We start from the raw sequence: 41,264 nt of genomic DNA, 5'->3' as shown, positions 1-41,264 counted from the left end.
AAGTTGAATGTGACGCGAGTTGTCATCGCCCACCGCCTGAGTACGATTCGCAATGCCGATCGCATTTATGTAATTGAAGCCGGCCGTTTGGTAGAATTTGGTTCGTTTGATGAATTGGTAAAACAGGGAGGATTATTTGCTAGATTGGTGGCGAGGCAGATAGAGTAGGTATTCAACGTACAACCATTCTCAAGAACGGGCAAGATGCCCGTTCCACAAGAAATTCACTCTTTGTGGAGCGGGCATCTTGCCCGTTCATAAAAGCCTGATTAAAAATGGTGCAACATCTCCTTTACATCCGTTACATCCCGTACATTGCTCGTTGCCGGACTGCTTATTGTTTTGTTAGCAAATCTGGCAACCACAACAAAAGTAGCAATAGCAAGCAGAGGATAACTAAGCCAACGCTAAATATTGTAGCGTTACTCATATCGGGGGCTTGCTGCATGAGGTATAGTGGCTGTATTGTATCCATAATAAATTACAGGTATTTTCTAGGAACCTAGGCTTGAATTTTCGTCCTGTCAACTTAAAATTTATGCCACAGTCAGACAGGGAATTAATTCCCTGTCTCATAGCGAAAGTCCTCTCAAAGAGGACTGAATAATATTAGATTCGGTCGCTCGACCGCAATAAGATTCGATCGATCGTGCGGACAACAGTCCGCAAAATGCTGCGTACTGTTGTCCGGACTACAAACCTTTTTAGATCGCCCTCGAATCGACCGGATCTGATATAACTTATTAGTCCTCTTTGAGAGGACTTATGCTATGAGGCAGGGGTTTAAACCCCTGCCGGACTGCCGGACTGCGGGTGTAACGTTTTTAACTTGTGTTATGAACCCAAAAGTTCCAACATCTTCGTAGGGATTGTCAAGCGCAGTTTTGGAGGCGGTTGGTTGATTGTGAGAACAGGGATACCAGCAGCCCGAGCTTGATCGACAGCATCGGAACAGCCGCCCGCGATCGCCTCTAATTCCAATTCGTTCAATTCTTCAGCGCTTGAGTTTTCTTGTTGGGATTCGGACGGTACTTTTTGGAAAAATTTATTGTTGCTTTCCATTGATGTTTTCTCCTTGCACAATTAGTGCAATTTGTTTCCAAAAGCGATTGAACCAACTCCTAGGAAAGTTGCCTGCTATCCAACTTTTTTACCCGCAAATGCCTCATAATTTATCGGAGAGAAGCGGGGGATATTATGCCAATCTTGAAACATAAAACCCAAACCGCCTGCGAGCGCATCTAATTCCAATTCGTCCAATTCTTGATTAGTTGAATTTTCCGGTTCTGATTCTGCGATTTGGGACAACTCAGACGGTAATTCTTGCGAAAATTGATCGTTGCTTTCCATCAGATGTTTTCTCCTTAGATGTTTAAACTCAGGACAAGCGCGGTCGCTTCTAGTTACAAGCAGCTCATTTCCCGAAATAGGACTGCATGTAGTTAATCAGTTGCGTGGATATGCGGGGTTTCAGATAGTCCGGCACTGGGCCTTCGATTGTGAGAGTACGCATACCACCTGCGATCGCTTCGAGTTCCAAGTCGCTCAATTCTTTATTAATTGAGCTTTCTTGTTCTGCTGCTTTTTTTATGATACTTTCACTCGACATGGAAGTTACTCCTTGTTGATTTTTTACAGCTAGGCTCTGGCTGGCCTATGCGTAAATTTAGTTTATTAAATTCCTAGGCTAAATTAGCTAGCTAAAAGTAGAGTTGTGAACCTATAAAAACAACTTAGTTTGAACTAACCTTTAGTTGAGAAGATTACCTGAACTTTTGGCTAGGTATCGCAGATCGCATACAACTATATACTGGTAACAGTCTCTTGCAATGACTAAAGCCTGCGCCCCATTACTGAGTTTCTCCAAGCGATCGCCCCAACTCCCCAACGCCCCAACACAAATCCCTCACACCGCCGATTAAATGCTAAAAAGTTTAAACTCACACGGAGCCTTGACTCATGACCCACTTTTGCCTCCTTTGTCCGGCATCCACCGGCCACCTCAACCCCATGACAACATTAGGCTGCGAACTGCTTCGCCGAGGCCATCGAGTCACCGTATTTAACCTCCTCGATGCTAAAACCACCACCTTAGCCAGTGGCTTAGAATTCCAGCCATTAGCTGAAGATGAATTTCCCGCAGGCTCAATGGCAGAAGGCTTGGGCCAACTGGGGAAACTCAGCGGAATCAAAGCCTTTCGATATACTATCAAAACATTCACCCAAATTTGGGCTGCTCTTCTGACAGAGGCTCCAACTGCCATTCAAAAAGCCGGTGTAGAAGCTTTACTCGTAGACCAACTTTCATTTGAAGGAGGAACAATTGCAGAATTTCTCAACCTTCCTTTCATCACAGTGTGCAGTGCCTTGATGGTAAATCGAGACCCTAACATTCCTCCGTTTGGTACTCCGTGGCAATACAATCCAACTTTAGCAAACCGCCTACGCAATCAAGTCACCTATCAGTTACTAAATCTGGCTGTTAAACCAATTCGAGATGTTATTGCCCAATATCGCCAAGAGTGGAAATTACCTCTGTACTCTAACCCGAATGATGGTTACTCGAAATTAGCTCAAATCACTCAACAACCCGCTGAATTTGAGTTTCCCAGACAAAATTTACCCCCGCATTTCCATTTCACTGGCCCTTATCATAATCCAGAGACACGCAAACCAGTACCTTTTCCTTTTGAACAATTAACTGGGAAACCATTGATTTATGCCTCAATGGGAACTATTCAAAATCGCTTGCTGGATGTTTTTCAAACCATTGCCTCTGCGTGTGAAGGATTAGACGCTCAATTGGTGATTTCTCTGGGAGGTGGCGCGAGTCCCGAATCCTTGCCACAATTGCCGGGAAATCCGATCGTGGTTGGCTATGCACCGCAATTAGAATTGCTGCAAAAAGCTGCTCTGACGATTACTCACGCCGGGATGAATACGACTTTGGAATCTTTGAGCAATGGAGTACCGATGGTGGCAATTCCTGTGGCGAATGACCAGCCGGGAGTGGCAGCGCGGATTGCTTATACGGGTGTTGGCGAAGTGGTTGCTTTGAAGGAATTGAGCGTTTCTAAAGTACGATCGGCAATTGTGAAAGTCCTCACCCAAGAGTCGTATAAACAAAGGGCGATCGAGATGCAAGGGGCGATCGGGCGATCGGGCGGAGTCAAGCGCGCCGCTGACATTATCGAACAAGCTGTATTGACTGGGAAGCCTGTCTTGGCTTCTAAAATCTAAAATCTCAGATGTGGAGTCAAATCTAAAATCTAAAATCTAAAATCTAAAATCCACTGATGGCTCACGCACCTCTGGTGTGAGGAGCAAATTTATGCTATGTTCTACTGCAAAGTTGACAGCGGTATGAATATGCTGACTCTTCCGGGCGTTGAAATCACAGAGCTCATCTACGAAAGCGCAAACTCCCTGGTTTACCGAGCATTCCGACAACCCGACAGTCTCCCCGTTGTCCTCAAAATCCTCAAAGAAAATTATCCCACGCCCCAAGAACTCGCCCGCTATCGCACAGAGTATAAAATTACACAATCTCTGAATCTGAGTGGCTGTATAAAAGCCTATGATTTGCAGCCATATCAAAACACGCTGGTGATGTTTGTCGAGGATTTTGGTGGCGAAGCCTTGAAAATTTGGATGCAGCAGCAAAAATTTAGTATTGCAGAATTCTTGCGAATTGCGATCGCAACCACAGAAAGTTTACAACAAATTCACAGCGCCAACATCATTCACAAAGACATTAACCCTTCAAATATTGTCTTCAATCCAGCTAGCGGAGAACTCAAAATCATCGACTTTGGGATTTCGACGCAGTTGACGCGGGAGAATAACACCCTAAAAAATCCCAACATTTTAGAGGGAACTCTTGCTTATATGTCGCCGGAACAAACCGGCAGAATGAATAGAAGTTTAGATTACCGCACAGATTTTTATTCCCTGGGCGCTACCTTTTACGAACTGCTGACATACCAACTGCCTTTTGACACCCATGATGTGCTGGAATTAGTACACAGTCATCTCGCTAAACAGCCCTTGTCTCCATCTCAGGTGAATCCTGAAATTCCGCAAATTATTTCCGATATTGTCATGAAGTTGATGGCAAAAAACGCTGAGGAGCGCTATCAAAGTGCGATCGGAATAAAAGCGGATTTAGAAGAATGTTTAAATCAACTGCACAGCCATAACAATATATCAGTTTTTACCCTAGGGAGTCAAGATATTTCTAACCGTTTTCAAATTCCACAAAAACTTTATGGCAGAGAGCGAGAAATTGATAGCTTACTGACAGCTTTTGCACAAGTCAGCCAACAAGGCAAAGATGTCTGTGCCACAAGTTCACTGATGCTGATTTCGGGATATTCGGGTATCGGCAAATCAGCTTTGGTGCAAGAATTATACAAGCCGATTACTCAACAGCGCGGTTATTTTATATCCGGCAAATTTGACCAATATCAGCGCAACATTCCCTACAGCGCAATTGTCAGCGCTTTTCAGGATTTAGCCAAACAACTGTTAACAGAAAGCGAAGTGCAACTTAAAGAATGGCGGGAAAAATTATTAGACGCATTGGGAATCAACGCTCAAGTCATTATTGACGTAATTCCCGAAATTGAATTAATTATCGGCAAGCAACCCGCGCCGCCAGAATTGGGTGCTGCAGAAGCGGAAAACCGCTTTAATTTTGTGTTTCAAAACTTCATTAAAGTTTTTACTAAACCCGAACATCCTCTGACAATATTTATCGATGATTTGCAGTGGGCTGACGGGGCATCTCTGAAACTGATGCAACTGCTGCTCGGCGCTTCGTCAACGGGACTGTTTTTAATTGGGGCCTATCGGGATAACGAAGTTTCTGCGGCTCATCCGTTAATGCTAACGATTGCAGAGATTATCAAAACAGGGGCAAATGTCGATCGCATTTTCCTGTCACCTTTGGATTTAGCCTCTGTTACTCAACTAATTTCCGATGCCCTGAATTGTCAGGAAGCAAGAGTCAACTCCCTTGCGGAGTTAGTCTTTTTCAAAACGGGTGGGAATCCTTTCTTTATGAATGAATTTCTCAAATCGCTTTATACAGAAGGGCTATTACAATTCGACTTTACCCCCAGGGCTGTTTCATTCTCACAAAAACCAGGGTTTTGTAGGGGCAGTGCCCCCGTGCCCCCCCAGCCGATAGACGAGGGCGATTCCCTACAGGATAGCTTCGCCGCGCGTGGGGAGATTGCCCCTACAGGGCTTTCAGATATTGTGGCAACCACGGGGGGATTGCCCCTACAAGAGAATGAAACAGACCAGTCTTGCCAAGAGGGGAGCCAGGGGAGTTGGCAGTGGGATTTAGATAAAATTCAAGCGAGAAATTTCACTGATAATGTTGTCGAATTGATGGCTGGCAAAATTAAACAACTGTCACAGAATACGCAGGAAACGTTAAAAATAGCAGCCTGCATTGGCAATCAATTCGATTTGAAAACCCTCGCCTCACTTTGCGAAAAATCTGTGGGACAAACGGCGGATGAGTTGTACGCAGCCGTTGCTGAAAATTTAGTCGTGTTGCTGGGGAACATGGGAGATGTGGAATTAGAAATTGCAGGGAAATTACCCAAGTCCCAATTCCTAGAACTCAAATTTGTCCATGACAGAATTCAGCAAGCGGCGTATTCGCTAATTCCCGAACAGGATAAGCCGATTTTGCATCAAAGAATTGGGAGATTTTTGCTGCAAAATAGCCTCGTAGATGACAGTACAAATGCCTATCATACAGAAGAAAAAATCTTTGAAATTGTCAATCAACTAAATTTTGGTTGCGATCTAATTTCCCATCAGCGAGAAAGAGATGAACTGGCTCAGTTAAACCTGATAGCAGGTCAAAAGGCTAAAGCATCAACTGCTTATGAAGCAGCGTTTGAGCATTTTAATGTTGGCCTAAAAATGTTGAGTGCAGATAGTTGGCAAAATTCCTATAACTTAACTTTGTGCCTTTATGAAGAAGCAGTAGAGACAGCCTATCTAACAGGTAATTTCATCATAATGAATAAGTTATCAGAGATTGCATTACAATCTACAGTAATAGTAATTTCAAAAGCAAAAATTTACGATGTGATTATTCAAGCTCATATGTCTCAAGGAAACTTTAAAGAAGGAGTGCAAACAGGTTTATTTTTTCTTAAGTTGTTAGGAATTGATTTGCCAGAACAGCCAAAAGTTGAGGATATTAAAAAGGGCTTTGAAGAAACAACTACCCTGTTAAAGGGACGAAAAATAAAAGAATTATTTGAGTGGCCTGAAATGACGCAACCAGAAGCTCGAACCGCTTTATTTATTTGTTCAAGAATGATAGGTACTACCTATTTAACTAATCGTGATTTAATGACACTAATTGTTTTAGCTAATGTCAATTTATCCATCAAATACGGAAATTCAATCTGGTCTGCTTTTGCTTATGCAGCCTACGGCGTTGTTTTGTGTGGAATTGTTGTAGATATTGAGGCAGGTTATGAATTCTCTCAACTAGCCTTAAAGTTAATAGAACGCTTTAATGCTCGCCAAGTTAAGGCTAGAGTTTTAGATGCTTTTGGCAATCACATTATACATTGGAAAAAGCATCTAAAAGAAAGTAGAGAAATTTTACTTGAAGCTTATTATAGTGCAGTGGAAACAGGAGATTTTGAATTTATTGGTTATGCTTTATTCGATCGCTGCTTTAATTCATATTCAATGGGTTATGAACTTGTGGCACTAGAACAGGAAATAATAAATTATTGTGAAATTCTTAGCAAAGCTCGACAAAAAAGTAGCTTTAATTGGGTATTAATGTATTTACAAATTGTTCGTAATTTACAAAAAAAACATAAGAATACTCTTGATTTAAATAGTGATAATTACAATGAAAATGAATTTTTATCTATACATCAAGCTACTCAAGATAAACAAGGTTTAGGTTTATTTTATTTAAATAAATTAATTTTATACTATTTATTTGATGAAGCTCATCAGGCAGCAGATAATGCAGTAACTGCAGAACAGTATTTAATTGGTATGACAGGAATGGTTGCTGTCCCTGTTTTTTATTTTTATGACTCTCTCGCGCATTTAACTATATTTAATAAATCTTCAAACTCGGAACGAAATGCTATACTAAATCGCGTGAATAGCAGCCAAGAGAAAATGCGTACCTGGGCGCATCATGCTCCGATGAATCACTTGCATAAATTTTATTTAGTAGAGGCACTTCGGAGTGAAGTTTTGGGTCAAGTTGTGGAAGCAATCGACTATTACGATCGCGCCATCTCCCTCGCCAAAGAAAACGAGTACATCCACGAAGCCGCTCTCGCTTATGAACTTGCTGCCAAGTTCTATTTATCCAGGGGGAAAGAATTAACAGCCAAAGCTTATATGCAGGAATCCTGTTACTGCTATCAACTCTGGGGTGCGGCGGCTAAAGTTAAAGATTTAGAAACGCGATATCCGCAATTATTTACGATCGATCGACCTGTAAGTAAAAAAAGTTCAACTACATCTACTACGAACAGCCGTTCTAGTTCTTCCTTGGATATCGCTACAGTCATGAAAGCTTCTGAAGCAATTGCTGGGGAAATTGTACAGGATAAATTACTGTCCAGATTGATGAAAATTTTGATTGAAAATGTCGGGGCTCAAAAAGGGTATTTACTTTTAGAAAGTCAAGGCAAATTGCTGATTGAAGCTGAAGGTGCAGTGAACGACGAACGGATAACGGTGTTGCAATCTGAACCAGTTGAAAATTGCCAGAAATTTTCCGAAACAATTATCAATTATGTCGCCCGAACAAAAGAAAATGTGGTTTTAAATAATGCCCCTCGTGAAGGCAATTTTACGAATGATTCTTACATCAAAGCTCGTCAGCCCAAATCTATTTTGTGTGCTGCTTTGATGAATCAAGGTCAACTGGCTGCTATTGTTTATCTCGAAAATAACCTCACGACACAAGCTTTTACTCCCGAACGTTTAGAAGTTTTGCAATTGTTATCGGGACAAGCGGCGATCGCACTTACCAATGCTAAACTCTACGCGGAAGTAAAAGAACGCGAAAATCGGCTTACTCAATTTATCAATGCGATGCCGATTGGAGTAACAGTAATTGACAGCGCCGGACAAATTTCCTACGCAAATCCTACAGCTTCCCAACTCAGCGGCATCAATTATATACCCGAATTAAATGCCGCTCAATTTGCCGAAATCGGTCAAGCGTATTTAGCAGGAACTAATGAGTTATATCCCACTGCACAAATGCCAATCGTGCGTTCTTTGACGGGTGAAACTGTCAAAGTAGATGATATCGAGTTCCACCGACCTGATAAAATTGTTTCCTTGGAAGTTTCCAGCACTCCAATTGTTGACGAAACAGGTAAAATTAATTATGCGATCGCCACATTTCAAGACATCACCGATCGCAAACAAGCAGAAAAAGTTTTAGCTGATTACAACCGCACTTTAGAACAGCAAGTGAGCGATCGCACTCTCGAACTCCAGCGAGAAATTATCGAGCGACAACGAGCCGAACACGCAGCACAAGAAGCCAACCGAGCAAAAAGCACATTCCTCGCAAATATGAGCCATGAATTGCGGACTCCCCTCAATGCAATTCTGGGTTTTTCCCAACTGTTGAATCGCGGTTCTAACCTATTGCAGGAACAGCAAGAACACCTGGATATTATCACCCGCAGCGGAGAACATTTGCTCGGACTGATTAACCAAGTATTAGATTTATCCAAAATAGAAGCGGGGCGCACGACTCTCAACCCGACAAATTTTGACCTCCACCGCCTACTGGACGACATCGAAAATATGTTCCAACTGCCGGCAGAAAATAAGGGATTGCAGTTCTTAGTCGAGCGGATGTCAGACCTTCCCCAATATGTGCAAACTGATGAAATTAAATTGCGCCAAATCTTGATTAACTTGATTTCTAACGCGATTAAATTCACATCGGAAGGTGGCATTTATGTGAAAATTAAAAATCAGGATCTTGCTCAGGAAATCTGCTTTGAGATAGAAGACACGGGAGAGGGAATTGATGGCAGTGAATTAGACAAGCTTTTTGAAGCTTTTGTGCAAACTAAAACTGGAGAAGAATCGCAACAAGGAACAGGATTAGGTTTAACGATCGCACGTTCTTTTGTGCAGTTAATGGGAGGTGAAATGACAGTGAGTTCTCGTGCGGGAGGCGGTACTATCTTCAAATTTGACATTAAATTTAATGCAGTTGAAAGTACCGATCGCCAACGGGAACAGCCAACTAGACGAGTTATTGCGATCGCACCCAATCAACCCCGCTATCGAATTCTCATTGCAGACGACGCTTTTGACAACCGGCAACTGCTGGTTAAACTGCTTTCCGCGATCGGTTTAGAAGTCTACGAAGCCAAAAATGGGAGAGAAGCAATAGAAAAGTGGGAGCAATATTCGCCGCACTTAATCTTTATGGATATGCGGATGCCGGTGATGGATGGGTATGAAGCAACCAAACAAATTAAAGCCAAAGCATCCTCAAGATCCTCCCTTGTTAACGGCGGCGGGGGTGTCGAAAGTCAAGCAACAGCAATTATTGCTATAACAGCAAGTAGTTTTGAGGAAGAGAAAGCTCTTATCCTCTCTACCGGGTGCGAGGATTTTATTTGCAAACCATTTAGAGAAGCAAACATATTTGATGCTCTGCACAAACATATCGGAGTGCAATTCGTTTTTGAAGAACTAAATGCTGCGCCCAGTTTCACAGAAAATGAAGTAAATGTATTGACAAAAACAGCTTTTTCTGAACTGCCTACTGAGTTAGTAGCCAATCTCCAGCAAGCCATTAGCAACCTCGATGTGGAACAGATGCAAACAGTCATCAATCAAATTCGCGAAATCAATCAGCCCTTAGCTAGGGCGATCGCAGCTTGCATTAAAAATTTTCAGTACGAACAGTTGCTAAATGTAATACACACATTGAGGGATGAGACATGAACAAAAACCTCAGTTTTAGCTGCCAAGAAAGTATTTTAGTTATTGATGATTGTCCTGAGAACTTAAAACTTTTAAGCGGGATACTATCGGCTGCTGGGTATAAAGTTCACCTGGCTCCCAGTGGGAAATTAGCTCTTAATTTTATCAATACCAACTTACCAGACTTAATTTTACTGGATATTATGATGCCTCACATGGATGGCTACGAAATCTGCAAGCAGCTAAAATCTACTCCCAAAACTCAAAATATTCCCATAATTTTTATCAGCGCTTTGCAAGAAATTTTTGATAAAGTAAACGCATTTTCTGTGGGCGGAATAGACTACATTACCAAACCTTTTCAACAACAAGAAGTTTTAGTTCGCGTCGAAAATCAATTGCGTCTGAGTAGGATATCTAAACAACTTATAGACCAAAATATTCTCGAAGAGCGCAACCGCATGGCGCGGGAAATTCACGACACTTTAGCGCAAACTTTTGCAGGCATTATCATACATTTGGGAGCCGCACAACGGGTAATACCCACAAATCCAGAACAAGCACAAGTACACATGAAAACAGTCTGCGAACTGGCTCGTTCTGGACTTGCTGAAGCACGGCGATCCGTAGAATCTTTGCGCCCGCAACTGTTAGAGGATGGCGATTTGTATAGCGCTCTCAACAAAATTGCTAAACAAATGTCATCAGATACTGATACTCGCACTATTGTTGAAGTGGTTGGCACGGCATATTCGCTACCATTAGAGGTAGAAAATAACCTGTTGCGGATCGGGCAGGAAGCATTAACAAATGCTTTCAAATATGCCAAAGCTACGTCGATAAAAATTGAGTTAGTATACGAAACATCCAACTTTTTTTTGCGGGTGCAAGACAACGGAGAGGGATTTAATACGGAAAGTATCGGTTTGAGCAATGGCTTTGGTTTATTGGGAATGAGAGAACGCGCCGATCGCATTAACGCGCAGCTAACTGTAAACAGCCACCCTGGAAACGGAACAGAAGTTATAGTTTCAGTTAATCGACAGTAAAGTAAGGTAGATATTTCGCACCATACATAGTAAGTTTGTAGTGATAAATTCAGTTTTTTTAATAAAATTAACAGGGTCAACATGATTAACCAATCAAACATTATTCGCGTTTTAATTGCAGACGATCATTATATTGTGCGGCAAGGTTTAGTGGCGCTGCTGAATCAGGAATCAGATGTTAAAGTTGTGGCGCAAGCAAGCAACGGGCAAGAAGCTGTTACAATGTTTCGCGAATATCAGCCCGATGTCACCCTTATGGATATGCGGATGCCCCAAATGGATGGAGTCGCCGCCATTGCTGCGATTTGTGCGGAGTTTCCCAGCGCCCGGATTGTGGTGCTGACGACTTATGACGGCGATGAAAACATCTATCGCGGATTGCAAGCTGGTGCTAAGGGCTATCTGCTGAAGGATGCGGAACCAGAGGAGCTCTTAGCAGCAATTCGGGCGGTTTTTGAGGGTAAAAAGTACATTCCGCTGGCAGTGGGTGTTAAGTTAGCCGATCGCCTGAGTGGACCTGAATTGAGCGATCGCGAATTAGACGTTATCCGCCTCATAGTCGCTGGTAAAAGCAACAGCGAGATTAGTGAAGTTTTGCACATCAGCGAAAGCACCGTCAAGTTTCACATCAACAATATTTTGAGCAAAATGGGAGTTAGCGATCGCACGCAGGCCGCGATTTCCGCATTAAAACGGGGGATTGTCAGCCTGTAGTTTTACGAGCAGTATTTTTTTTACTGATAAATATGACTATTATGACTGCAAATAATGATAAATAAGACCTTAAGTTTTATGTAAAAACTTTTTAGTAAGGCTAAGCTGGAATTCCTAGGACAAATTAGCCCTAATCAAAAAAATGCTTTATTCATTTTTGTCCAAATCTCAAGTAAAAGTTCGCGTTTTAAAACAGTTTGCAGCCGCTGTTTCTGCGTCTTTAGCTCTTAGTGCAACAACCAGTTTGAAACCCTCGCCGATATTAGCGGCTAGCAATATCCCCCCCGCAAATCAAACCTCGACTCAGCTAGCCACAAAACCTGATTCTAGCTTCCAGCTAGGGCAGTTACGCAGCACTGTTCCCGTGCAGACAATGCAGCTCGATCCGGGCGGATTTATCCCGATCGCGATCGGCAGTATGATAATTATTCTGGTGCTGCCGCTGTTTTTTGGCGGATTGGTAGTAATTGGCGATCGCGAAGTTGGCATTGTCAGTAAAAAGTTTAGCTTCGGCGGCAAGTCTTTACCGCCGGGAGATTTAATTGCCTTAAACGGAGAAGCTGGATATCAAGCTGATACTTTGCCCCCCGGTTGGCACTGGGGTTATTGGCCTTTGCAGTACAACGTTCGCAAAGAGTCTCTAACTGTAGTTCCCCAAGGTGAAATTGCCCTGATTATCGCAGCAGGTGGTCAGTCCATTCCGCCACAGCGCATCCTCGGCAAAATCACAGAATGTGACAACTTTCAAGATGCTCGCCAATTCCTCAAAGGCGGCGGCGAAAAAGGTAGACAACTCGGCATATTGACTGGCGGTAGCTATCGAATTAATACAGCATTATTTACAGTAATTACAGCGGCCAATGCTCCCAAACACGGAATGACAGCCGAACAGTTAAAGCTGTATAGAATTGCCCCAGATAAAGTAGGAATTGTCACAACTTTTGACGGCGTTCCGATTCAAGATGGCGAAATTGCTGGCCCGATTATCCCGAATCACGACAACTTCCAGAACGCGCAAAAATTTATCACCGCCGGCGGGCGGCGCGGTTTGCAGGAACAGGTTTTGCTTTCCGGTTCCTGGAACTTAAATCCTTGGTTTGTCGGGGTTGATCAAGTGGCGATGACCGAAATCCCGATCGGCTATGTCGGCGCGGTTATTTCCTATGTCGGCAAAACCTCAGAAGATGTGAGCGGCGCTGCTTTTACCCACGGAAATTTAGTAAATGTCGGCAATAAAGGCGTTTGGGTAACTCCCCTTTATCCGGGCAAACATCCGCTGAATACTCGCATTTTGAAAGTAGAGTTAGTGCCGACTACTAATATAGTATTGAATTGGTCTGGTAAAACAGAACGGCACAGTTACGATTCTCAACTTTCGTCTTTAACCGTGCGTTCTCAAGACGGTTTTGCCTTTGATTTAGAAGTAGCTCAGATTATTCACGTCGGCGCCTTGGATGCTCCAAAAGTTATCTCTCGCGTGGGTTCGATGCAGAATTTAGTAGACCACGTTTTGCAGCCGACAATCGGGAATTATTTCCGCAATTCGGCTCAAGCTTATTCTGTATTAGATTTTCTCTCGGCAAGAAGCGGCAGACAAGCGGAAGCTGCCGAGTATATTAAAGCAGCTTTGCGAACCTACGACGTGCAGGCAATTGATACTTTAATCGGGGATATTTTGCCGCCTGCAGAGTTGATGCAAACTCAAACCGATCGCAAAATTGCTGAGGAACAGTGCAAGACTTATGAGGTGCAGCAATTAGCACAAACTCAGCGGCAACAATTGGTGCGGGAAACGGCGCTGGCTGAGATTCAACAAGAGATGGTGAAATCGGAACAAGGCGTGAAGATTTCTGAGTTGAAAGCGAATTCTCAGGTTAAACAAGCTCAAGGCGAAGCTGAGTCGATTCGGGTGAAGGGAAATGCTCAAGCTGAAGCTTATCGCGCGGGTGTTGTAGCTTTGGGAGGTTCAGGTTATACGGCTTTGCAGTTAATGCAGATTATAGGCGATCGCAACGTGCGAGTTGTGCCGGATGTTGCAGTAACAGGCAACGGTAGCGGTGGCGGTTTGGTTGATGGTTTGCTGGGAATGATGTTGTGGAATCAAACGGGCAAAAATGGAGAAAATGGCGGGGAGTTGCCGCTAGTTAACCTACAGAAATCGGAACCTGCAGCCAAGTTATCAGTAGCCCAGGTGAATTCTGTTAAGCCGTCGGCATCTCGCGCTAATTCCCCTGTGGCGAATTCTGAGGCTGATATTGCTCCGCTGTTTGATGAATTGCCGTTTGACGATCGATCTTTTAGTTAGGCTGTGCATTTTGTAGCGAGGATTTAAATCCTCTGTTATTGAAAGGGGGTATTAGCAGTTGGTAGTTTGGCGCGATACCTAGCCAAAAGTTCAGGTAATCTCCTCAACCCAAGGTCAGCATTAGCTGACCTTTTTTATAGCTCACAACTAAACTTTTAACCAGCTCTTTTGGCGGATGAGTGTTATAAGATTAAAACGTAATTGACATTACAGGAACCCGTCCGCGGTGTTTAAGGGAAGTTTACCTACTTAGTAATGGGGGCAAGCTATGCAGTTTTTAGAGATTAATTTAGATACATTTTCTCAGGCGAGTATCCTGGGATTCGCTGCCTTAACAGCCTATATTCTCACACTGCTTCCCACAAATTTGATAATAGTTTTCCCTCTCACCAAAAAAACTGGCTTTCCCCAGTGGCTGCTGAAATATCGTCGCCTCATAGGTCTCCTCTCTTTCTTTTTAGCTGTAGTTAACGGATTCATCTTTTTCAAACAAAGAAACTTTGATATCTTTGATCTCAAAACTTATTTTGTTTACTTCCAGGGAGTAGCAACATTCATTATTTTTACTTTTTTGGCTATCACGTCTAATGATTGGAGTGTGAAAAGGCTCAAGAAAAATTGGAAAAAATTGCAGCGTCTCACTTACCTTGCTATGTTTTTAGTAACCTGGCATATCTGGGATAAAATGGCCGCTCACTGGACATATTTAACGCCTGTTGGAATTGCAGCTATAACCGCCATAATAGTTTTATTCCTCTGCCGCACCTGGATTCAGTGCCAATCTAGACCCAAAAAACATCAGCCAACCGCCGACAAAGTAACAGTGCTAAATAAAAGTGTTGGATAGCATCTCTCAAAGGGATAATCCGGCCGTAACCTCCGCGATAATTTTATGGAATTGAAATCGGAAAGTTGTTTTTACATAAACTGAGTTTTGTAGGTCATGTTGATGATATCAAAAGCAGTTAAATGGAAAAATTTAGCCTTGACATTAACAGCAGTTGTAACTGCGGCAGGTATCGGATTATATAGGTATTTTGTGGAATTGGAAACCACTGTATCGCAGTTTAAATCGGGGTTGTTCACTCAATATTCTAGCAGTTTTAAAGATAATTCTGGGTGGATTTACGCGATCGCACTCAGTCCAGACGGCAAAACTTTAGCCAGCGGCTGTTATAGTGGCATTATCAAAATCTGGAACTTGCAAACTGGCAAATTGCTTTACACCATAAAAGCACATACCGATGCAATTGAATCCCTAGCCATTAGTCCTGATGGCAATCTTCTGGCTAGCGGGAGTTGGGATAACCGGATTAAATTGTGGAATCTCAAAACTGGCAGACTCATCAATACCTTGAAAGGTCATGCAGATGATGTCAAAGCAATAAGTATCAGTCGTGATGGAAGGTTACTCGCTTCTGGCAGTACCGACAAAACTGTAAAATTGTGGAATTTTCTCGATGGCAAACTACTCCGCACACTTCCAGATACAGACTGGATTAAATCTGTGGCTTTTAGCCCGAACAGTAAAATTTTAGCAACTGGCAGCGAGGATGGAACTATCAAGATTTGGTGGCTTGATGATGGCGGCAATTACACCCTGACTGGGCATTCCGGGGCTGCCAACTCTGTTGCATTCAGTCCTAACGGGAAAACTTTAGCGAGTGGCAGTGCGGATAAAACTGTTAAGCTGTGGCAGTTTACAAATGGCAAAGTTCTGCATACATTAACAGGGCATTCCGGTCCGGTGCAGTCAGTTGCTTTTAGCCAGGATGGACAGGCTTTAGCTAGTGGCAGCTACGACAAAACTATCAAGCTGTGGAACTTGAAAACAGGCGAACTGATGACAAATTTTGCGGAGCATTCTAAGCCAGTTTGGTCAGTTGCTTTTAGCTCTCAAGATAGTGTTTTAGCCAGCGGCAGCGGAGATGAAACTATTAAGCTTTGGCCTGTATCTGTCCCGATTGCGGCTCAGGTTAACTCTCCAGCACCAGAGGTAGAGCCAGCACCTTCGGAAATTATCTCCCACGGTGAAATTGCACAGTTGAACCGGAAAGTTTACGACCAAATTGACAAGAGTTGGCGCTCGACTCCCACCTTCAGCACTTCATTAGTTTATCGCGTTGCCGTGAATGAAGAAGGGGTAATTAGAGATTGTCAGCCGCTGAACCAAGCAGCGGGTGATTTTATTCAACAAGTTTCTCTTTCTTCCTTTCGCAATGCTGGTAAACAGCAGCATTTTTCTCAATTTAAGGTAGTGTTAAAACCCTCTGGGGTTCTGGAAGTCAGCCCGTGGGAAGGGTGGAGCTAATTCTACTAATTATCTAAAAAATTCGGTTTGATTAGGACTTTTGGAATTACTGAAGCGCTCGATATTATTCTCTTCTGGTTCTTCCTTCTTTCTCCTTTTATTGCACTCATAACTCTTGATGCAATTGATCGCGGTTGAAAACTTTGTACCGATCGCAGTACAATCGATCGATATTTCATCTGAGGAATCTCCCATGTCAGAACCGTTTTCCACTGAGATTAGCGATCGCATCTGCACTCACATGAACGAAGACCACGCTAGCGCTGTAGTGCTATATGCTCAAGCATTTGGCAACCAACCGCAGGCAACGGAAGCTCAAATGCTCGCTATTGATGCCAACGGTATGGATTTAAGCGCTAAAGTCAACGACAAAACAGTGCCTGTTAGAGTAAATTTCGATCGCACTTTAAAAGACGCCGAAGATGCTCACCACACTCTCATTGAAATGGTGAAACAAGCTCGAAAAGTTGCTAAGTAGTCAATTGCGTACTATTCTGTTATAGTTTTAATATTTGCAGTACGGACTTTAGTCGGGTTCAATAGTTGTTAAGGACTCAAGTCCTTATGGAAAACATTTAGTTGTGTTAATTTTTTTTAAAAAACTAAACTCCGTACTGCAAAAAAAATTAATAAAGTTTAATTTTACTCTAAAATACCAAATAAAATGACCGAGACTCACCCTAAATCCAAAGAATTAGAGGCTGTCAATGGCAGTAAAAATAACCATTTCGACGCACTGGTAAAGCGACTAGATTTGATGATTCGCGCCCGCTATTCGCTGCTGTACATTGTCAGCGCGGAGGAGGAACCGGTCGAAGCCGTAATTGCCCAAGTAGCACTGCAAGTAACTCCTGCGCGCCGGGTGTTGTTCTGGGATCTTGTGCGCGGCTGGGAGGATAACGGTTCTGGGAAAGGTTCGGTAATGGCGGCGCTCGATCGCGTCAGTAAAACTGCTGTTGAAGAATATACCATATTTGTACTGCGGGATTTGCACCCAATTTTGAAATATCCATACAGCGAAAAAAGCGCGGCGGTAGTGCGAGAATTGCGGAATTTAATGCGAGAATTAAAGCGCAGCAAAAAAACTATAGTTCTTACTTCTCACACGCTGGAATTACCGGAGGAATTGAAAGAAGAAGTAACGGTAATTGATTTTCCTTTGCCCAACGTCCAAGAAATCGACAGTTTAATTTCCCACGTTGTGGAAAAGCCGCAACAGTTGCAAGTTAGCGGTTTAGCAAGGGAACAGTTGGTTAAAGCTTGTCAGGGTTTGAGCCGCGCTAGAATCGGGCGAGTTTTAGCTAAAGCTTTGGCTGCAAAACAGCAAATTCACGAGTCAGATATTGACGGAGTTTTGGAGGAAAAACAGCAAGCAATTCGCCAAACGGGAATTTTGGAATTTTTCAACTCCAGAGAATCCCTAAAAAGTGTGGGCGGCTTGGAGAATTTGAAACAGTGGGTAAAGATGCGGCAAGATGCTTTTACTGACGAAGCGCGTCGCTACGGTATACCGAACCCGAAAGGAGTTTTGTTAGTAGGAATTCAAGGAACGGGTAAATCTTTATCTGCGAAAACTATTGCTTGCGAATGGCGTTTGCCACTGTTGCGATTGGATACTGGGAGATTGTTTGGCGGCGTGGTCGGGGAAAGCGAAAGCCGCGTCAGACAAATGATACAATTAGCAGAGGCGATCGCACCTTGCGTTTTGTGGATCGATGAAATAGATAAAGCCTTCGGCAACATTATCAGCGGTAGCGACGGGGATTCGGGAACTTCGCGCCGGGTATTCGGCAGTTTGATTACTTGGATGCAGGAAAAAACCAGTCCGGTGTTTATCGTAGCAACTGCAAATAACGTGCGGGTTTTGCCCGCAGAGTTGCTGAGAAAAGGCAGATTTGATGAAATTTTCTTTTTGAATTTGCCCTCAGAATCGGAACGGCAAGATATTTTTAAAGTGCATTTGCAGCGACTGCGGCCAACTAGATTGCGCGAGTTTGATTTGGGAGTTTTGGCGAAACGTGCTGAGAATTTTAGCGGTGCAGAAATCGAGCAAGTTGTAATTGATGGATTGTATCGAGCCTTTGGCACCTTTGTCAACGGACAGCGCCGGGATTTGATGACGGAGGATATTTTGAGGTCGATCGAGGATACTGTACCTTTAGCTGCGATCGCGCGATCGCAAATTGAAGATTTGAAGCGCTGGGCGGCGGAAGCGGGCGCGAGAACAGCATCTAACGATACTCACTTAATTGATGAATTGAAACGCTACAGCCAGCGGCGAAGGGATGCGATCGACAATTAACCCCACTTGTAGGGTGCGCCAGTTAAGCCCTAATTAATTCTCCCAAAAATCCCATCAGACGCACCTTCCTAATCGCATGGTGCGTCAGTTCATGGCTGATTAATTCTCCCAAATATCTCCCCTTCTGACGCACACTACTACTGCTACTAGCCTACAAGAGTTTATGGACAGTTATCTTAAACCTTTTTAGCGAAGACAGCGCAACTACAAACCCAACCTAAAAACATCAGCAAGAATAGAATTTTTTTCAATAATTCTCCCCGCATCCGGCGAATCGTAAACCACTAACAGCGAATTCTGCCCGTCCAAATAGGGAAACAGGCTCAATCCCTCAGCATTGTCCGTACCAACCTTAAAAGGCAAGTCAAACAATACCTCCAAATCTCCCCCATCTTGTCCACTAATACTGTCGCCCGATCCCCCAAAAATTTCCTTCAACCGAAAAACCCTCGTCGCCCCAGATAAAGTCATCGTCGGTCCGGCTAAAACAATTAAATCTTTCCCGTTCCAGCACAATTCTCGCACGCCCAAACCGTTCAAATCAAGAAAATGTTTGTTGTACAATTTCCCTCCTTTTCCAATTTCCTTAAGCCTTAAAACTCCCGGTTCTGCCTCTTCAACTTCTATTTCTAAAATTATCGCCCAACCCCGCAGCACCGGCCCCCGCAAACCGAGCAAAATGCGATCGCCCCGCACCGCCAACCCTTCAATATCAAAGCCATTTTCTTTACTCGGAATCGGCACCGATAAATACAAGCCGAGGTGGCTGTCATCTTTGAGCGCGTCTGTCAGCAAATTGCCCGTTTCTGTCCGCTGCAGACATCCCGCTTTCAATTGAGTTTCGGGATTGCTTGAAGGGGAAATTGACTCGCACAAAATCCCGTCTTTCATAGGAATGCGCGCCAGCAAATAGCGGTTGACCTCTGTCTCGATTTGTGCTAATTTTTCAATATCTTTGTCGGCGTCTTTGCCTTTAGTTTTTTTGCGTTTTGTGCTGTGAGAACCGACCAGCCAAAGATAATCGCTGCTGAAATCCATTCCTTCGATATCGATTTCGCATTTTCCAGGTAGATCGATAAAATCTGCGATCGCAAATCTTTGATGTTCTCCAAAAATATGAGGCGCGACAAGCGACAAACGCTCGATCGAAGTCGTCTCATCGGAACCCAGCCACAAATGGCCGTCTGGAGTTGAAGCGACAGCGGATAAGTCTGTAATGATATCAGCGGCTTCGCTGTTGAATTGCAGCAGCAGCCGGCCGAGCAAAAAAGATTCTGGCATAATTATTAGGATCAAAACTATTCTTAGGGTAAGTCATTATAGTTAAACCTGCTTGAAACTGAGCTCTTGCCACAGGTGTAATAGTCCGCCAGGAATTCCTTCTCCGTCTCAAAGCTTGCATTCAGTTAAAACTGAGATGTTGCACCATTCTCAATAAAGCTTTTACGGGCGGGCTAGAAGCAAGGGCCACAACAACATTTAATTTTTGTGGAACAGGCCTCTTGTCTGTTCATGACAGAGGTGCAAGATTTGAGTTAAAACCGACTGAAAACTAAAACAGAAATTTAAAAAAGATATCCTCCTCAAGCCTCATAGCAAAAACTTCCGTTTTGAGATAAGAATTTTTAACCCCTAGCGGGCAAAACCGCAGTCGGCGGTAATTATTCAGCAAACCGAACCTCCACAGACGGATAACACCCTAATTGAAGCATTAACATCGTCGTTACGTTTCGTTACGATAAGGAGACAGAGAGAAAAACCTCTCCTTCGTAAAATCAGAGGTAGCCATTATGAACGGTACATTTCGCGTCGGCAACCTGTTTGGGATTCCCTTCTTTGTCAACGCATCTTGGTTTTTAGTTCTGGGTTTAGTAACCTGGCAATACGGCGGTGCATTAGCTGCCTTGTTTCCCACATTGGGCCCCGTAGCGCCCTGGATGCTGGGATTATTCACAGCGTTACTGTTATTTGCTTCCGTCTTAGCCCACGAATTAGGACACAGTTGGGTAGCCATAAAACAGGGAATTGGCGTGAAATCGATTTCGCTATTTCTGTTTGGCGGACTAGCTAATTTAGAAAGAGAATCTAAAACTCCCGCAGAAGCATTTTGGGTAGCCATTGCAGGCCCGTTGGTCAGCTTATTGTTATCCGGTTTGTTAACAGCGATCGGCATCGGTGCTGGTCTCACAGGCCCCGCAGCGGCCATCGTCGGACTTTTAGCTTCCATCAACTTAGTTCTAGCCTTATTTAACTTAATTCCCGGTTTGCCCCTCGACGGCGGCAACATCCTCAAAGCGATCGTCTGGAAAATTACTGGCAACCCTTACAAAGGTGTAATTTTTGCTAGCCGCGTCGGTCAAATAATTGGTTGGATTGCCATTGCTACAGGCGTATTCGGCAATATTTGGAATTTAGTAATCGGTTGGTTCTTACTGCAAAATGCCGGTCAATCTGCCCAATATGCCACAGTCCAAAATCAACTGGCAGGCCTGACAGCCGCAGATGCTGTGACCCCCGAAAGTCCGATCGTCTCCCAAGACTTGTCCCTCAGAGAATTTGCTAACAACTACGTGATCGGTAGCACTCAAACCTGGCGCAGATTCCTGGCAACAGATGATGCCGGACAATTGGTAGGTGCGATCGACCTAGACGACCTCAAAACCATTCCTACCGGAACTTGGCCCCAAGTTTTAGTGAAAGAACTCCTGAAGCCGATCGAATTTTCCACAACAGTCAAACCAGAATTATCCCTCCTCGAAGTCGTCACCCTTCTGGAACAACTTAAAGTACAAGAACTCCCCGTCATTCGCGAAAATGGTGTCCTCGTCGGACTTGTAGAAAAAGCTGAAATTGCCCGCCTACTACAAAGACGAGCCGAAGCAAACCCTGCTTGATATCCTCAGATACTTGACAAATAACACCAGTTTCCCCCAAAAAATGCAACTTTAGCCCCGTGCTTCAAACTCTGGTAGTTCTCAGTCATTCCCCATTCTTCAATCGAAAATCGTATAACAGTTAACCCCCTCGATTTCCCTTACCAAAAAGGCGATCGGGGGGGTTAACTCTAGCTTGAAAAAAGTCAAGTCAAACACTAAATTGTTAGTCGCAAATCAAGCATGATAATTATCAAAGTGTATTCACCTTTGAGCGAGGATGTTTTGCCACCTCATGACTATTGGAGCAGCCGCTAAAATAACTGTTCTGGGAGTATCTATGCAGACCAGCAACTTTATAGATAAGGTGAGCTTAGCCGCACCCTAAAACTCAGCAAATTTATAGGAGCAGAAGCACATTGGGATCCCTACCGCTCAATTTCATCAATCAGATCTAGAATTTTTTGATAATCAAAATTATATAGATGATTCATCAGAACTTCCGCAAAAACATCATTATCGCTGCCGATTTCCTCAATAGTTGTGGCAATCAAGTCGAAGTCAGCCTCACGGACTGCCTGTTTTAGATTGCTCGTCCATTCTGGAGGAACTTTTGGCTTGGAGTCCAGCGTAAATATTGCAGCACTATCAGATATTTTTTCTTGTACCATACTTGAACTTTGCGATAAATAATTGACTTCAACATATTTATTAATGACTTCACCAGCACCCGCTGCGGTAACAACTTGAATGTCAAACTTGAAGACTGTCCCCTGTCCCAATTCGCTCTCTACATTAATGTCGCCGCCCATTAATCTTATGAACTCGCGGCTGATGTTTAATCCTAAACCCGTACCTGTTTGAACTTTTTTTTCTGATGAAGTTTGCACCAATAATTCAAATATACTTTCTAATTTTTTCTGGTGAATCCCAACTCCTGTATCGGCTATTTCAAAGCAAATAAAAACTGTTTTTTCAGATTGTCCAATATTTAAATAGTTTTGGGTAGGATTATTTATTCCTAATTGTTTTTGCCATACTGTGACGGAAACTGAACCTGTTTCGGTAAATTTAACCGCATTATCTAAGAGGTTAATCAGCACTTTTCGCAGCTTAATATCATCAGTTTGCACGTATTGGGTAACATCGCAAGAGCAGTCAATAATTAATTGCAATCCTTTATTGGCCGCCGGAATCTGAAACATATTTTGCACATCCCCCAGCAAGCGGTAAAAGTCAAAAACTTTGGCGTTGAGTGTCATGCGCCCAGCCTCTATTTTAGATAAGTCTAAAACTTGATTGATCAGTTGAAGCAGGTGTTCTCCGCTGCGGCGAATAATTTTGATATTTTCTTGTTCCGGCAAAGTTAAATTAGCGCTTGGTTCCATTAATTGAGCGAAGCCGAGAATGGCGTTGAGGGGGGTTCGCAATTCGTGGCTCATGTTGGCGAGAAAGAGGCTTTTAGTTTTGTTGGCAGCTTCTGCGGCTTCTTTGGCTTGTTGAAGTTCTTGTTCTGCTTGTTTGCGATCGCTCGTATCAATGATTATGCCGTGCCAGACAATATCTCCATTTTCGCGCAATTCTGGTCGAGAATAGCCTTGCAGCCATTTGAGTTTTCCCGATGCTGTCACAATCCGCCACTCGTGGGAAAATGGTTCTAGATCAGTGGCACTTTTGACAAGTGCCTCGAAGTGGCTGGGGCGATCGTCCGGGTGTATTTGTTCGTAGAGTAAAGCAGAGTTGTTCTGGATTTCCTCCGGCTCTAATTCTTGAATTTCTCGGCATAAAGGACTGATATATTCCATCTTGACTGAGCCGTCGGGATGCTGCACGAATATGTAAAGTTCTCCGGGAACAGTGTTCGCTAATTTGTGAAACAGAGCTTCGCTTTTTTGCAAGGCTAATTGTGCTTGTTTGCGATCGCCAATATCAATCCCAAATCCAAACAAAAAATCCAGGCTGCCACCTTCGTCGAGCACCGGTGTGCCGTACCACTCGACTAACAAAGTTCGATCGTCCGAAGTGAGAATGCGATGTTCGTTAACCGTTTGCTCGCGCGCTGTTACCCCCGTAAAAATCGAATGTAATCCGGCTCGATCGCTTGGGGGTACAAATGTATCTAAGTAATCCTTACCTGCAACTTCTGTGGCACTATAGCCCACAGCTTCCAGCATACTGTTATTCGCCAGCAGGATTTTACCCTCAGAGTCGATCGCCACAAAAAAAATCGGAGAATTTTCGATAATCTTTAAGTTAAAGTCTCGCTCTTGACGGATAATTTTTTCAGCTTGCTTGCGTTCCTCTATTTCGAGCTGCAACCGGACATTGATCGAGGCTAGCTCGATCGTGCGATCGACTACTTCAATCTCGAGGTTACGGTTGTAGTCAGCCAATATTTGCTCTGCGTGTTTGCGAGCCGTAATATCTTTAAAAACAGTAAGAACATAAAGGATATTCCCCGCACCGTCAAACACCGGCAGCGCTCGCACTTCCAAACGAATATTTTTCCCGTCTCGGCGAATTTCCATATCTTCAGCAATCACCTCGAAGCCACTCAACGCCCGCACAAACGGCATTTGCTCGGCAGGGTACAGTTGATTAGTGCCTGTTATATAAATTTGATAAGCTTGTGGTAGCTCTTGTGCGGTAGCATCGGGCATTTCTCCCCTACCCAATATTTGCTCTCCCGCCAAATTCATGAAAATAACTGCGCCGCGCGGATTCATCGCCGAGACTCCAACGGGCAAATTTTCTACCAGTTGAGCAAATTTTTCTTCACTTTCTGCCAAAGCTTGAAAAGACTTTTTCAGTTGAGCTGCCATCTCGTTGAAAGACTGCGCTAATTCGCCGACTTCCTCAAGCCTACTGACACTAACAGCGCGATCGAACTTTCTGGCGGCAATATCTTTAGCTGCCTCGTTGAGCCGCAGCAGTGGCAGCGTTACCCGCCTAGCTGTCAGCACTCCAGCAATTGTCGATAGCAGTAGCGCCACCAAACAAAGTAAAATCGTAGTACGCGTATTTTTGTTAATTTGCCCCATGAAATCGGATTCGGGAACTGCGATCGCAATCAGCCAGTTCAAACCGTAAACATCAGAAAACGGCAGCACTTCCACAAAATATTCCTGCCCGTCTCGACTAAATTTGAGTTGCTGCGGCTGCTTAATTTTGCCAAAGTCCCCGAAGTGTTGGTACAAATATTTAGCTGCGGTGCGAATGACAGGAGTTTGGCTGTCTAAAACATTCACCCGCTGCAGTTGCTGCTTTCTTGGCATCTTTCTAAAGGGTGATTCTTGACTAGAACTGGCAACCAGCAAGCCCGATCGTTCGATCGCGAAAATTTGTCCCGTTTTGCTAAACTTGATGTGATGGAGATATTGCTGAAGTTCCAAGAGCGAAAAGTGTACTGCACTAACTCCCAGCAATTTACCCTTTTGATCGCGAATCGGTTGGCTGGCAGCAATAAAAACAGTCCCAGGAGTAAAACCTTGATAAATGCTCGTCCAAATCGGCTTGTTAGCTGCGACAGCTTCTTTGTACCAGGGCCGGAGGCGGGCATCGTAGACTCCGGGTTCTACCTTTAATTTAGCGGTGCGAGTTCCTAGGCCATCTGTAGCGTAGTATATGTTCTGAGACTTGCTAGACTTGTTCGCCACGATAATTTGCAAGTTGTTATCCGTGGGGTTGCGCCAAATGCCGAGATATTCTCCTGATTTTTCAGCACCGAAGGATATCCATTGAATGCTTTTAAACGATCGCATTTGCAGCCACAGGAACTTCTCTCCCCGAGGCTGGGGCTTTTCTAACTGTAAATTTAATTCACCGCGCTCGATCACTTCAGCGTTAAGTTGATTTACCCACTGGGTATGTTCAAAAAAAGAAATCAGCTTTTCTTCAACTCTCTTTCCCGTCTCCGCGATCAAGTTCTGGGCGAGCTCTTCGACTGCTTTGTCTCCGTTGCGAAATGACAGATACCCGACAATCCCGACTGCTGCGACGATTTGCAGCACAAAAGAGGCCACTAGAAGGTGACGCAGGGAGATTTTTGTTTGGTGTTGAGAAGTTTTACTGGCGAATCGGGGCAACGGCATAGGCTGATGACTAATTGCTCCCTAACACTTTAACTGTTTCAGCCTGTAATTTCACTTACGGGCGATCGAGGTGTTTCCTTGACCTCAAAACCCCCCCACACAGACACAAATCAGGAGCAAGCACGAGACTTATAAAATTTTAGATTTTAGATTTTAAATTTTAGGTTAAATAATTGGGAATTAATGATGAAGCTCGTGCTTTCGAGCTTGGCTACAGTTGCATTCTTTTTTTCAACTGGTATGACGCACTGTTAGCTGAGAATACCTCAGCCATTTTCTTGCTTTGGTGGATTTCCTAGCTCAACCAAACCTAATTCTTCCTTCAAACCTCTTCAGTTCATCAATTACATCCGTTAAATCCCGTACACAATTGGTGGCCGAACATCCATCAATTACATCCGTTAAACCCCGTACACAATTGGTGGCAGAACTTCTCTTTAACAGCTACGCGGAAAATCCCCCGCTTCTCCACACGGGTATAGCGAGGGGCGAGAATATGTATTCTCGGAAAATATAAAGTAGTGGCAGTGGCTTTTGTCCAGCCATTGCCATCTATAGAAGCCATACTGTTTTAGGCTCACAGAAAGATTTCCGAGCCAATTCTCTGCTTGCAGTCAATGCTTGAAGCCAAACCAACCAGTTCAAGCAAGAAGTCAAAGCAAGTCGTAAAAGCCTAGGATTCTTCTTCTTCTCTATCGATTTGGCGCAGGTGAATGTGCTTGCGTCCCAGAGAGATTTCAAATTCATCTCCCGGCTGGAGTTCCATCTGTTTGGTGTAGGCAGCTCCAATCAGTAAGTTGCCGTTAGATTGAACGCTAATCCGATAGCTGGCAGAGCGTCCGCCGCGTCCATTGCCGTTTTGCTTCCCGTCTAGCTGAATGCCTTCTGCATCAATCAGCGCATTCAGGAATTTCATCATGTTGACCCGTTCTACGCCGTTCTTAGTAACGGTGTAGTAGCCACAGGCTCTAGCTTTTTCTTCCTTGGTAAGGTTCTCTAGGTCTTTGACCTTTTTGATCAGATCTTCGCCTTCAAGGGGTTCGATATTTTTCTTTTTAGCCATTTACTGAGTCCTGAAATATTCAACTGGTGTACGGATTTTTTCTCGGTTGGTTTTTGGTTTGACCAAGAAACTTTAGCTTTATAGCTGGTCGTAAAACCATATTACACCGATCGGCTCAATTGTTAACCACTATTATCTAAATATTTTTAACAACCTGTAGTCTTTCTTGAGGAGTAGCTGCAGCCGGTGCGAGCAATCTCTAAACTCGGTAGCATAAGCTATCAGCTATCAGCTAGCTGAATATTTGCCCCGCTCTTAAAATCCCATGAAGTTAACCACACGCGGACACTACAGTGTCAAAGCATTACTGGATCTAAGTTTGCAACCTCGCTTTGGCCCGACATCGGTGAAATCGATAGCGAAGCGACAGGAGTTACCCGCTCCGTATCTAGAAAAATTGCTGATTGAAATGCGACGAGCCGGTTTAGTCCAATCTGTTCGGGGTGCCCAAGGAGGATATCAATTAGCCCGCCAGCCAGCTCAAATCTCTTTAGGACAAATCTTAGAGGCTGTAGGTGAAACTATTGAACCTTTACCTCGACATTTTCCAGATGCGACGCAAGCAGAGGACTGGGTAACATTCAGTTTGTGGAACCGATTGCACAAAAAACTTGCCGAAGCGCTGTACAGTATTTCCCTCGAAGACTTATACTATGATGTCCGCAGTTGGCAAGCGGCTCTTGGGGAAGAAACTAGCTTTATCATTTAAATGGTAAGTTCATTCATTCGATCGCCAGCAATCACACATGGACGCAACACTTGTTACTTACTTTGGTGGCTGTCACTGCGGAGCTGTCCGCTTCCGTGTCGCCGTTGACAAACACGAAGCATCAGATTGCAACTGCTCTATCTGCAAAAAGAAGGGATTTTTGCACCTCATTGTGCCACCGGAACGTTTTACCTTACTCCGTGGCCAAGATGTTTTGACCACCTATACATTTAATACAGGAACTGCTCAACATACTTTCTGCGGAATTTGCGGCATTCACTCGTTCTATCGCCCCCGCTCGCATCCCGATCAATTCGATGTCAACGTCCGCTGTCTTGACGGCGATGCCATCAAACACTTTGAGATTCTACCCTTTGACGGTGTTAATTGGGAGGAGAACGTACACTTGCTCCGCGACGAAAGTAATCTCAGCATTTAAAATTGCTGCTAAAAAATTAAAGTGCCCAAAGGTAGCAGCACTTAAAACCTGCGCTACCCTGACGCTTGCTCCTGGCCGGATGGACTATCAAGTTTGACTAAATATATAATGATGCCGCATGAATTTCCTGTTTTGATTTTAGCTGCGGTGTTGGATTATTCGATCGGCGATCCTTGGGGTTGGCCACATCCCGTGCAGCCGATGGGTTGGGCGATCGACCGCTATACTCGACTTGTCTTTAATATATGGAATAATCCCGCAGGCAAAATGCCTGAAGCAGCGGATCGTCCCGCTGGCGAGCAGCACAAACAGCAGCTACGATGTGCTGGTACAATACTAGCGATCGGGCTGATTGTAGGCAGTTATACTGTCAGTTGGTCGATCGTCCAAGCTGCTAGTTGGGTGCATCCTCTTTTAGGTATTGCCATACAGACCATTTTGCTGGCAAGCTGTTTTGCAGGTCGCAGTTTGAGGGCGGCTGCGGAGGACGTGCTAGCACCTTTAAATGTTGGAGATTTAGTCAAGGCGCGAGAAAGGTTGAGCCTTTACGTCGGCAGGGATACCGAAAACTTATCCGAGCCAGAAATTCTGCGAGCATTGTTAGAAACTGTAACAGAGAATGCAGTCGATGGTGTGACAGCACCGCTATTTTATGCCTTACTTGGGTTCGCTCTGCCGCATCTATTATTAAGTGTTACCGGTTCGCCGATCGATCCTAACTCGATGTGGGCGAGTGCTATAGTCCCCTTGGCAATGGCTTACAAAGCAGCCAGCACATTAGATTCTACGATCGGCTACAAAGAAGCGCCATACACAGATTTAGGATGGTTTAGCGCCAAACTAGAAGATGTGCTGACGTGGATTCCTTGCCGGTTAACAGTGATTACTTTAGCCCTTATATCTGGCAAACCGATTTACATTTGGCAGATTTGTCAGAGAGATGCTGTTAAGGATGCCAGTCCCAATTCCGGTTGGAGCGAGTGCGTTTACGCCGCCATCTTGGGAGTGCAACTAGGAGGTACTAATTCCTATCGCGGAGTTCTCAAACACAAACCGCTGTTAGGCGAGCCGGTTCACCCTATCACAGCGCCGCTAATTTGCCAAGCATTGCAATTAACTCGGTATTGCTTTCTGATTTGGTTGGGACTATCATTGCTTTTTTATACCTTATTAGGTTTGAGCCGCTAACTGATGACCTCAGCCGAACAGTCCAGGAGGCATAAATAACTTATTTCTGTGATTGTTCGTCCTCGGCTAAGCAATCGCAGCATCTGCTTTTCATCCGTTCGGGGTAAGTCCTGCAGAAGACAGAGATCCGCCACCGACAGCAGCAAAACAAGTTTTGACTTGAGTTCAAACCCCCAGATTCATCTGTCAAGTCAATCTCAAATCTCAAATCTCAAATCTCAAATTGTTCGATATGCCAACAGCCAACAATTAGCTCGCAGCAACCCATGACTAAAATCATCCAAATTTTATCCCCTGATGAAGTGAGACGCACTCTCACCCGCGTTGCTTCCCAGATTGTCGAAAAATCAGGGAATCCCTCGGAGTTAGTGCTGTTGGGGATTCATAGTAGAGGAGTGCCTTTAGCTCAAATTTTGGCAGATCAAATTGAAGTTCTCGAACAAGTCAAAGTACCCGTGGGAGCTTTAGATATTACCTTTTACCGAGATGACTTGGATCGAGTTGCGATGCGGACACCGGCTAAAACAGAAATTCCTTTCGATTTGACGGGCAAAACTGTGGTGTTGGTAGATGACGTTATATATAAAGGCAGAACGAGTAGAGCGGCTTTGAATGCAGTCAACGATTACGGGCGGCCGGAGAAAATTTGGTTGGCGGTATTAGTCGATCGTGGCCACCGAGAAGTCCCAATTCAGCCGGATTTTACGGGTAAAAAGTTGCCAACTGCAAAGGAAGAACAAGTTAAGGTTTACGTTCAAGATCTCGACGGGCGCGACGGAGTGGAGTTAATTAAGGGTTGATACGATTTGAGATTTGAGATTTGAGATTGGGCATAACTGACTGTTAAACAAAGTCCAACTAAATAAACTAAGTAGGGTGGGCTGTAAGTAGCGCGTCAAACCACTTTTTGCGTCCATCACTGAGCAAAATACTTCGTTTCCGCCCGCTGACAACGTAAAAAACCAGCGTTCTCCAAGAATAGGGGCTTGGGTAAGCAAGCCTCTAGGAAGAAACCTGGTTTTTCGCCGGCACGCGGAGGGTCTTGATTTATTGAAAATCGGCAGTGCAGGAGTTGAACCTGCCTGGGGCGAATTATGAGTTCGCTGCCTAAACCGCTCGGCCAACTGCCGTTAAATCGATTTCTTTGATCTAACTGAAAATGAAGTATAACATAATTTCCCAGTCCGTGCTAGAACTAGAGAACAAAAATCAAAATCTTTAGATCTGCTGAGTCCCGATCGCCTGTTAGCCAATGTGCTGGAGCCGATCGACCGGACAAAGCAGTTTCTAAAACTCGGCATAAACTTATAGGCAATGGCAGTGAATTCGACGGTAGTGCTGACTCTAATTCTGCTCGCTCTAATGTTTGGAGCAGGCGTGACGAGTTCTGTTTGGGGATTTACTATAGGTCGCGAAGCCTTGCAAGGAACGACTCAACCCGATGTTCGTCCCAGCAACAATGCTGGCAGCGGCAAGCCGGGAACGACGGCTAGCAAAGACCAAGTGAGCATTTTGAAAGAAAAAGACATTCTCACAACCGTCAAAGCACGGGTAGAAGGTCGCGATCCAGAAAAAACAACGGCCGGGGCAAATACTAAAACAGAGAAGGCAAGCTCTAAACCAGCCGCGGCAAAAAAACCGGCTGCACAAAATGCCAGCGCCAAGTTTCCCCTGAACAGTCGCGACGGGGGAATAACCCTGGAAGTGAGCGCGGCCAGTCAGCGCAACAATTCCATGCTGCTAGACGTGAGCATGAAAAATGAAGGCTCGCAAGCTGTGAGGTTTCTCTACAGTTTCTTGAACGTTACTGACGATCGCGGCCGGGCCCTGAGCGCGACTGCCGAGGATTTGCCTTCGGAACTGCCCCCCAACGGGCAGGTGTTTTACGGTACGGTGAGTATTCCCACAGCTTTGCTGGAAAATGCTAAAGAAGTTTCGCTGACGCTGACAGATTATCCAGGTCAAAAACTTCAGTTGCAAATATCTGGCATTCCAGTGGCGAAGTAAAATAAAAGAAGACCAAACCTGCAGACAAATTCTCAGGTTTGATCTAGAAAGTTTTTTTAGGGAGCATTGTGTCACTTTTAGGGGCGAGAGTGCAGGAGATATCTGATTTACCCGCGATGAGTTCGACAGAGGTGCTGTCGCGGTTGCTGTCAGTGCTGTTGCTGATTGCGATTAATGCTTTTTTTGTGGCGGCTGAGTTTTCGATGGTGACGGTACGCCGATCGCGAATCAATCAGTTAGTGGAAGCTGGCGACGTTGCAGCTTTAACTGTGCAATCTTTGCAGCAAAGTATTGAGCGATTGCTCTCGACAATGCAGTTGGGCATCACTCTTTCTAGTTTAGCTCTCGGCTGGATTGGGGAAAGTACGATCGCCGTGCTAGTCCGAATGTCGATCGGCTATTTGCCACTGCCAATTTACATCAAGTCGGCGATCGCCCATTCTTTTAGCATACCAATAGTAACTTTTTTGTTGCTAGCTTACCTGCAAATCGTACTCGGCGAACTTTTTCCCAAATCTGTAGCCTTACTGTATTCCGAACAGCTAGCCAGAACTTTAGGGCCGCCGAGTTTATTGATTGCCCGTGTGTTCAAGCCCTTTGTATCGTTTCTCAATCAATCTACTCGATCGCTCTTGCGGTTTGCGGGCATCGAATACGATCTAAGGCATCGCCCGGTTACTCCCGAAGAACTGCAATTAATTATAGCTACTTCCAGCGAATCCAGCGGCTTGGAAGCAGAAAAGCGAGAATTGCTCAACAACGTCTTTGAATTTGGCGAAGTTTGGGTAGAAGAAGTAATGGTGCCGAGGCCTAGCATTGTCGCACTTCCCAAGACGGCCACCTTTCAAACTTTGCTCGACGAAATGGCGATTTCTCACCATTCCCGCTATCCCGTGACGGGAGATTCTTTAGACGACATTATCGGCATTATTGGCTTCAAACAACTTGCGAAACCCTTAGCTGAAGGTTTGCTATCTCCCGACACGCCAATTTTACCTTGGATGGATTCGGTGAGGTTTGTGCCGGAGATGATGCTCCTGGGAGAACTGCTGCCTTTGATGCAGAGTTCGTCGGAAGAAATTGCGATCGTAGTCGATGAATTTGGTGGCATTTCCGGGTTAGTGACATTGCGGGATTTGATAGCCGAAATTATCGGCCGCAGCTACGAGTCGCCCGACAGTAAAGAAATTGCTTTGCAAGTATTGGACGATCGCACTTATTTAGTGCAAGCGCAGTTAAATTTAGATGATGTGAATCAAATATTGAATTTGGATTTGCCAGTAACTGACGAATATCAGACAATCGGAGGTTTTCTGAGCTATCAGTTGCAAAGAATGCCGGCTGTAGGGGAAGTTTGGCGCGGCGAAAATGTGGAACTTACGGTTGTTTCTGTGTCCGGGCCGCGGTTGGATCAACTTCAAATTCACTTGTTGGAAGACGCTGCGGGCGATCGAGCTTTAAATGAAGTTACAGCAGCCGATGGGGAAATTGTGGGGAAAGGGCGAAAGAATGGCGGGTTGAGTAGTGTGGCAAAATTGTCTCATTAAGATTTTGATGAAAAGGGCGATCGAAATAGCGCAACTTTTTATACCAAATCTGAGTTAGCAACCCCGTTTATTCTTTAGTCTCTTAGAGAGGGACGAGAGTTTATGGAGGAACGATTTCAACCGCCGAGTCGGAAGACAGTTTAAGCATAAGGCACCGGATCTTTCAGCCCCAATTCCTCAAAAGCAGCCAGCCGCAACCGACAAGAATCGCAAACGCCGCAGGCATTTTCCCCGCCTGCGTAGCAAGACCAAGTTTGCTCCCAAGGTACTCCTAATTGGTTGCCTAATTGAATAATTTCTGTCTTTTTAAGTTCGATTAAAGGTGTGATAATATTAATAGCATTTCCTTCTCTTCCCTGCTTTGTTCCTAACCGAAATACTTCCTGCATGGCTTGGATGTAATCGAGGCGGCAGTCGGGATATCCCGAATAATCTAAAGCGTTGACACCGATGTAAATGCGATCGGCTTCTAGAGTTTCTGCGTAGGCGAGGGCAAAGCTGAGAAAGATCGTATTTCTAGCAGGAACGTAGGTAATTGGGATGTTTTGGGACATTTCTGTAAGATTGCGATCGATCGGTAAGTCCATCTCATTATCCGTCAATGCCGAACCGCCCCAAAGCGTCAGGTCAAAGTTTACTATCTGATGTGCCTTAACCGCTGCCGAAAGTGCGATCGCCCTTGCTGATTCCAACTCCCGCCTGTGTCTTTGCTTGTAGTCAAACGAAATAGCGTAACACTCGCAGCCGTCGGCTTTGGCTTGATACAAAACTGTTGAGGAATCCAGCCCTCCCGACAATAAAATAACTGCTTTCACTTAAAAGATCCTCACTAAAATTAGCTTTTATATTTATATCAAATTAGTGGAAAATTGACAAGATAGCAATGCGAAATGCTTGGTGAAAGATGTTTTTTTGAACGAACCGCGAAGACGCAAAGTACGCGAAGGAAGAAAAGATAAGGGACGTTTGTTGATAATTTATAGTGCCTGTTTAACTGGTTCCTAGGCAGAGCCTAAAAACCGAGATTTAGAGGCTCTGCCTCGCATTACGGTCAAGAAAATTGGAGCAGGGCCTCCGGATCTACGTTACCAGGCAGAGCCTAGTAACGAGTATAAAGAAAATTTATCTTTTGTGGCACAGACCGGAGAGCCTGTTCTTGAGATTGATGCAGGATGTCAGATTTTAATTGCTAATAAATCATCGAGTTCGCGGTAATCGGGCAAAGTTGTATCAATTTTAATCCCCTGCCGCAAAACTGTGCGATCGCCCTGCGGTCTAGATAACAATTCGCTGAAATTCCGCGCCTTAAACAAAATCAAATCAGCAGGTAAACCCACTGCAATTCGTCCTAAATTCGGCAATCCCATTAAATCGGCTGGAGTCTTTGTAACTGCACAGGGCCAGTCTCCATAAGGCCTATCTAAATGAGCGATGCGGACTGCCATATTAAAAACTTCCAAAACATCATGGTCGCCAAATCCGTAAAACGGATCGCGACAATTGTCGCTAGCAACTGCAACGGGAATTCCTGCTGCTTTGAGTTCGTGCAGCAGTGTCACTCCCCGCCAGCGCGGTGTATGCTGAGATTCTCGGTCTTGCAGGTAAAGGTTGCACATCGGCAAGCTGACAATGCCAATATTTGCTTCCTTGACTAATTCCATAGTTTCTGTTACTAAATCTGACGGTTGTAGGGCTAAACTACAGCAGTGTCCGCAGATTATTTGACCCCCAAATTCATGGCGGATGGCGGTTTTTGCGACTTCCCGCAATGTTACTGAATCTGGATCGTCGTTTTCGTCGGTGTGGAAGTCGAGGTTTAAATTTCGTTCTTTGGCTAAGGCAAAAACTCGATCGAGTTGTTTGTCTAAGTCTGGGTTGATATAGGCGACGCCGCCGAGAATGCCGCCAATTTGGGCAACGCGATCGGCTAATTTTTCGCCGGCGGGTGTCAGGTAATAGTCGAGGGAAACCAGGGAAACTGCTTGCAAGATCAGCCGATCGCCCCATTCGTCTTGCAGCGCTTCAAATACTTCCAAACTAACGGTTCCCTGTTCCCCTGCGCTGTCTATGTGAGTGCGGATGGCTTTGGTTCCGTGGGCGTAGCTGCACTTGAGGCCAAACTCCATCCGTCGGTAAACATCCTCTGCATTCCAGTTTTTTTGGGCATCAGCGCATACCGCTTCGATCGCGCTGGCAAAAGTTCCATCGGGATTGGGCGATCGTTCCCAAATGTGGCCTTTGTCTAAATGGGTGTGCATATCCACAAAACAAGGCCAAACTAAGCCGCCCTGCAAATCTACAACTGGGATATCTCCAAAGGAGGATACAGGTTTTGTACCTGGTGGGATGATTTGGGCGATCGTAGCCGCTGCAATTTCGATATCCACCAAACAAAAATTGTTCTCACTCCCCGTTGTCGCCACAGTAGAAGCTGAGGGCGCGATCGTTTTCATCTCTAGAAGAGACGCGGGTACGCGACCATTTTTGAGCAAATAATTAGATGTACTTGGCAACATTAATTTTGTGAGTTAGTATTTTGTTGATAATTACTGGCTACCAGTTGTAACTATAACAACCCTTGCAGGAATTGTGAACATCTCTCTTTTCCCCTCTTTCTCTCTTTTCTAGATTCTCTACGCCCTCTGCGCCCTCTGCGGTTAGTTAAACAAATATCATGCAGGAAGAAAATATAAATGCTAGAGAAACTTGGATTAAATAGGTAGCTTTGCTGTTGGTACTCCCGCCCTAATCACTGAAGCACATATGCAAAATTTTTATATTTTTAGGACAGCGCGAAAATTAGCGTCACGAGTTTGGCTATGCCGGATACTTCCACAGCCTGAATCCTTTTGCTATCATAAATCACTGCTTCAAATTGCCATTTCACTTTCAATTAACAGCAGCATCCATAGCAATATCCCCAAAAAACTGTGTCAAAACCCAAGCATATAGTTTTAACATCCCATCCCGACAGATCCGGCACAAAACCTCATCCCATTTACTGGGGAGAAATCGATCCGCTGAAACGAGGGCCTGTGATTGGTAGCCTCACCAAATCGTCTCACCGGAATGCGATCGGCACTCATTCGGGTTCCTACTCTGTTTATCGCGCGCTAGCAGTGGCTTCCGGGGCACTGCAAGCCGATCACCGCCCCGATTTTACCAACACCTCTCCGGCGGCACACATCGGGCCGCACCCGAGTTGGGGCGATCGCAATTTGATTGTTTCTCTCGATCCGTTTGGAGGTTTGGTCAGTGAAATTTATACTTCATTTCTCCAGCAGGGATATGATATTCGCCCGACAATTGCTGTCACTAAAGCTCACATTAATATGCCAGAATTACAAGATGCTATAGCTAAGGGGCGAGTGAAAATTGATGGCAAAATAGTCAAAGCAGGTGGCAATTTAGCAGTAACTAAAATTGCGATCGACCCGGTTTGGTATTTGCCGGGAATTGCGCGGCGGATTGGGGTTCAAGAAAGCGTCCTCCGCCGTGTCCTGTTCGAGCAAACAGGCGGAATGTTCTCGGATTTAGTGACGCGGCCGGACTTACACGTTTTCTTGCCACCAATAGGCGGAACTACGGTTTATATTATTGGCGATGTCGCGAATATTTCTGACCCGGATAAGCAGTTGGCGGTACGTGTACATGATGAATGCAACGGTTCAGATGTCTTCAGTTCCGATATCTGCACTTGTCGCCCTTATTTGGTACACGGGATGGAAATTTGCATCCAAACGGCACAATCAGGCGGTTCAGGGGTAATAGTTTACTTCCGCAAGGAAGGGAGAGCTTTGGGGGAAGTGACTAAGTTTTTGGTGTACAATGCCAGAAAAAGGCAGGAAGGCGGCGATCGCGCTGATGCCTATTTTACGCGCACTGAATGTGTTGCGGGAGTTCAAGATATGCGGTTTCAAGAACTAATGCCAGACGTGCTGCACTGGTTGGGTATCTCTCGAATTGACAGTTTAGTTTCTATGAGCGATATGAAATACAATGCGATTATCAATTCTGGTATTCAGGTGGTCGATCGCATCCCCATTCCTGAAGATTGGATTCCCGCAGACGCACAAGTCGAAATTGTCGCCAAAAAAGCCGCCGGCTACTACACGCCTGACCCGGTGCCAGATGCTACAATTCTTGCAGAAGCGATCGGACGCGATTTAGGAGATTAAGAGGGCAAAGACGCGACCGATGGGACGCGAACAATCGCGTCTTTGCTAAACAAAATTTATTGCTGGTTTTTGATCAGTCAGGGTAGGTTATGGCTAATTTGCGTTCTAGTGTGATCGTAAAAACAGATATTTGCGGATATACCGTCAGAGTCAAAAAATTATCTCAGTCGGACTTAAGTAGTTTGTTAAACGAGCATAAAACTTTTGTTTCAGATATTAGCGCCAGAAATGAAGGCAGCGTGATTAAAGGGGAAGGTGATTCATTTTGGATAATTTTTCCCAGCGTCACAGCAGCGGCGGTAGCAGCCATAGAAATGCAGCAAGAATTGAGAGCGCAACAATCTAGCAAGGCGAACGACGAACGATTGGCTATTCGCGTGTCGATTACATTAGGAGATGTCTTGCATCAAGATAAAGATATCTTTGGTGATACTGTGAATTTAACAGCGCGCATAGAATCAGTAACTCCACCCGATGAAATATATTTGTCCCAAGCAGCATGGCTGGCACTCAACAAAGCAGAAGTGCAAACGTCTTTTGTCAACGAGTTTTCTTTGAAAGGGATGAGCGAACCTGAAAAAGTGTACAAAGTTGACCAAAGTTACAAAACGCGAATCATAAAAAACCAAGCAATAATTAAAGCAGATTTGAGAGGTTTTATAGCTTATCAAGAATCTAATTCTATCAAAGATGTTGAATATTTGCTCACAAACTTTGATACTTTTGAAAAAACAATTTGCGAAGAATACGGCGGCACAATTCGGAGTATTGTTGGTGATTCGCATTTGTTGACTTTCCCGGAAGCTCACTCAGCCTTAGCAGCAATGGAAAGTTTGTGCGAGAACTGGAAACTTTTTATTAACGCCAATCAAATACCTTGTGGCTTGTCGGTGGGAGTTGCGAAGGGAAATCTATATATATTTAGGTCTTGCACTTACGGAAAAGATATTCACATAGCCGACAGGCTGGAAGATTTAAGTAAAATAGTATCTCCGGGAAAAGAAAAAAACTCGGTGATAGTTTCCGATCACATTAAACGTGAAGTCAGCGGGTCGAAGTGGGAATATAAGCTGATCAAAATCGATAAAAATGCGATTTTAGATAATCTTTTAGATTACAGTCAGTTTGACTTTTTTCGAGAAAACGATGTTTACCGCTGTTTGGTGGTATGAACTTGCAAAATATTGAACTTGAGACTGTAGAATATCTGAGAACGCCGGCTGCTATTCGCCAAAAGTGCGATCGGCTTTTTGATTTAGCCCGCCTGGAGAAACTTCGCTACTTCCGCGTAGATTTATCCCAACTCGACAAAGCAGCAAATTATGTAATTGACACAACGCGCCAAAATTATCCCGATTTTAACATTCCCTTTCACAGTCGCTGGCGACATTTTGAAGCTGGCAACTTGTCGCGGCTCGCCGAATTGGATTCAGCTTTAGCAGAATTTGCACTAATAGAGCAAGCTAAGATCAAATTTGATTTAGTAATTATCAGCGTTTTGCTCGATGCCGGTGCTGGTGCAGATTGGCAGTATTGTGAACCGGAAACCGGGCAGGTTTACTGCCGTTCTGAAGGGTTAGCAATAGCCAGCTTGCGGATGTTTTGTCAAGGTGTTTTTTCCAGCAATCCCGATTTTCCTTGGCAAGCGGATTCTCAGGGACTGTCTCAATTAAAACTCGAAACCTTAGCTGCGGGATTTCAGGTAAGTAGAGACAATCCGCTAGTTGGTTTAACAGGTCGATTAGAATTATTGCAGCATTTGGGGAAGGCGATTTGCCACCATCCATTATTATTTGGTAGCGCCAACCCGCGTCCCGGCAATTTGGCAAAATACTTGCTCGACACTCGGGTTGCTGGAGCCAAAACTGTGAAGGCTGCGGTCGTATTGAGCGCTGTTTTGACAGGTTTTGGGGAAATTTGGCCGGGAAGATATGCAATTGGTGGCGTTAATTTAGGCGATGTTTGGCGGTATCCGGCTTTAACAGGAGAAAATCTGGGAGATGAATTCGTGCCGTTTCACAAACTCTCGCAGTGGTTGACTTATTCGCTGTTGGAACCGCTGCAAGAACTTGGTTTAGAAGTCGCCGGATTGGATGAGTTAACGGGATTGCCGGAGTACCGCAACGGCGGTTTGTGTTTGGATATCGGGCTGCTGCAGGCAAAAGATTCGGCTATTTTTGAGCAGAGTTACTTGCCAGGTTCGGAAGTTATAGTAGAATGGCGATCGCTGACTGTGAATCTTTTAGATAAAATTGCCGCAGCTATTCGAGAAAAGCTGCATTTGAGTGCGACAGACTTGCCGTTGGTGAAAATTTTGCAAGGAGGAACTTGGGCGGCGGGGCGGAAAATTGCGGGCGAATTGAGGGCTGGTGGAGTGCCGCCAATTCAGATTGAAAGTGACGGCACTGTGTTTTAGAAGCAAGAAGGAAGTTCGGCAACGGATTCTGTAACGGATGTAACGGATGTCAGGAAGAAGGAAAAGGGAACAGGGAAGTTCGGCAACGGATTCTGTACCGAATGTAACGGATGTCAGGAAGAAGAAAAAGGGAAGAGGGAAGAGGGAAGAGGGAAGTTCGGCAACGGATTCTATAACGGATGTAACGGATGTAACTCATAGGTTGCACCATTCTCAATTAGCCTTTTATGAACAGGCTTTTCGGCCTGTTCCACAAGAAAATTTATATTTTGTGGAACAGGCCGAAAAGCCTGTTGCTGACAATGGTGCAAGATATCAGATGTAACGGATGTCAGGAAGAAGAAAGAGGGAAGAAGCAAGAGGGAAGAAGCAAGAAGGAAGAGGGAAAATTATTCCCTCTTCCAACTTAAAACTTAAAATTCCAAATTCCAACTTGAAAACTATACCTCACACTACACTCTCACAAGCAGCTTAGCGGCAAGTGCGATATTTGACGTGATAAACTAAACCGCGATGAGCCAAATCGAAGGAGTCAACGGTGGCCATGCCGGCACCGCGGGCTGTCATTGCAGCATTTACTCGCATATTTACACTGTCACCACAGCGAGACCAAACATTCGCTACAGTGGCTAAGCTATCTCGAACATTGTAGTTAGTTTCGCCGCTGAGATTCCGATTAAAAATGGGACCGCGGCTTCCAGCGAAAAAGTATTCTGCTCGCAGGTTGCCTGTGGTTTTGGGTGCAACGTAGCCGCGATAATCAGCATCGTAGATAGAAATTTGGTAGCCTTGGGGTACTTTGATGGGAATGCTCAGATTGCAGCTTTTTCGGCTTTCTGTTGAGACATTTCCCAGGGCTGCAAACTTATCAAATAGGATGGTGAGTTCTTGACCGTCGGGGCTGACGCTGAGGCTGGCGGAGCGATCTGGGCAACCACTACCGCCGTAGCTTGCACCTAAAATTTGAACTGTCGGATTAGCCAAGGCGGGACTGATAGAAGCAGTCATTAATGCCGTAGCTAGCAATAGTTTTACAAACTTCATGGATGTTCTCCTTAATAGTTCACTTGTGTGTTAGGAGCACCCTAAAAAATTGGAACTGAATTTAGGTAATGTTTTTTAGACTTGGATATGGCCACCTTCATGTGGAAAGACGAAAAGCCAGTCAAGCCAAGCTTATGACCTCATGTGCAGTTCCTACTCAGGTTTTTTCGATTAGTGAATTAATCGAAAAAAAATATTTTCTGCTGATACTTCTTAAGATTCGTATCTGTTGATGAAAGTTCCGGAAGATTCCAGTGCTTGAATCCGAATATTTTTTAGTGGGCTTGGACGAAGTGCCAGACAGCTAGACCGGTCGGGAGGCTTTAGGACCAGGATATGCGTTCTCATGAAGAGCGGGGGAAGAACAGGAAGCGAGAAAATGAATTTCTTGTGATTTTTAAACCTCGCATTATTTAGTGTCCCGGTGTGCAGATGAAAGGCAAGTCTAAGAGCAACATTTATTGGCGCCGTATTCGTGTTTTCAATACGGGTTTGATATAAGTAGTCCAGGACGAAGGGGCCACAGAAATCGGTTTTTTTGCGTCAAGAATGCCTCAATGGCTGATAAGTTAGAATAAAGCAAATTAATTATTCAAAAAAATGAGTGCTAAAGTTACTGTCATCGACCATCCTTTGATACAGCATAAGTTAACTCTCATGCGGCAAACTCAAACGAGCACGGCGAAATTTCGCCAACTGCTGAAAGAGATTGGGATGCTGCTAGCCTATGAAGTGACGCGAGATTTGCCCCTCAAATACGAACAAATAGAAACGCCGATCGCCAAAATGAATGCACCGGTGCTGGCTGCAGAAAAGAAAATTGTTATTATTTCGATTATGCGTGCCGGTCAGGGACTGTTAGATAGTATTTTAGAACTGATTCCCTCTGCGAGAGTAGGACCTTAGCGGGTGACAAGGCACCTCTAGTCTAAACAGGACAAAGGTTTGAGAGAATGGTAAGGTAAAAAAATAGAGCGTTTTCCGCTGTTATGAGGTACAATAGCAACAGTTAGCAAACCAATTTCTTAAATGCTGAGGATTTATTAAATT

The 41,264-nt window shown here is 44.5% G+C and carries 30 protein-coding genes and 1 tRNA gene; 21 read left to right on the top strand and 10 right to left on the bottom strand.

Features of this window, described 5'->3' with window-relative positions:
* Window positions 1–834: 834 nt before the first annotated feature.
* The 3 genes from QUA38_RS06640 to QUA38_RS06630 form a co-directional block, all read right to left on the bottom strand.
* Window positions 835–1,062 carry a hypothetical protein gene (locus QUA38_RS06640; protein ID WP_333160279.1) on the bottom strand — a complete coding sequence of 76 codons (228 nt, stop codon included), beginning with the start codon at window positions 1,060–1,062 and terminating at the stop codon, window positions 835–837.
* A 75-nt stretch (window positions 1,063–1,137) separates the two neighbouring features.
* Window positions 1,138–1,350: a hypothetical protein gene (locus QUA38_RS06635; protein WP_333160277.1), complete on the bottom strand. Its 213-nt coding sequence runs from the start codon at window positions 1,348–1,350 to the stop codon at window positions 1,138–1,140.
* A gap of 64 nt (window positions 1,351–1,414) precedes the next feature.
* Window positions 1,415–1,609, bottom strand: coding sequence for a hypothetical protein (locus QUA38_RS06630; protein ID WP_333160275.1), 195 nt, complete (start codon window positions 1,607–1,609; stop codon window positions 1,415–1,417).
* Between the two features lie 350 nt (window positions 1,610–1,959).
* Here QUA38_RS06630 and QUA38_RS06625 point away from each other — a divergent pair, with 350 nt between their 5' ends.
* From QUA38_RS06625 to QUA38_RS06585, 9 genes are all read left to right on the top strand, one after another.
* Window positions 1,960–3,240, top strand: coding sequence for a glycosyltransferase (locus QUA38_RS06625; RefSeq protein WP_333160273.1), 1,281 nt, complete (start codon window positions 1,960–1,962; stop codon window positions 3,238–3,240).
* A gap of 129 nt (window positions 3,241–3,369) precedes the next feature.
* A complete protein-coding gene (locus QUA38_RS06620) occupies window positions 3,370–9,999 on the top strand; it encodes an AAA family ATPase (RefSeq protein WP_333160286.1) in 6,630 nt (2,209 codons plus the stop codon).
* Window positions 9,996–11,027, top strand: a complete 1,032-nt coding sequence (locus QUA38_RS06615; protein WP_333160272.1) for a response regulator — start codon at window positions 9,996–9,998, stop codon at window positions 11,025–11,027. The genes QUA38_RS06620 and QUA38_RS06615 overlap by 4 nt, the downstream gene beginning before the upstream one ends.
* A gap of 84 nt (window positions 11,028–11,111) precedes the next feature.
* The gene (locus QUA38_RS06610; RefSeq protein ID WP_333160284.1) at window positions 11,112–11,741 is read left to right on the top strand and encodes a response regulator transcription factor; all 630 of its coding nucleotides are present in this window, start codon (window positions 11,112–11,114) and stop codon (window positions 11,739–11,741) included.
* 142 nt (window positions 11,742–11,883) lie between these two features.
* Window positions 11,884–14,046 (top strand): flotillin family protein, encoded by a 2,163-nt coding sequence (locus tag QUA38_RS06605; RefSeq protein ID WP_333160270.1) that lies wholly within the window; start codon window positions 11,884–11,886, stop codon window positions 14,044–14,046.
* 268 nt (window positions 14,047–14,314) lie between these two features.
* Window positions 14,315–14,893 carry a ferric reductase-like transmembrane domain-containing protein gene (locus QUA38_RS06600; RefSeq protein WP_333160267.1) on the top strand — a complete coding sequence of 193 codons (579 nt, stop codon included), beginning with the start codon at window positions 14,315–14,317 and terminating at the stop codon, window positions 14,891–14,893.
* Between the two features lie 102 nt (window positions 14,894–14,995).
* Complete coding sequence (locus QUA38_RS06595; protein ID WP_333160266.1) at window positions 14,996–16,357, top strand: WD40 repeat domain-containing protein; 1,362 nt, start codon at window positions 14,996–14,998, stop codon at window positions 16,355–16,357.
* Between the two features lie 118 nt (window positions 16,358–16,475).
* Entirely contained in the window at window positions 16,476–16,835 is a 360-nt protein-coding gene (locus tag QUA38_RS06590) for a DUF2470 domain-containing protein (protein ID WP_333160282.1), read from the top strand.
* Between the two features lie 186 nt (window positions 16,836–17,021).
* A complete protein-coding gene (locus QUA38_RS06585) occupies window positions 17,022–18,659 on the top strand; it encodes an AAA family ATPase (RefSeq protein ID WP_333160264.1) in 1,638 nt (545 codons plus the stop codon).
* Between the two features lie 204 nt (window positions 18,660–18,863).
* Here the strand turns inward: QUA38_RS06585 and QUA38_RS06580 are convergent, their stop codons facing one another.
* Window positions 18,864–19,940 (bottom strand): DUF3616 domain-containing protein, encoded by a 1,077-nt coding sequence (locus QUA38_RS06580; protein ID WP_333160262.1) that lies wholly within the window; start codon window positions 19,938–19,940, stop codon window positions 18,864–18,866.
* Between the two features lie 509 nt (window positions 19,941–20,449).
* Here QUA38_RS06580 and QUA38_RS06575 point away from each other — a divergent pair.
* Window positions 20,450–21,553: a site-2 protease family protein gene (locus tag QUA38_RS06575; RefSeq protein WP_333160260.1), complete on the top strand. Its 1,104-nt coding sequence runs from the start codon at window positions 20,450–20,452 to the stop codon at window positions 21,551–21,553.
* 407 nt (window positions 21,554–21,960) lie between these two features.
* Here the strand turns inward: QUA38_RS06575 and QUA38_RS06570 are convergent, their stop codons facing one another.
* Both QUA38_RS06570 and QUA38_RS06565 read right to left on the bottom strand, forming a co-directional pair.
* Window positions 21,961–25,542, bottom strand: a complete 3,582-nt coding sequence (locus QUA38_RS06570; protein ID WP_333160259.1) for a PAS domain S-box protein — start codon at window positions 25,540–25,542, stop codon at window positions 21,961–21,963.
* Between the two features lie 754 nt (window positions 25,543–26,296).
* Window positions 26,297–26,686: an AbrB family transcriptional regulator gene (locus QUA38_RS06565; RefSeq protein ID WP_015179394.1), complete on the bottom strand. Its 390-nt coding sequence runs from the start codon at window positions 26,684–26,686 to the stop codon at window positions 26,297–26,299.
* 265 nt (window positions 26,687–26,951) lie between these two features.
* Here QUA38_RS06565 and QUA38_RS06560 point away from each other — a divergent pair, with 265 nt between their 5' ends.
* From QUA38_RS06560 to pyrR, 4 genes are all read left to right on the top strand, one after another.
* Window positions 26,952–27,395, top strand: coding sequence for an Rrf2 family transcriptional regulator (locus tag QUA38_RS06560; protein WP_190656033.1), 444 nt, complete (start codon window positions 26,952–26,954; stop codon window positions 27,393–27,395).
* A gap of 37 nt (window positions 27,396–27,432) precedes the next feature.
* Window positions 27,433–27,834, top strand: coding sequence for a GFA family protein (locus tag QUA38_RS06555; protein WP_333160257.1), 402 nt, complete (start codon window positions 27,433–27,435; stop codon window positions 27,832–27,834).
* Window positions 27,835–27,942: 108 nt separating this feature from the next.
* Window positions 27,943–29,022, top strand: a complete 1,080-nt coding sequence (cbiB, locus tag QUA38_RS06550) for an adenosylcobinamide-phosphate synthase CbiB (protein WP_333160280.1) — start codon at window positions 27,943–27,945, stop codon at window positions 29,020–29,022.
* Window positions 29,023–29,288: 266 nt separating this feature from the next.
* A complete protein-coding gene (gene pyrR, locus QUA38_RS06545; RefSeq protein ID WP_333147068.1) occupies window positions 29,289–29,822 on the top strand; it encodes a bifunctional pyr operon transcriptional regulator/uracil phosphoribosyltransferase PyrR in 534 nt (177 codons plus the stop codon).
* Between the two features lie 257 nt (window positions 29,823–30,079).
* Here the strand turns inward: pyrR and QUA38_RS06540 are convergent.
* Window positions 30,080–30,152 (bottom strand) — tRNA-Ile (locus QUA38_RS06540).
* A 184-nt stretch (window positions 30,153–30,336) separates the two neighbouring features.
* Between QUA38_RS06540 and QUA38_RS06535 the strand changes: the two genes are divergently transcribed.
* Window positions 30,337–31,029: a hypothetical protein gene (locus QUA38_RS06535; RefSeq protein WP_333149878.1), complete on the top strand. Its 693-nt coding sequence runs from the start codon at window positions 30,337–30,339 to the stop codon at window positions 31,027–31,029.
* A 68-nt stretch (window positions 31,030–31,097) separates the two neighbouring features.
* Window positions 31,098–32,576, top strand: coding sequence for a hemolysin family protein (locus QUA38_RS06530; RefSeq protein WP_333160255.1), 1,479 nt, complete (start codon window positions 31,098–31,100; stop codon window positions 32,574–32,576).
* A 140-nt stretch (window positions 32,577–32,716) separates the two neighbouring features.
* On the opposite strand, the gene queC is transcribed toward QUA38_RS06530, so the two are convergent.
* On the bottom strand, window positions 32,717–33,391 hold the full coding sequence (queC, locus tag QUA38_RS06525) for a 7-cyano-7-deazaguanine synthase QueC (protein ID WP_333160253.1): 675 nt from the start codon (window positions 33,389–33,391) through the stop codon (window positions 32,717–32,719).
* 360 nt (window positions 33,392–33,751) lie between these two features.
* A complete protein-coding gene (locus tag QUA38_RS06520) occupies window positions 33,752–35,092 on the bottom strand; it encodes a cytosine deaminase (protein WP_333160251.1) in 1,341 nt (446 codons plus the stop codon).
* 414 nt (window positions 35,093–35,506) lie between these two features.
* Here QUA38_RS06520 and QUA38_RS06515 point away from each other — a divergent pair, with 414 nt between their 5' ends.
* The 4 genes from QUA38_RS06515 (at window position 35,507) to QUA38_RS06500 (ending at window position 39,495) form a co-directional block, all read left to right on the top strand.
* Entirely contained in the window at window positions 35,507–36,754 is a 1,248-nt protein-coding gene (locus QUA38_RS06515) for a GTP cyclohydrolase II (RefSeq protein ID WP_333160249.1), read from the top strand.
* An 89-nt stretch (window positions 36,755–36,843) separates the two neighbouring features.
* Window positions 36,844–37,926 (top strand): adenylate/guanylate cyclase domain-containing protein, encoded by a 1,083-nt coding sequence (locus QUA38_RS06510; RefSeq protein WP_333077304.1) that lies wholly within the window; start codon window positions 36,844–36,846, stop codon window positions 37,924–37,926.
* Complete coding sequence (locus QUA38_RS06505) at window positions 37,923–39,170, top strand: URC4/urg3 family protein (protein WP_333160247.1); 1,248 nt, start codon at window positions 37,923–37,925, stop codon at window positions 39,168–39,170. The genes QUA38_RS06510 and QUA38_RS06505 overlap by 4 nt, the downstream gene beginning before the upstream one ends.
* Before the next feature lie 46 nt (window positions 39,171–39,216).
* Window positions 39,217–39,495, top strand: coding sequence for a hypothetical protein (locus tag QUA38_RS06500; RefSeq protein WP_333160245.1), 279 nt, complete (start codon window positions 39,217–39,219; stop codon window positions 39,493–39,495).
* Between the two features lie 146 nt (window positions 39,496–39,641).
* Here QUA38_RS06500 and QUA38_RS06495 read toward each other — a convergent pair whose 3' ends face one another.
* Window positions 39,642–40,214, bottom strand: a complete 573-nt coding sequence (locus QUA38_RS06495) for a DUF4360 domain-containing protein (RefSeq protein ID WP_333160244.1) — start codon at window positions 40,212–40,214, stop codon at window positions 39,642–39,644.
* Between the two features lie 600 nt (window positions 40,215–40,814).
* Here QUA38_RS06495 and QUA38_RS06490 point away from each other — a divergent pair.
* Window positions 40,815–41,120, top strand: coding sequence for a uracil phosphoribosyltransferase (locus tag QUA38_RS06490; protein ID WP_333160242.1), 306 nt, complete (start codon window positions 40,815–40,817; stop codon window positions 41,118–41,120).
* The last annotated feature ends 144 nt before the right edge of the window (window positions 41,121–41,264 follow it).

This window comes from Microcoleus sp. Pol12B4 (genome assembly GCF_036701385.1).
In the GTDB taxonomy this organism is placed as follows: Bacteria; Cyanobacteriota; Cyanobacteriia; order Cyanobacteriales; family Microcoleaceae; genus Microcoleus.
This window is presented reverse-complemented; position numbering and strand designations above follow the sequence as displayed.

What these genes read in the sequence shown, in the direction of transcription:
- QUA38_RS06640 (WP_333160279.1), bottom strand. Translation starts at nt 1,062, where the DNA reads ATGGAAAGCAACAATAAATTTTTCCAAAAAGTACCGTCCGAATCCCAA.
- QUA38_RS06635 (WP_333160277.1), bottom strand. Translation starts at nt 1,350, where the DNA reads ATGGAAAGCAACGATCAATTTTCGCAAGAATTACCGTCTGAGTTGTCC.
- QUA38_RS06630 (WP_333160275.1), bottom strand. Translation starts at nt 1,609, where the DNA reads ATGTCGAGTGAAAGTATCATAAAAAAAGCAGCAGAACAAGAAAGCTCA.
- QUA38_RS06625 (WP_333160273.1), top strand. Translation starts at nt 1,960, where the DNA reads ATGACCCACTTTTGCCTCCTTTGTCCGGCATCCACCGGCCACCTCAAC.
- QUA38_RS06620 (WP_333160286.1), top strand. Translation starts at nt 3,370, where the DNA reads ATGCTGACTCTTCCGGGCGTTGAAATCACAGAGCTCATCTACGAAAGC.
- QUA38_RS06615 (WP_333160272.1), top strand. Translation starts at nt 9,996, where the DNA reads ATGAACAAAAACCTCAGTTTTAGCTGCCAAGAAAGTATTTTAGTTATT.
- QUA38_RS06605 (WP_333160270.1), top strand. Translation starts at nt 11,884, where the DNA reads ATGCTTTATTCATTTTTGTCCAAATCTCAAGTAAAAGTTCGCGTTTTA.
- QUA38_RS06600 (WP_333160267.1), top strand. Translation starts at nt 14,315, where the DNA reads ATGCAGTTTTTAGAGATTAATTTAGATACATTTTCTCAGGCGAGTATC.
- QUA38_RS06595 (WP_333160266.1), top strand. Translation starts at nt 14,996, where the DNA reads ATGATATCAAAAGCAGTTAAATGGAAAAATTTAGCCTTGACATTAACA.
- QUA38_RS06590 (WP_333160282.1), top strand. Translation starts at nt 16,476, where the DNA reads ATGCAATTGATCGCGGTTGAAAACTTTGTACCGATCGCAGTACAATCG.
- QUA38_RS06585 (WP_333160264.1), top strand. Translation starts at nt 17,022, where the DNA reads ATGACCGAGACTCACCCTAAATCCAAAGAATTAGAGGCTGTCAATGGC.
- QUA38_RS06580 (WP_333160262.1), bottom strand. Translation starts at nt 19,940, where the DNA reads ATGCCAGAATCTTTTTTGCTCGGCCGGCTGCTGCTGCAATTCAACAGC.
- QUA38_RS06575 (WP_333160260.1), top strand. Translation starts at nt 20,450, where the DNA reads ATGAACGGTACATTTCGCGTCGGCAACCTGTTTGGGATTCCCTTCTTT.
- QUA38_RS06565 (WP_015179394.1), bottom strand. Translation starts at nt 26,686, where the DNA reads ATGGCTAAAAAGAAAAATATCGAACCCCTTGAAGGCGAAGATCTGATC.
- QUA38_RS06560 (WP_190656033.1), top strand. Translation starts at nt 26,952, where the DNA reads ATGAAGTTAACCACACGCGGACACTACAGTGTCAAAGCATTACTGGAT.
- QUA38_RS06555 (WP_333160257.1), top strand. Translation starts at nt 27,433, where the DNA reads ATGGACGCAACACTTGTTACTTACTTTGGTGGCTGTCACTGCGGAGCT.
- cbiB (WP_333160280.1), top strand. Translation starts at nt 27,943, where the DNA reads ATGATGCCGCATGAATTTCCTGTTTTGATTTTAGCTGCGGTGTTGGAT.
- pyrR (WP_333147068.1), top strand. Translation starts at nt 29,289, where the DNA reads ATGACTAAAATCATCCAAATTTTATCCCCTGATGAAGTGAGACGCACT.
- QUA38_RS06535 (WP_333149878.1), top strand. Translation starts at nt 30,337, where the DNA reads ATGGCAGTGAATTCGACGGTAGTGCTGACTCTAATTCTGCTCGCTCTA.
- QUA38_RS06520 (WP_333160251.1), bottom strand. Translation starts at nt 35,092, where the DNA reads ATGTTGCCAAGTACATCTAATTATTTGCTCAAAAATGGTCGCGTACCC.
- QUA38_RS06510 (WP_333077304.1), top strand. Translation starts at nt 36,844, where the DNA reads ATGGCTAATTTGCGTTCTAGTGTGATCGTAAAAACAGATATTTGCGGA.
- QUA38_RS06505 (WP_333160247.1), top strand. Translation starts at nt 37,923, where the DNA reads ATGAACTTGCAAAATATTGAACTTGAGACTGTAGAATATCTGAGAACG.
- QUA38_RS06500 (WP_333160245.1), top strand. Translation starts at nt 39,217, where the DNA reads ATGTCAGGAAGAAGGAAAAGGGAACAGGGAAGTTCGGCAACGGATTCT.
- QUA38_RS06495 (WP_333160244.1), bottom strand. Translation starts at nt 40,214, where the DNA reads ATGAAGTTTGTAAAACTATTGCTAGCTACGGCATTAATGACTGCTTCT.
- QUA38_RS06490 (WP_333160242.1), top strand. Translation starts at nt 40,815, where the DNA reads ATGAGTGCTAAAGTTACTGTCATCGACCATCCTTTGATACAGCATAAG.